This is a genomic window from Paenibacillus sp. FSL H8-0548, from assembly GCF_038630985.1.
Lineage (GTDB): Bacteria > Bacillota > Bacilli > Paenibacillales > Paenibacillaceae > Pristimantibacillus.
This window is the reverse complement of sequence record NZ_CP152049.1, coordinates 5849897-5907567: the sequence shown is the minus strand read 5'-3', so window position 1 is coordinate 5907567 and position 57671 is coordinate 5849897. Positions and strand designations below refer to the sequence as shown.

Below are 57671 nucleotides of genomic sequence, written 5' to 3'. Positions count from 1 at the left end.
GTATGCAAATAGCCTTGGCCGTTAGTCGGCCAAGGCTATTTTTTGCTGATTCGGAAACTATGGATTCTTCTAACCTGTTGTTAACGAAAGCTAACGGAAACCAGAGACGCTAAAGTTCCATTTTTGGCTAGAGTCACGTTTTAACGGAAGTGGGAGACTCTATTACGCAGAAATGAAACGAGATCGGGCAGGTAGGGTACAAATAGAGGCCCGTGTTTCCGTTACAATCTTGAAACGAAAAATAAAGGCGATTTAGCGTCTCTGGCTTCCGTTAGAAGCGTGAGCCGACATGACTGCGATTTACAATCATCCGTAAGGGTGATTTTGTTGAAATATAGGAAAGTATATCCATTCGCCATACTTTCTCTATATTTCTCCGGAATGAAACGCGCCACCGCCATAAGGACGGCGACAGCCGTTTCACCTTCCTGATTATATTAGTTTGTGCAGCACGTAAGATGAACTAGATATTTACGTTTTAGTCGCTGCGCGAGTAGAGCATTCTTTTGGGTCACGGTTACAGGGTTGTTGGGTCAAGATCCGCTAGCGGGATACGGGAGCCGTTATCGGACTCGCCTCATTACGCCGCGTATCCAACTGCTTCTGTATTTCTTTCTGTACTTCTTCGATCCCTGCTTGCTTTAGCTCCTCGTTAAACTTGGGGAGGATCGTGTCAACATCGACGGTGCCAGTCATGAGGCTGGGATAATATTTCTTCCAAACCATCTCAATGTTATCGGTTTGGGCAGTGAGCCCCGATAGATCAGGCGTAAAGCCGAGAACGGTAGACTTGATTACTTCAGCGTTGTATTTGCGGAATTGATCCCATTTATCGAGGGGTTCCGGGTTATCACCGCCCATGGTTCTCAGAATAAACCAGTTGCCCTGCGTATATTGTACTCCGGCATAGCTTGCTGGTGCATCTGGGATCGGATCCCCGTGGCTGTCATTGCCGGGTATGGGGACCGCTTGCCCATGCTCGTTCAGTGTGTAATGCACTCCTTCAATACCATAATTAAATAAGTTTCGTATTTCAGGGTCGGTATTGAGCAGGTTCAGAAACTTAATAGACGCAATGGGATGCTTGGTGTTGGCATTAACAGCCATGATCCCGCCACGGACGGATTCCGTTGTGACGACGATAGGGGTTACGGGATTCGATATAACCCTGTAGCCGCGATCCTTACTCCAAGTCGTATCCGAGAGCGGGCCGCCACCAGAGGATTTCCAGAACACTTTATCCCCACGCTTAAGTCCGCCAGGCTCTCGCAGCGCGGCGTCTTTGTTTATGAAGCCTTCCTTATAATAATGCCTTAATGTGTCTAATACCTGCCGAGCCTCTTCTGTTTCAAAAATGTTCACGACCTTAGCATTAGGGTCCAGTGATTTCACCATCAAAGGAATTTTATGGTTCAAAATATATTCATAGCCATCAAGAGCAAAGAAATTATGTGAATCCCGATCTAATTCCATAGGGATGTATGCAGGCTCATTCTGTTGAATCATCCGGAACAAAGGCTCAAGCGACTCCAGCGTATCGTATTTGGTAATGTCGATCTTGTACTTTTCCACTATGGAAGCAGGGTACATCCAATGATCACGCACGGCCAGCTCTTTATTGGTCGGTACCCCATAAATGCCTCCATCATTCATTTGCAGCCCCTGCCAAAAGATGGGGTCAACAGTGTCGTACAACTCCTTGCCTAGACCTGTAAGATAGCTATCAAGTCTCAGCCATGCGCCGCGCATAGTGGTGGCTGCATAGTTTGGTGCAAAAGCAATGTCGAAAGTGGTTCCTGCGGATATAAGTGTGTTTAGCCGATCTTCATACTCCTGCCAACTAACCTTGATATAGGTAATCGTTACGCCTATTTTACGAGCCATGATTTCATTAATTTTATCATTTACGAGCTTTAGATCCTTGTCAGGCTCTCCAATTGTGTAATAAATCAGATTTACAGTTTCACCATAATCGTTATCATCGATGTTTCTGCTAGGCTGCCGGGAGCAACCGGTTGAATACGCTGTGAGCAGCAGTATAATACTGATCGTCATGAAGATACTTTTGTATTTAGAGCACTTTAGCATCAATATTCTCCATTCTGCCTTGATCGTTATTATCCTTTTCCCCGCAGATCAGAGGGAGATTTCTCGAAAAAGCTTTGAAAGTGTGTATAGAAATAATTGAGATTGTTGTAGCCTACCGAATTTGCGATCGAAGAAATCTTCTCATCTGACGATTGAATACGTTCTTGTGCAAGGAGCATTCGGTAGGCCATTAGGTATTCTGAAAATTTCATTCCGGATTCTTTAAGAAATAATTGCCCAAGATAGGTGCTGTTCATCTGAAAGCGCTCTGCCACTGATTTTAAGGTAATATTTTGCGCATACTCCGTCTTGATCATCAGCAAAATGCGGTTAACCAGCTTGGATAAGCTGTTATAGCTTACACCTAGTACCGGGTCCTTGTTCAAGCTCTCGCAGCTAATATTGCCTATCGTACCATGGAGATCTTCAACAATAATTTTCTCAATCACTTGTTGCAGCTTTGTACGATCTACAGGCTTGAGCAGATAGTCTTTGACACCACAACGAATGGCCTCTTGGGCATATTTGAACTCACTGTAGCCGCTCATAATTACATATTTTGTAGGGATTTGGAGTTCATTAAGTCTGTTGATCGTTTCATAGCCAAGATTTTTGCCAATGCAAACATCAAAAATAGCGACATCAGGCAGCAGATCTACAACCATGGACATGGCAGCTTCCGTAGATTCGCAGGTATCGATCCTACTGAAGCCGTATTGCTTCCAGTCCAGGATTCGCTTCATTCCCTCCAAAATCTGAGGTTCGTCATCTATAATCAGCAGTTTGTACATGTTCAATCACCTCTTTTGGAATCCGTACAGAAATCTTAACTCCAGCTTCCTCATTATTTTCAATTTTGATAGAAAAGCTTTTCCCATAAAAGAAGTGAAGCCTTGTATAAACATTGCGTAAACCGATACTCTCGGAAGAAGCATCATCCTGGTTGGACAATGTGTTTCGCACTGAGTTTAATCGCTCCGCCCCTATACCACGTCCATTATCCACGAATTCTAATACATAATAATCTGCAGCTTCCCAGCCATTAACGACATACAGGTTAAATTCATTGCTTGCGCTAAAGCCATGGATGAAAAAGTTCTCAGCCAAAGGCTGCATCCAGAATTTCACGGTAGGGATCAAGAGCATCGCCGGCTCAACATTGACTTGATAAAAAAAACGTTCAGGATACTTAAACTCCATAATCTCTAAGTACTTTTGCAGCAATTCCAGCTCACTTGCAACCGTAATAATATTTTCCTTTTTGACGATTTCGCGATAGAGCGCCCCTAAGGTAGCGATGGCATCAGCGGTGTCTCTGTCCTGGTTAACAAGAGCAGTGGAGCGGATGACCTCTAACGTATTATAAAGAAAATGAGGGTTGATCTGATTTTGGAGCGCTTTCATCTCGGTTTCCTGCTGCTTTAGCTTAAGCAAATATTCATTGCGGATGTGCTTATCCAACTGCTGAATCATATCGTCTAATTCCCTTGCGATCATGCCGTATTCATTGCGACGATAGCGGGCAGGGCGATTAGGTGTGAAATTGGCTGTTTTCACGCGTCCAATCGATTGAATAATACGGTGCAGAAAGCGGGAATCATCGCGCAAATTGTACACAATGAGCAGCAGTACACTAATCATGGTCGTTAATACGATCACAAAAATGGTGATCAACATCTTGGCATGCTGCCGAATGAGCATAGATAAATCAACGATGCTAACGAATTTGAAATTAAATTTGGTGGACGGAAAGGTGATAAAGAAGCTGTGCTCAAAAAATCCCTTCGAAATATAACCATGACTGCGTCCATCCGCCATCGCTAAACGGGATAAATCCATCAAGTCTGGGTCCTGTCCGCTACCGATAAGGTAGATCTCGCCAGAAGCGCTGACTGCAGCAGCTTTTCCCAATCGATAATTTTGGATAGACTTAAAGATTTGATCACTGCTGACCAAGAAGCGCAGCTCCCCTAATTCCTTAAATCCAAGTGTTGGATCTGATAATTTTTTACGGTATACGAATCCCTTTAGAATCGTATCGTGAAAAGCTTCATCTGTATTTGGAAGACCGAATAGGAAGCTTGCAATTCCGTTATCGTTAAAGTGTACGACATTGCCATACTGGCTGGTATGCAGACTAACCTGCGTTATTCCACCTTGCGCCCAGCTGTACAGATAGGTTTTAATATCCTCTGGGAAGGATACCAGCGGCTGTGAGAATTGGCTGTTTTGCAAACTATTGGTTAAGTATCCTTCAGCGCTGCTGCTTAAAAAACTGCGAGCATCATCCATTAAACTATGATTGGAGTATATTCGCTGCATGTAAGCCTCAATACGGTCGGCGTCATACTGCAGCTCATTCTCTATACCAGCGAAAGCGTTAGCAGCCTCTAAACGGGCATCAGCAACCCATTGATTGAGCAGCATGGCACAGGTCAGAATGCCAAGCGCGAGTCCAATGGTCACGACGAAGACGACATAGGCAATAAATTTGTAACGATAAATTTTGATTTGTAAAAAAGAACTCATATGACACCTCAATTACAGCAGCTCGCCTTAAAGTAAGCGTTTACCATACCACTTTATCATGATTAAGGAAAGCTTCATAGGCAGCAAGAAAAAAGCATCCCATACAGAGTGTCTCTATAAGGGATGCTTTTTTTCATTTACTTGAAGTAGTTGTTAATTTGTTCTTGAGCAGCTTTCATAATCGTGTCCATGCCAGCGGACTTTAATTCAGCAGTAATCTTCGGAATCATCTTCTCCGGATCGGATGCGCCAGTAATGAGCTCATATTTGTATTTATCCCATACCGATTGGGAATTCGCCACTTCGGTCTGAAGATCGCTGATGTCCAGTGCGAAACCGAGTACAGTGGAAGATGTCGCTGCGTCATTCAGCATCTTAACCTGTTCCCATTGATCCTCGGGAGCACCTTTGGTAACCGCTAGATTAAAGAACGTAGCTTGGGAGTAAGCAGCCAGTGGCCAAGTATCGGAAGTACGCTCGATAACCTTCTCGCCATCGACATTTTTGTAGTCCACGTCTAACTCACCGAATGCCAGCATATTGCGCAGTTTTGGATCAGTGTTGACCAATTCCAGGTACTTCAATGCTTCCTTCTTATATTTCGAATTGGCAGAAATGGCGTTCAGGGAGCCTTGGATCGTACTTGTTGTATAAATAGGTCCGAAGTGCTGAACCATATCATACTTCTGAACAGCATCATTAATTTGCCAGCCTACTTCAGCGCCTGGAAATGCCTGAGCGGCGAAGAATGGTCTGCCTTTGTCGTTCTCTGTTTTAGTCGGAGCATCAGGGTTGATGATGCCAGCCTGGTACCATTGATGAAGGAGCTTCAGGTCGGCCATAATATCAGGCTGCTCGAGAACAGAGACAACCGTGCGTGATCCATCGTCAGCTTTTACGCCAATTGGGGCGAAGCCTAGTGTTAGATCGTCATAATGGTTAAAGAAACCGTTCAAGCCTTCACCCTGTGTCATTGGCAATGGGTAGAAGCTCTTGCCTTCGCCTGACTTTATACTGCGCAGCGGTTGATCAAGGTCCTGCAGTGTTTTGATGTTGTTGATATCGATATTGTACTTTTGCACGTATTTATCATCGTACACCCAATATTGCGTTAGTGCTGAATCCTTGTAAGTGGGAACGGAATAATATTTGCCACCAATTTTCGTGCCGTCCCATACCTTTTCAGGAATCGCTTTGTATAAGTCAGCCGCTTCACTTTGAACCAGATCAGTAATATCGGCAAAAGCTCCCATAGCGACTTGCTTGCTGTATTTCCCACTGTTTGTGAACATAATGTCGAAGGGTTCGCCCGTATTCACAATCGTGTTTATTTTGGTGTCCCATTCACCCCAGCTGGCTACCTTGATGTCAATTTTCACACCAATCTTCTCCGCTGTGTAGGCATTCATGGCATCAATAGCTTTACTGAAGTTATTAGGTACTTGGCCGCCAATGGTCCACCAGATCAAAGTCGGAATATCCTTGCTAGGTTCTGCAGTATCCTTTGGTGTATCTGTGCTTGCGTTAGGTGCATTTGTTGCAGATGGAGAGTTCGAGCCGGAGCAGGCTGCTAAGGCAGCCACCAGCAGTGTGAGCGTACAAAGCATAGAGATGAGCTTCCAAGATTTCTTCATTTCATTTCCCCCTTATAGATGTTGTATCACCGCAAGCGTTGAACAGTGATCTATCATAAACCAAGCTAGCTTGGCTTATTTCGTTGGTTATCCTTTGACAGCACCGATCATTAGTCCGGAAATAAAATATTTCTGGAAGAACGGATAGGCGAAGGCTACAGGCAGAACAATGATAATGGCTACAGCCATTCGGGCAGATTCCTTCGGCATCGTTGCGACAAGCACAGCATAGCTAACGCCCATGCTTGCAGCATTTTTGGCAAGTGCATCGACATTGCTCATTAAGCTATTTAGCAGTGCCTGCAGAGAATATAGGTTCTGGTTGTCGATGTATAACATCGATTGAAACCAATCATTCCAATAAGAGAAGCAGAGGAACAGTCCAATGGTTGCAACGACAGGCAAGGAGATCGGCAGGATGATGGAGAAAAAGATTCGCAGCTGGCTCGCGCCATCAATTTCAGCAGATTCAATCAGCCCATCGGGAATCGTACTTTTAAAGAACGTTTTACAAATGATCACGTTAAAAGATGAGACGGCCAGCGGTAGAATAAGTGCCCAGACGCTATCTTTTAGCCCTAATAAATTTGTATTAATGAAGTAGCTGGATACCAAGCCGCCATTGAATATCATAGGGATGAATACGACCCAGGTCAGAAAACCATTCAGCTTGTAGGTTGGGCGGGAAAGCACATAGCCCATGGAGGTGGTAAGCAATACGCCGAGCACAGTACCAACCACCGTAACAAGAGCGGATACGCCGAGTGCCCGCAGAATCATCGTTCCCTGCTTGACTACATAGGCGTAAGCCTCGCCTGACAATGCAACCGGCAGCAGATGATATCCTGTCTCACGTATGGATTCCTCACTGGAAAATGAAATAGATAGAACAACGACTACTGGTATGACGCAGAGCAGCGCCAAGATGATAAATATCAGGTTGAAAAAGATATTTACAACCTTACTTGTACGGTTGAATTTCTCAAGGCCCGTTTCGTAAGTCGTTCTCGTTGACATAGTCTAACCTCCTTACATCATCGCGCTATCTGGATCAACTTTGCGAACAATCCAATTTGCGATTAGAATAGTTGCACAACCCAGAACAGACTGTACGAATGCGGCTGAAGCTGCCATACCCAAGGTAGCGGATTTTAGTTGTTTATAAACCAAAACATCGATGGTGGTAGCCACGTTGAACAGAGAATTGGAATCTCGCGTGACCTGATAGAACAAGCCAAAATCGGTGTAGAATATACGTCCAACTGCCAAAATGAACAGCATGACGATCACGAGTTTGAGCATGGGCAATGTAATGTATCTCGTCTGCTGCCAAATGGAAGCGCCATCAATAACAGCTGCCTCATAATAGGTGCTGTCAAGGCTTGTGATGGTTGCCAGATAGATGACCATGCCATAGCCTAAGCCTTTCCAGACATTTAAGAGAATGAGAAAGTAGGGCCAGTATGACGGCTCCATATACCAGTTGACAGGATCGCCGCCCATATTGACGAGCATTTGATTGAGAATCCCTTTATCAAAGCTTAGGAACGCCCAGCCTACAGCAGATACGACAACCCAAGATAGGAAATAGGGGAGAAACATCATCGTCTGATAGACTTTACTTGCTTTGCGATTGTGGAGCAGTCCGATCATAATAGCGAATAGAACGGGCAGCACAATACCTAGAATGATAAAAATAATATTGTATCCGATGGTATTTCGAATAATGATCCAAGCATCGTTCGACTTGAATAAGAACTCAAAGTTTTTGAAGCCTACCCATGGGCTGTTAAACACATTGCTCAAGAAGCCGCCGCTAATTCTGAAGTTTTTGAAGGCAATGATGATCCCGAACATAGGCAAGAAACAAAACAGGATGTACCAAATTGTCGTAGGCAATGCCAAGAGGGTGAGCTCCGTATCCTGCTTGTGCCACTGAAAACGTAAGCGCTTTCTTTTATTTTTTTGTTCAGCTGTAGATCTCATGTCTGTTACTCCTTTCGGTGTCTTCTCGCTTGTCATGCACTTGTTAAGTACATTGTATAGTAGGAGGATTGGGTGCTTCTAGACAACAAACTTGATACTATAGTCAACAAACGTTAGATTCGAAAAAATCTATTATAGAGAATGTGGGCTCCTTTGGCAGCGCCCTTGCTATTTATGGGTGCAGTTCACTTGTGAAGGACCCTCTTATTTTCCGAGAAAATAAGCTGTTTTGCTGTGATAAGCACCTATGTGTTCTTATCGCGCTCGAATGACCGAAACCCGCCACTAAATCCATCTGATAAGCACGTATACGTACTTATCACTCGAGAAAGTAATCTGTTTTGCTGTGATAAGCACCTATGTGTTCTTATCGCGCCCGAATGACCGAAACCCGCCACTAAATCCACCTGATAAGCACGTATACGTGCTTATCACTCGAGAAAATAAGCTGTTTTGCTGTGATAAGCACCTATGTGTTCTTATCGCGCTCGAATGACCGAAACCCGTCACTAAATCCACCTGATAAGCACGTATACGTGCTTATCACTCGAGAAAATAAGCTGTTTTGCTGTGATAAGCACCTATGTGTTCTTATCGCGCTCGAATGACCGAAACCCGCCACTAAATCCACCTGATAAGCACGTATACGTGCTTATCACTCGAGAAAATAAGCTGTTTTGCTGTGATAAGCACCTATGTGTTCTTATCGCGCCCGAATGACCGAAACCTGTAACCAACTGGAAATAATAAGAGGATGCCCTAGCCGAATTTATGGCTTTTGGGGCATCCTCTTGGTTTAAAGCGGGACTCACCCCGCAATTATTTAGCTGAGAACGACGACGCCGTAGCCTTCTAAGGTTAGGCTACCGCTTAGCTTGCTGCCTGTGAGCAGATCCGTTTTTTCCTCATTAAGTGTCACTAAAGCAGGCTGCTCGCTATAGTTGAGCAGGAAATACAGCGGACCGTCCTCACCTTCGCGAATGGCCAGCTCTACTTCTTTAGGAAGTGTCAGCCAGTCGGAAGCAGGCGAAGAAAGACCAAGCCGCTCGATGATTTGTCCTGCAGCTTCCTCATTGAACACAGCTCCGTAATACCAAGCCTGTCCTTCACCGAACACGTTTTTTGTCACCGCGGGTTTGCCTGCATAGTAGTCGGAAGCGTAATGAGCGACTGCTTCAGCCGAATCGCTTTCCACAACCAGAATCTCATTGAAGGAATCTGCACCAGTCAAGGCTTCCCCGCTGCCGCTCCATTTCATGGATGTTGCTGCGCGCGAGCCCTTTACCATCGTAAATTCTTCCACGGAAATACCGCATAGTCCAGCAGCGGCGCCAGGGAAAGGACGCATGTAGGCATGGCCATGCTCATTCTTATAGCCGGTTCGGCAGCCGAAAATAATAATGCCTCCCTCACGAACGTATTGCTCTAGAAGCTCGGCTGTCTCATCGCGCATAATCGCAGGATGCGGGTAGACGAGCACCTTGTAGCGTTTCAAGTCCTCGATGGTCGTACCGCTGCGAACATAAAGCATATCGCTAGGAATATGTCTGTAGTTCAACGCTTTAAACCATGCCTTGCCGCTTTGCCAAGTGAACGGGCCATGCCATACGTCGTATTCGCCATCCCATTCATTATCATAGTCGCGAAGCAGCGCAATCTCAGCTTTAAATTGTGTATTCGCTATACGATCGCCTGCCCCAGCAAGCTCTGCTCCGATTTGGCCTGCCTCGCGAACGCGGCGATTCGGTTGATTGTGATAGTCGTTAATGCCGTGCCAATAGATCTCGTTGCCAACCGTCGCCGTCCGCCAGCGGAAGTATAGAACCATATTTGCGCCGTGCGCAATGGATTGATAAGTCCAGAGGCGCATCTGCCCAGGCTTGGGCGAGGGCATATCCATACGGTTAACCCAGCCGCCGGGACCGGATTGCTGCTCCATAATGGCAAAGTTTGGCGAGATGGAGCGAACCGCTCCAAGTGTCTGGCTCCAGCCTCTATCGGCGAGCGGGTTCACTTCATTCTTATCATAAAAGATGGTGGAGAACTGCGGATAGGAATCGTAGCTGAAAAAATCGAGCAGCTCGTCATTCATCCGGTGGCTGTCCAAATGACCGAATAGCCCATTTGTCGTTACCCAGTGATTAGGAGCGACCTTGCGCAAAATATCTCCCTGCACCTTAGCGTAGGAAATCGTATTGTCAGATATAAACCGTTTCTCGTCGAGCGCTTGATGAGGATTTGGCTGATGATCTGCTGGTGTTGGACGAGGCAGAAATACTTGCTCCCAAGCAGAATACGTTTGGCTCCAAAAAACAGTTCCCCAAGCTTCGTTCAGCTTGTCCAGCGTACCGTATTTCTCCTGCAGCCAAATGCGAAACGCATCATGATCGGCAGGCGCATAAAACACGCCAATTTCGCAGTTGAATTCATTATCGATCTGCCAGCCGATGACAGCCGGATGATCCTTATAATGCTCGGCCATTTTGCGCGTAATGATCGCAGACAGCTCGCGGTATTTTTGGCTGCTGTAGTTGTAATGGCGACGAAGTCCGTGCTGCAGCGTTACGCCTTCCTGTGTAACATTCAGTACCTCAGGGTATTTATGAGTAAGCCATGCGGGAGGCGTGGCTGTTGGCGTACCGATGATTACCTTTATGCCATGCTTATGGGCAAGAGCGAGCGCCCGATCAAATAGCTCGAATGAGAAAACACCCTCTTCAGGTTCGAAAATCGACCAAGCAAATTCTGCGACACGTACGATGGAGAAGCCAAGCTCGCTCATCCGGCGGAAGTCATCCTCCCACAAGGCTTCAGGCCAATGCTCCGGGTAATAGCAGGTGCCAAGGCGAAATTCTTTTAAGGCGTCGATAGGCTTCAATTGTTGTTCCTCCTAAAATGATTGATTAAATATAAGAATATATTGCGAATCATTAGTATGTTTCTTAATTGTAAAATCAATAAGAATTGGCGTAAATGACAATATCCTGCGATTTATGATACAATATTGCGAACTTAAAGAAGGGAGCCGGCGGCGATGATCAAGCATTATATTATCCCCAATCCATCTTTTTCCCATTATGTATGTTATCCCGATTTAATTGGTCGCTACACGGATTTCCCTCAGCATGCCGAGCGAAGAGAGCAGGGGCAGCTGAAGCATTATAATTTGCATCTGATTTATAAGGGAAGCGGCTATGTACGCAGCGGCAGTGGCGGTGAACGGCTGGAGCTTGGAGCTGGCGACGGCTTTTTGTATCCGAAGCATGCTTTTCAGCAGTATGGCTCAAGCGTGGAAGATCCGTGGGATGTGCGGTGGATTCATTTTGAAACACAGATCCCGCTGCCTATGCTAAGAGAGGCTGATGAGTCTGGCGGCTGGCTGTTTACGTTCTCTAATCGTGAAAGGTTCAAGGAGCTGATGGAGGAAATGTATGCATTGTGCAGTCCATTCGAGACGGGCAATGAGCCGCGCTTGTCTGCGCTGCTGTACGAAATATTGGTTGAGCTCGTACAGCATTCAGAGCGTTTGGAGGGTTCTTCCGCATTAGAGAAGCAAAATGCGATTCGGGTAGCAGCGGATCAAATACGGTATAAATGTGAGGAGCCGTGGAGCTTGGAGCGGATGGCGGCACTGGCGGGCTACAGCTCGTATCACTTCTTGCGGCTGTTTCAGCAGGTGATGGGAAAGACGCCGAATCACTATGTCACGGAATGCCGTATCGATGCAGCGAAGCTGCTGCTGGCGACGACGGCTTTATCCGTGACAGAGGTTGCGGCTCGGTGCGGATTCGCACAAGCGAGTTATTTTATACGTGTGTTTCGTTCAGCCGAGACTGTATCTCCGAAAATGTACCGAACGATTTACGGACAAGGCACGACTTCTCATTAAGCGGCTTTAACTGCGAGGTGAATCGCGATGCCTGCAGGGTCATGCACCACATAGGCGCTGCCGTTATTTGAGACGTCGACACCTGTGCTGCGCAGGTGATCAAGCAGCGTCTCACGCGTTGCAGCACTTGGGAAGACAATGGTGAAATACGATAAGCCAACGGTATTTGCCGGAGGCACTACAACGCCTGTCCCTGCCCAAATATTCATGCCAATATGGTGGTGGTAGCCGCCCGCGGAGACGAAAACAGCAGACATCTGCGCATAATCACCAACGACATCAAAGCCAAGCTTGCCTTCATAGAAGGCCCTTGATAATCTCAAATCTCCAACATGGAGATGCACATGCCCAATGATTGTCCCTAGCGGCAAGCCGCTCCATTCCAGCCCCTCACTCTCTGCAAGCAAGCTCTCCCAAGCGAGTGGATCAGTTGCCATAACATAATTGCCGCCCGCGTCGCGACGCCACTGCTCACGTGGGCGATCGGCATAAATTTCGATTCCGTTATTGTCAGGGTCAGAAATATAGAGTGCCTCGCTCACTAGATGATCTCCCTGTCCGATATGAATGCCGCTTTGCATCAAATGGCGCAAGGAGAGCGATAGGGCACGACGATCAGGCAGCAATATAGCAAAATGGTACAACCCCGCATTTGCCCTTTTTTGTGGAATGACCGCATTAGGCACCTCTTCAAGTACAAGCAGCGTATCTTGTCCATCGACGGTAAAGGAAGCTGTTCCGCTCGCCGCGTCATGCTGAAGCACCTTTAAGCCAACGACCTCCGTATAAAAAGAAATCGACCGATCAAGCTGACTAACCTTTAGCTTTACTTCGCCTAGCGTAATGTTTTGATCCAAGAATGTTGTCATAAAAAGACCTCCTAATAGTTGTTGTGAAGCGATGGAAATTGAGGATTTATCGTTAAGGGCATAGTTCCAGATAGATATATCATGTACAATAATGGAAAAAGAAACTCACATAGCTCAAACGATAAAACGCCGTCGTAAGCAATGCTCATTTTATAACGATGACCAATCTATTTCTTATAAGCATATCGTATCACACTCGTTTACTAAATGAAAGTAACTTATTTAAAGTAATTAACTTTTAGGTAGATCTTTTTTAAAGGGAGGTTCCATGAGAAATACATTACGTAGAATAGAATGGTTGCTGCTTGTTGTAGTGGGAGGTTTTGCTCTACTTCTGGTGCTTCCAGCTATCGATTGGTTTGATCGGGACCCACAGGTAAAAGAGGCTAAGAAACAGGGCTATTATTATGAGGTGAATGCAGATAAGCAAACATTTTTCAAGAAAAAGTTTACAGTGGATAGCGTCATTTATGGTGATGGAAAGCTGATTGTGTACATGACGTCGGAGGGTCTATTGTCGTGGCCGAACTTGCCTAATAACATTCAGATCATTACAGATAGCAATGAAGTGCTCGAACACCAATCCGCAGGAGCATCAACGAGTATTTTCAAATCGAGTGGTTACTTTACATTTAAACAGGTGCCTGAAGGCTTGAAGAGCATTACTATTTTCCGAGAAGCCTACGGTGAGTCCATCTCCTTTCCGGTTTCGTTTGAAGAAGGGAGGGAGAGTAGATGATGAATATGAGAAAGAATGGTTTGCTTGGTCATTTGATCCGGTGGCTGCTCCTATTGCTCTCGTTCTTCATTATTTTTAAAGCAATGTCCGGAAACAGTGGATTTCGATTGGAGAAAGTTATTCAAACGGAGCTGAACAACATGGAAACGCCTGCTGCTCCAATTGCGACCAGAACGAAGATTGGACACGGGTATGAGCTGCTGCAAATGGTCGATCATGAGCATGGCCTCTATCATAATATTTTTGTGAAACGTTCTCTGGGCTTCATTTGGAGCCATCACGGAGGATCGGTCATGCCTCTGGATCCGCAAATTTTGCTCAGTTTCAAGGGAGGGTATTCAACGTTTGGCAAGAATCGGCATTATTATTATGCTGGAGAGCTAAATGATCCTCAGATCAGCAGACTGCAGGTTACTTGGTGGGATGGCTTGGAGCAGAATGCGGAAATCAAGGACGGGGTTTATCAGGCGGCACGTTCTGTTCGTAACTCAGATGAAGGGCTGCCGCAGTTTAAGACTGGAAGGTTGTCCGCATACGATGCACAGGGGCAGCTGCTGTATGAGCTGGATGATGAGCATAGGGAGATTAGAGTGGATACGGACACAGGTACGGATATGGATATGGATAACGATATGAATAGGTGAAAGTAAGCTGGTTTTTTAATAAAGTACGGTTTCGAAGTGTCATATTTAGAATAGTAGTGTACTTTGTGCAATGGAATACGTAACAAAGTGAGGTTATCGGAGCTACGTTGTAGAAAATGCAATAGAATCGCGCCATATTGGCTTATTTAGCCTTCATCGAGACGAATCTGTTGTAGAAAGTGCAATGTAGGCTCGGGTGAGCCGGTCAGACGCCAGTTACATTGTAAAAAGTGCAATGTAGGAGTAGCGGGTGGGCTGGCACCAACCAACCATCGATCCATCAGGCAGCTTATGCAATTGCTGGATCGATACGTTACAGAAAGGTAAGCGACGCACACTAGCTCAGAGAATTGAAAACCAATAAGAGCCATTCACGCTGCTTTCAGCGATAGGATGGCTCTGTTTATTATGCTCCGATATTTAAAAGTGCTTTAATCGTTGTTTGCTCCAAGATGTATGTCGTAAAGTTACCGATAAAATTGTGTAGGTCGGTAAATCCGAATGGTGGATACATAAAATTATCCATTACTATATTTTATTTCATATATCCTGGATTACTGTATGTTTTTTTGGTACAGACAAATTGGCTATAGCTTGATATGATAGGGACTATTATGTTTGATCATCCGATATGGATGGAAGATGGAAGGAGCTTTTGGTTATTATGTGGCTTACTTATTCGGTGTTCGCGGCCATATGCTTTGGTTTGCGGGGAATTTTATATCATTGGACGAGTCAGAAGCCGCTGAGTCGCAATTTATTGCTTTGCGGAACATTCACAATGGGCGCGATCATTAATGGAATCTGTGCGCTTGTCTTCTCGTCTAACTGGACGGTGGCGGCGCTGATCGGAATACAGATGGGCTTGTTCTCCTTTGGAGCGAATGCGAGCATGTTTAAGGGATTTGCAGTCGGCAAAGCATCGCTGGTCGCGATTTTGACAGCACTGCCGTCTGTTGTAGTTGTCATTGTTGCCTTTGGATTATGGCAGGAGAAGCTTCACGCCATGCAGCTTATTGCTTTTATTGTCATTATTGGCGGCGTGCTGCTCGTTCGGATGTCAAATGATATTTCTCTGCGAAATTTGCAGGGCGCACAGTGGGGGCTGCTGGCAATGCTGTTGTTTGCAGCCAATGATCTATCGGGCAAATGGTCGACACTAATGGAGGCAGAATTATTTCCAACGATGTTCTTTATGTTTGTGACGGGTGCAGCTTGCTTTGGCATATGGTGCCTGAAGGACCTGCAAAAAGAACGAGCTCAGCAGGTAAAGTCGCTTCAGTATGGTGGAGGCGGCGAGGTTCGGGTATCGGAGCATGCTGCGAGCGCTGCAGGCGCTGTGGGCCAGGTAGGCTGGAGCAGCAAACGAACGTTTCTCGTCGGCCTGGCTATTGGCATCACGAATGCAGTTGGGATGATGTTTATCGTAACGGCTTTTGATCTTGGCAAAGCTGGGCTCGTATCCGCAGTTACTGCGCTTAATGTGCTCATCGTGCTTCTTTACACGCGCTTTGTTGTAAAGGAAAAGTTTACACGTACGGAGGTTACTGGCATCACGCTGGCTTTTGCAGGCATATTGCTCATGCGATTGTTCGGTGCTTAAAATGAAGGATCATTTCAGATCGTAGGTAAACAGGAAAAAGCTGCACTTAAAGGTTCGAGAGCCTTAGGTGCAGCTTTTTTCTGTTCATAACAGCCGTTACTGTTGTCTTGGGCGAATACGGACGACACCGATGTCGGTTGCTATTATTCGTTCTTTTTGTAATACGAGGGAGTCATGCCTGTTAGTTTTTTGAACATACGGTGAAAATGTGGAAGGCTTTCAAAGCCGCATTGCTCGGCGATCTCGGAAATATTGGCATCACTCTCCATGAGCAGCTCCTTGGCCCTTATAATGCGTTTGGTTGTGACGTATTCCGTTACGTTCATGCCGGTAAGCTTCTTGAACACGCGCGAGAAGTGGGCTGGGGTGACCGATGCTTGCTTGGCCAGCTGTGACAGCCCGAGAGGATTGCCTGGATGCTCATCAATATAAGTCAATATAGACGTCATCCAGCTTGGCGCTGACGAGAATAGAGCTGGCTCTGCGTCTGCCGGATTAAGGGCTCTGCCGAGAATAAGCAGTATTTGCTGCAAATGCAGCAGCACCGCTTGGCGATAGCCCGGCAGCTTGTCTTTCTCCTCCGCATGGATACGATCGATTAAAGCGACGATTTGCTGACTCGTGTCAGCCGCGGCTGTCTGATGCCGGTATGCCTTGCGGCGCTTAGCTTGCTCGAAGCAGCGCAAATAAGAGAAGGACTCGCCAAGTGGAGGGTTATGAACGAGCGAAGCGTTGAAAAACAGCGCCGTCGATGTTTTTGGATTTTCGGAATCGGGAAACGAGCGATGGATCGTATTGCCGGGAATTAAAAAAACATCACCGGCAGCTGCATCATAAAAAGTCTGATCGATAAAGAAGGTGCCTTTGCCGCTATAAATGTAGACCAGCTCATACCAATCGTGAAAATGATCGGGGAGCTCATTCTGCGCACTCTTCGTATCTCGATAGACGCATTCGAATGGAAATGGAGTCAGGGCGTCGAATCTTTTGCGGTAGGGATCCAGCAGGCTTCACCTCACTTGGAGCATTTGTCAGCCTGATTGTATCAAATATCAAAAAAGAGTACAAATATGCGTCAATTAGCTATTTCAGAGATCGATATTGTTTTTTATAATGAAGAGGAACCTAATCTGCTAGAAAAGAGGCGGAAGAGATGAGATTGGACTCGCATCAACATTATTGGAGCATAGAACGAGGAGACTACGGCTGGATAACACCGGATATTCCGGTGCTGTATCGAGATTTTTTGCCGCAGCATTTGGAGCCTCTTTTAAATAAACATAAGCTGGATGGATCAATCGTTGTGCAAGCGGCAGCGACGCTCGCAGAGACTGATTATTTGCTGCGGCTCAGTGAAGGCGAGGATTCGATTCTAGGCGTTGTCGCATGGCTCGATCTTGCAGATCCTGATTATCGCAGTCATTATGAGCGCTTCGCGCAGCATCCCAAATTTGTAGGGTTTCGGATCATGATACAGGATATGCCCGACGCAAACGCCATTCTGGAGCTGAGCTTTGTGGAAGCGCTCACTTTTTTCGCTGAGAAGGGTGTACCTGTGGATTTTCTGGTCGTGTCGCATCAATTGGAGCCGCTCGTGAAGCTGCTTGATCAGGTACCTACGCTGCGCGCGGTCATTGACCATATCGCCAAACCTCTGATCAAGGATGGCGTGCTTGAGCCTTGGAAAAGCCAAATGAGCCAAATCGCCACCTATCCTAATCTCTATTGCAAGCTGTCGGGGATGGTGACGGAGGCGGATCACAGCAGCTGGAAGCCGAGCGACTTTCAGCCGTATATTGAGCATGTATTGGATGTATTCGGGACAGATCGAGTCATGTTCGGCAGCGACTGGCCAGTCAGCCTGCTTGCGGCAACCTATGATGAGCTGGTTGAGGTGCTGGAGCAGGCACTGCCTAAGTCGTGGACCGAGGCGGAGCGGGATAGATTATTTGGACTAAATGCGAAGGAGTTTTATCAACTATGACAACTTTAAATCATAATCAATTAAATGAGGAACAAACTCGTCTATATGAGGAAGCACAACAGGCCAAGACAACGGTATTGCAAATTGGGGAAGGCAATTTTTTGCGCGGCTTCTTCGACTGGATGCTGCATGAATGCAGGAAGCAAGGCTTATTTGAAGGCAGTGTTGTCGTGACACAGCCGCGGCCAGGCGGCAAGCCGAAGATTGATGCGCTGGCAGAGCAGGACGGGCTCTATACACTCGTTATTCGCGGATTGGAGAATGGCAAGAGCGTGGAGAGGGCAGAGGTGATCTCGGTATTTGGCAGCGCGTTTGATCCTTATTCGGAATGGGAGAGCTTTCTAGCGCTAGCCGAAAATGCTGATTTGAAGCTCGTCGTTTCCAACACAACAGAAGCGGGGCTTGTCTATCGTCCGGAGTCGCTAACCCCGGGTCAGCCGATTCTATCCTTTCCCGGGAAGCTGACACAGCTGCTTTATCGCAGGTTTAATCATTTTAACGGAGATCCAGCGCGCGGTTTAGTATGCTTGCCTTGCGAGCTGTTGGAGCGCAATGGCGACGAGCTTCGCAGCTGTATTTTGCGCTATAGCGAGGATTGGGGTTACTCTGAGGCATTCAAAGAGTGGGTCGTTATGCATAACCGATTTTTAAATTCACTTGTTGATCGCATCGTTACGGGCTATCCAGAGGAAGCGCAGGCAGAAGCTTGGTTCAGCGAATGGGGTTATTCCGATAAAATGCTAACGACGGCGGAGCCTTATCACCTATGGGCGATTGAGGCAGAGGAAGCGCTGGAGGAGCTGCTGCCGCTGCGCAAAGCAGGTCTTAACGTACACTTTGTCGAGGATTTGAAGCCTTTCCAGCTTCGCAAGGTGCGTATTCTAAATGGAGCGCATACGCTTATGACGCCGCTTGGCCTGCTGCATGATATGGAGCAGGTGCGGGAGGCGATGGAGCATTCGGTGATCGGTCCGCTGGTGCGCACGACGGTCGAGACGGAAATTATTCCTTCACTGGCGATTCCAGAGTCGGAGCTGAAGGCGTATGCGGGCGATGTCTATGAGCGTTTTCTGAACCCGTTCATACGTCATAGACTAGCGGACATCGCGATGAACAGCTTAAGCAAATTCAAGGTCAGATTGCTGCCATCCCTGCTGCATTATGCCGAAGACGGCAGAGCGCTGCCGGACGGTCTTGTACAAGGCTTTGCAGGCTTGCTGCGTTACTACAAGGTGAACAAGACGGATGCTGGCTTTGAGGGACAGACCTTGAGCGGTGCCAGCTATACGGTGCGGGATGATACAGCCATGCTGGAAACGATTGCTGCCGTATGGTCAGAAGGACAGGAGCAGGGCTGGTCTCAGGAGCTTATTATGGAGAGCCTGCTAAGTTTAGAGAGCATTTGGGGACGGGATTTGTCTGCCGAATGGCCAGCTTTAGCTGGAGCAGTGGCTGCAAAGATAACAGGAATGGAGAGACACGCCAATGAATAGCTGGGTCAGATTGCATGAGGATGATCATGTCGTTATTGCGCTGCAGCCTTTTGCCAAAGGAGATAAGCTGACGCTTGAAGCAGGGCTTGTGCTGGAGCTTCAAGATGAGGTGCCTAAGGGGCATAAGGTACTGACGCACGCGGTTCGTCAGGGTGAGCATGTGCTGAAGTTCGGTTATTCCATTGGAGTAGCGAAGGAGGATATAGCGCCGGGCAGCTGGGTGCATACGCATAACATGGGTACGGGCTTGAAAGGATTTGTTGATTATTCCTACGAGCAGACTGCTCCTGAGCAGGTGATCGGACAATCGCGTGATGCGGGCCGCAGCTTCCAAGGCTTCGTTCGTGAAAATGGCGACGTTGGCATTCGCAATGAAATATGGATTATTAATACGGTTGGCTGCATTAATAAAACATGCGAGATAATCGCTCGAAAGGCGCATGCTCTCTATGAAGGGCGTGTGGATGGCGTCTATCATTTTGCCCATCCATTCGGCTGCTCGCAGCTTGGCGATGATCTTGTTCATACGCAGAAGCTGCTTGCCTCGCTTGTGAATCATCCGAATGCGGCAGCTGTTCTCGTCATCGGTCTTGGCTGTGAGAACAATCAGATTGATGCGTTCAAGCGTGCAATCGGCGAGCATAGCGACGAGCGGGTAAAGTTTCTGAAATCGCAGGAGGCGGAGGATGAGATCGAGGAGGCGCTTGAGCTTGTTGAGCAGCTTGTAGGCTATGCGGAGCGCTTCAAGCGTGAACCGATATCGGTCTCGAAGCTGAAGCTGGGCCTCAAATGCGGTGGCTCGGACGGTTTGTCTGGCATTACGGCTAACCCGTTAGTAGGTGCGGTATCCGATCGGTTGATCGAAGCGGGCGGAACGGCGATTTTGACCGAGGTGCCGGAAATGTTTGGCGCGGAGACGATTCTTATGAATCGGGCTGCTAATGAGCAGGTTTTTGGGAAAATCGTTCATCTGATCAATGATTTCAAGCAATATTTCATCAAGCATGATCAAGAAATTTATGAGAATCCGTCACCGGGCAACAAGGCTGGCGGGATTAGCACGCTGGAGGAAAAATCACTCGGCTGCACGCAAAAGGGCGGCCATGCGATCGTGCAGGATGTCGTTCCTTATGGCGAACGGATTACGAGCAGCGGTCTTAATCTGCTGGAGGCGCCAGGCAATGACCTCGTCTCGGTAACAGCCCTATCTGCTGGAGGTGCGCATATCGTGCTTTTCACGACAGGCAGAGGAACGCCGTTTGGCGGCCCGGTTCCAACGGTGAAAATAGCGACGAACAGCGAGCTGGCTGGACGCAAGAAAAACTGGATCGATTTTAATGCTGGTCAGCTGCTAGAGGACAAGAGCATGGAGACGCTGACTGATGAGCTGTGGGAGCAGCTGATCAGCCTTGCTTCGGGTGAGATTCAAACGCATAATGAGCGCAATGGCTTCAAGGAAATTGCGATTTTCAAGGACGGCGTTATTTTGTAGACGTGGCGTGAAACTGTTCATTCAATGAGTTAGCAGCAAGGTACGCAGGCCACACAATAGGATTTTTATAATAGGGGGTGTGTATTGGTGAAATATCGCAAGCTTGGAAAGACGGGACTTGAGGTTTCGTCGCTCAGTTTCGGCGCATCGTCGCTGGGGTCAGTATTTAGAGAAACCGATGATGCAGAGAGCATACGCACCGTGCATACAGCGGTGGATATGGGCATTAATCTTATCGATGTGTCGCCGTATTATGGTTTAACGAAGGCAGAAACGGTGCTCGGCAAGGCGATCTCGGAAATCGATCGCGATCGTTTCTTCTTGACGACGAAGGCGGGGCGTTATGGGGCAGATCAGTTCGATTTCTCTGAGCAACGTATTGTTAGCAGCGTGGATGAGAGCTTGCAAAGATTGCAAACCGACTACATTGATATTTTATTTTTGCATGATATCGAATTTGTACCATTCGAGCAGGTTGCTGAGGGCGCATTCGCTGCACTGGATAAGTTGAAGCAGCAGGGGAAAATTCGTTTCTCTGGCGTATCCGGTCTTCCGTTAACGGTGTTTGAGAAATCACTTGCTTACACGGAGCTTGATGCGGTGCTTTCTTACTGCCATTACGCACTTAATGATAGCTCCTTGCTTGAAGTTTTGCCGTTGCTGGAGCAAAAGCAGGTCGGGCTTGTCAGTGCATCGCCGTTGTCGATGGGGCTGCTTGGACATCGGCCACTGGCAGATTGGCACCCCGCCGGTGAAGAGCTGCGCGCTGCATGCAAGAAGGCAGTAGAGCATTGTACAGCGAAAGGCGAGGACATCGCTAAGCTTGCGGTGCAATTCGCTACGGCTAATGAGCGAATTCCGACGACGCTGGTAAGCACAGCGAATCCAGATAATATTCGCAAAAATATTGAATGGACGGACGAGCCGCTGGATCAAGAGCTGCTGGCAGAGGTGCTTGCGATTTTAGCTCCAGTGCACAATCATAGCTGGGTAAGCGGACAAGAAGAATACAATACGAAGATTATCGTATAAGGGAGAGCTGCAGGGTGAGGGCAATCGTATGTGAGCAAATCGATCAGCTTAAGTTAGTAGAGCAGAAGGAGCCGGCTTTGCAGCCGGGAACGGCTATCATTCGTATTCGCAGAATCGGCATATGCGGCACCGATCTTCATGCCTACAAAGGGAATCAGCCCTTCTTCACTTATCCGCGTGTTCTTGGACATGAGCTGGCAGGCATTGTAGAGCAGGCTGATGATCCGCAGGGCCTGATACAGGCAGGCGATCAGGTGAGCATCATTCCTTATATACACTGCGGAAGCTGTATTGCGTGCCGTCATGGCAAAACGAATTGCTGCACCGATATGAGGGTGCTTGGCGTTCATATTGATGGCGGCATGCGGGAAAAAATCGTTGTGCCGGTCACACATTTGCTTGTGACAAATGAGCTGACCTTAGATCAGGCAGCGGTGCTGGAGCCGCTAAGTATTGGCGCACATGCGGTTCGCCGCTCCGAGCTTCGTGCTGGGGAAACCGTGCTGGTCATTGGCTCAGGCCCAATCGGGCTTGGCGTTATGGCCTTTGCAAAGCATTGCGGGGCGCGTGTGATCGCCATGGATATTCAGGATGAGCGGCTGGCGTTCTGCCAAAGATGGGCGAAGGTCGACGAGACAGTCAATGCGCTGCAGGGTGCGAAGGAACGTCTAGCTGAATTAACGAGCGGAGAGTATCCGACGGTCGTCTTCGACGCAACGGGCAACGCTCGGTCGATGACGGATGCATTTGGCCTTGTCGCGCATGGCGGCAAGCTTGTTTATGTAGGTCTCGTCAAGGCGGATCTCACCTTCCATGATCCGGATTTCCATAAACGGGAAATGACATTAATGGGCAGCCGCAACGCGACAATTGAGGATTTTTCTGCAGTTCAAGAGGCGGTCAGAGCTGGCAGTATTGATGTGGACAGCTTCATTACCCATCGTGTTCCATTTAATGAGATGATCAGTCACTTTGACAGCTATCTGAAGCCGGAGTCCAAAGTAATTAAAGCGATGGTGGAATTATAGTCAAGGTATGGCCGACTACGATAGAAAGTTCGACCTATTCACACAGGTTCCCGCCAAATGGGCATATGATGCCCGATCCGCGGTGAAATAAGTCTACTAAATAGATCTAAATCCTCCAAATTAGCTTATAACGCTGGAATAGGTCTACTAAGTAGACCTATTCACACAGGTTCCCGCCAAATGGGCATATGATGCCGATCCGCGGTGAAATAAGTCTACTAAATAGATCTAAATCCTCCAAATTAGCTTGAAACGCTGGAATAGGTCTACTAAGTAGACCTATTCACACACATTCCCGCCAAATGGGCATACTTCCCCTTAACCCAATACTAGGATAATCAATAGGTCTGTGAAAAGTAAACTCTAAGCTCAATGGAACTGCTTAGCAGCAGTTTAGATTGTGGAAAGTGCAATGCGTGCACCACTAACTTATTATTTCATTAGTTTTTGAGGTAGCTTCGGCTGCCGAAAGCGCATCTTTTTTTGTAATGGTGAATCAATACGCGCTTGGTGTGTGGATGGCGGGCGGCAACTCGGCGATGGAAAGTAATGTACTTTGTGCAACGGAATACGTAGAAAAGCGCGATGCGCAGGTCTACGTTGCACAAAATACAATAGAACCGTCGATTATTGAGCTTTTTACCCTTCAGGAGGGCTAATCTATTGCAGAAAGTACACTCTACGTTCTATCGAGTCGCTCAGAAGCAGTTTTGATTGTAAAAAGTGCAATATAGAAGCAGTTGGCCCGCACCAACCAACCAACCTACAGATGTGCATTGATCAGGGCAGACCGCCGGAGATTATTATGTATCAGGGAGCATTTTTAATCAGCGGTATGGGAATGCGTAGAATAGAGTGAAATAAGGTGCTGATAATGTACAAGCTGGTGTCTTCGCACAGCTAACCTCGCTGCGAACGGAACGATTAGTTTTAGCTGTGAAAAATGCTGAATTCCGCCAGCTCACAGCTTTTTCGTGCATTTTATTGACGTTGCAGCACAGCGGAAAAGAGCAGTCCTTAACCTGGCTGGGAAAAACGATAATATACAATTACTCCCTCCTTCCCCTCGTTCACCAACCCGTCACACCTTTACTTCGTGCAGAAAAGTCCATCCTCAAAAACAGAAAAGTCCATTCAGATACATTTTATATCGTGTAACATAGGGGAAGTTGTTGATAACGGTTATCACTTCGTAAATGTGAAGCCATATCAGCGTATTTTTTTAGCATTAGTTGAGAATGATTATCTCTGATAATATTATTTATAATGATTCGAGGAATTTTTATGAAGCTATGGCATCTCTTTACCGTGCTTATTGTACTATCGATTACTTCCCTGTTTATTGGGGTAAAGGACATTTCGCCGCTTGACCTGTTCAGCTTAACGGAGCAGCAGCTGCAGGTGTTGTCGATTAGCCGTATCCCAAGACTTATCAGCATTATTATCGCTGGCGTAGGGATGAGTGTTACCGGCCTGATCATGCAGCAGCTAAGCCGCAATAAGTTCGTTTCGCCTACTACCGGGGGGACGGATGATTCAGCTAGGCTCGGCATACTGGTTGCCTTAATGGTATTCCCGTCAGCCGGCACAATTGAAAAAATGCTGATCGCTTTCGCCTTTGCGCTGGCGGGTACCTTTCTATTTATGAAAATCCTTGATCGCTTGAAATTTAAGGATACGATTTTCATTCCCTTAGTTGGGTTGATGTTCGGCAATGTGATCAGCTCGGTGACGACTTTTTTTGCCTACAAGAATGATCTTATTCAAAATATTTCCTCATGGCTGCAAGGCAGCTTCTCGCTTGTCATGAGTGGTCGTTACGAGCTGCTTTATGTGAGTCTGCCGCTTCTCGTGCTGGCCTATCTGTATGCCAATAAGTTTACGATTGCAGGACTCGGTGAAGAGTTCTCGACCAATCTAGGCATGAATCACAAGCTTGTTGTTAACATTGGTCTTGTTATCGTGGCGCTCGTATCGGTAATCGTTATTTTGACCGTGGGCACGCTGCCATTCCTTGGCCTTATTATTCCGAATATCGTGACATTGTACATGGGCGATCATTTGAAAAAAAACCTGTCGCATACGGCGGTCCTTGGCGCAATTTTCGTACTGGTGTGCGATGTGATCAGCCGACTGATTATTTACCCGTATGAGGTCCCTATCGGTCTAACGATCGGCGTCATCGGCAGCGTCATTTTTCTTTACTTATTGATGAGGAGAAAGGCATATGAAGCTTAAATTAAGTTTGCTTGCGGTGCTGGCCGTCGCATTAATAGCCGTGTTTCTATTCATTCAGCTTGGGCCCAATTGGGATTATGCATTGCCAAGAAGATTGAAGAAGGTGCTGGCGATAGTCATAACCGGAGGTGCAATTGCTTACTCCACGCTAATATTTCAGACGATCACTAACAATCGTATTTTGACGCCGAGTATAATCGGGCTCGATTCGCTTTATATGCTCATCCAGACGTTCGTTATTTTTGCCTTCGGCTCGATGAGCCTGCCAAGCACGAATAAGTATCTCAACTTTTATATATCAGTCGGACTCATGATTGCATTTGTAGCAGTGCTTTATAAGCTTCTGTTCAAAAGAGAAGGACGAAATCTTTATTTTCTTCTGCTGATCGGTCTAGTGCTTGGTACATTGTTCGGCAGTATATCGACGTTTATGCAGGTGCTTATTGACCCGAATGAGTTTCTCATCGTTCAAGGGAAAATGTTCGCTAGCTTCAATAATGTGAATACGGATTTGCTGGTCATCTCCATCATTATTATCGGCTTGGTTGCCCTTTATGGGCAGCGGCTCGGCAAGTATTTGGACGTTATGTCGCTGGGCAAGGAGCATGCAGTCAATTTAGGTGTTCCGTACGATTATGTCGTCAAAAGACTGCTGGTCATCGTCGCGATTCTAATCGCCATATCCACTGCATTAGTTGGACCGATCACCTTTCTTGGTTTGCTCGTTGTGAACGTTGCGTATCAATTTATGCGAACGTATCGCCATCGCTATCTGATACCAGGAGCGATTTTGATTAGTATCATTTCTCTAGTTGGCGGACAGCTGATTGTGGAGCGAGTGTTTACGTTTGAGACAACGGTCAGCGTTATTATCAACTTCATCGGCGGAACGTACTTTTTATATTTGCTGCTAAGGGAGAAAAAAGCATGATAGAAGTTAAAAATGTTTCTAAAGCATATGGCGGCAAGCCGGTTATTGACCAGGTATCGGTCCGCATTTCCAAAGGCAAGGTCACCTCGTTTATCGGACCTAACGGAGCGGGCAAAAGCACGCTGCTCTCGATGATCAGCCGCTTATTAACGAAGGATAGCGGTCAGGTGCTAATTGAGGGAAAAGAAGTTTCGGAGTGGAAAAACGCGGAGCTTGCGAAGAAAATATCGATTTTGAAGCAGTCGAATCATATTAATCTCCGTTTGACTGTGAGAGAGCTCGTAAGCTTCGGGAGGTTCCCTTACTCGCAAGGCAAGCTGACGAAGGAGGACTGGGTACAGGTAGACGAAGCGATTGCCTACATGGATCTAGTGGAGCTGCAAAGCAAATTTCTCGATGAGCTGAGCGGTGGACAGAACCAGCGGGCATTTATTGCGATGGTTATTGCACAAAATACCGAGTACATATTGCTGGATGAGCCGCTGAATAATTTGGACATGAAGCATTCAGTTCAAATTATGAAGGTGCTGCGGCGATTGGTGGAGGAGCTTGGCAAGACGGTTGTGCTCGTTATTCATGATATTAACTTTGCATCTTGTTACTCGGATTATATCGTGGCGTTGAAGGATGGAAAGGTCGTCAAGGAAGGCTCTACCGAGACGATCATCGACAGCGCCGTGCTGCAAGAAATTTATGATATGGATATCCCGATTGAACTGATTAATGGGAATCGTATCGGCGTTTATTTTAAAATATAGGAAAGTATATCATTTTGCGATATTTTCTCTATATTTCTCCGGAATGAAACGCGCAGCGCCGCCCAAGGACGGCGACAGCCGTTTCACCTTGCGTAAGCAAGCAAGTTTTAATTTTGGATGTTCAAGTTTTTAAATAAAAAAATATTTAGGAGTGATTGAAGTGAAAAAATCTTTACCTGTACTGGCTATTCTAGTGATCTTTGCAATGGTGATGGCAGCATGCGGCGCTACGAACAACGGCAACAACAACACAAGCGGAGCAACTAACGCTCCATCGACAGAGGCGCCTGCAGCAACTGATGCGCCAGCGCTAACGGAAATTACAGTTACGCATCAGCTCGGCGATACGGTCGTACCTGTTAATCCTGGCAAGGTCGTTGTTTTTGATTTCGGTACTTTGGATACATTGGATAAACTAGGTGTAGAGATTGTTGGATTGCCAAAAGCGAGCCTTCCGGCTTATCTTGAAAAATATAATGACGCGAAATATACAAACACTGGAAGCTTGAAAGAGCCTGATTTTGAGAAAGTCAATGATCTTGCTCCGGGTCTAATTATTATTTCTGGTCGTCAATCTGACGCTTATGAAGAGCTAAGCAAAATTGCGCCAACCATTTATATGGGGATTGATAATAAGGACTTTATGGGTTCATTTACAGCCAATGTGAAGACGCTGGGTCAAATTTTTGGCAAGGAAGCAGAAGCGGAAGCTGAGCTTGCAGCCATTGAAGCTTCTATTAGCACATTGCATGACAAAGCAGCAGCAAGCGGTAAAAATGGCCTGATTATTCTGGCTAACGAAGGCGCAATCAGCGCTTATGGCCCGTCATCCCGCTTTGGTGTCATTCATGATGTGTTCGGTGTAACTCCGGCTGATGCAGGGATTGAAGTTTCTACGCATGGTCAAAGCGTTACTTTTGAATACGTAGCAGAGAAAAATGCAGACTACCTCTTCGTCGTTGACCGCAATGCGGCTGTTGGAAGTGACGCGGCTGCTAAAGGATCAATTGAGAATGAGCTAGTGAAGAACACAAATGCGTTCAAAGAAGGCAATATCGTTTACCTTGATCCACAATTCTGGTACCTGTCCGGCGGCGGTCTGATCTCCGTAGCGGAAATGGTCAAAGAAATTGATGCAGCTATAAAGTAATAGCTCAGTAAGACAGTGAAGACTGATCGCCTGCTTACCGCAACTGCGGCAGTGGGCGCTCAGTCTTTTTGCTGCATACTGAGAACATTAGATGATATTTAAGTTGAACTAAAAAATGAAGTGTAAGCGAAGCGAGAAGATCGTTCTGTAGAAACGAAGTGTTCGCCTTTGCAGCCATATTCTAACCTTTAAATGTCTTAGGAAATCAAAGAATCTGGCTGCAACAGCGATCGTAAGAATGATCTTCTCGCGCAGCGCGCACAACGTAATTTCTAGTTCACATATATCTATGTGTTCGATATTTCAATTTTCGAATTCCGGGAATGCCGCTATAATATGAAGTAAGCAGAGGGGAGGGTGAGCGTGAAGCCTGTTTTGGAAATACAGAAGCTAAGAAGAAATAGAAGTGATGCACAAGAAGGCGCCTTATTCGCTAATGTATCCGCACAAATTACGGAGCCGTCAATGATCGCTTTGCTTGGCGTATCTGGTCAGGGGAAGAGCACGCTGCTCCGGATGCTGGCTGCTCTTGATCAAGTGGATGAAGGAACGATACGTTTACATAATGTCTCGCAGCAAGAGATGGACGCCAGATTATGGAGAATGAAGGTTTGTTATGTTGCTCAGCAGTCGGTCATGCTGCAAGGCACGATCGAACAAAATTTGCGGACGGTCAGCCTGCTGCATCGCATTCCCTATGACGATAAGCTGGTAAAGCAGCTGCTGCCCAAGCTGGGGCTTGCCCATCTGGAGCTTGGCAAGAGCGCTGAGCAGCTCTCGGGCGGGGAGAAGCAGCGAATAGCCTTGCTCCGCTCGCTTCTACTGAAACCAGCAGTGCTGCTGCTGGATGAAATTACTGCTTCGCTCGACCGAGCAAGCAAAGAAATGGTTGAACAGGTGCTGGGGGAGTGGCATCATCAAGAGGGGACGACGATAGTTTGGGTGACGCATGATCTTGAGCAGGCGAGAAGGATAAGCAAAGGTGTATGGTTCATGGGCGAGGGGACGCTGCTTGAGAACTGCGCAACCGCTGCTTTTTTTGAGAAGCCGGCAACGGAGCTTGCACAAAGCTATATCGAGACCCCTGTGCCAAAGGAGCAGCCATGTCTATCCTAGCGCTTAGCTTTACACTGTTATTTGTGATGATTACGATGCTGGTCTCTGTATGGCAAAAGCTAGGGCTTGAGCGGGATATTGCTGTCGGTACGGTACGTTCAGCTATCCAGCTGCTGCTGGTCGGCTATGTGCTGCAATTCATTTTCAACACAAACAATCCACTCTTTATTGCATTAATACTACTTATCATGATTACAATAGCGTCCTACAATGCAGCGAAAAGGGGAAAAGGCCTCAGCGGAATCGTCTGGAAAATTGCGATTGCCATCACCTCGACAGAGCTGCTGATGATGGGGCTTCTGCTCGGCTTTCGAATTATAGAGGCGACGCCGCAATACATTATCCCGATCAGCGGGATGACGATTGGCAATGCGATGGTCGTGTCGGGCTTGCTGCTGAACCAAATGAGAAGAGAGGTCGAAGCCTCAAGAGGCGAGATTGAGACGCTCCTATCGCTTGGAGCAACAGCCAGGCAGGCGATTCAGGACGTTATGAAGCGCTCCGTAAAATCCAGCATGATTCCGACGATTGATGGCATGAAGACCGTGGGGCTCGTTCAGCTTCCAGGGATGATGACAGGGATGATTATCGCTGGCGCCAATCCGGTAGAAGCGGTACGGTATCAAATTTTAATTGTGTTTGCATTCGCAAGCTCTGCAGCCGTTTCGAGTATTATTCTGAGCTTGCTAAGCTATCGTCAATGGTTTACGAAGGATTTGCGCATTCCAAATCTAGAGCAAAAGGGCGGATAGATATGTTGAAGGTTTATAACAGCGGAATTGCATTAGAGAAGCAAATTGCCAGCACTGTGCTGCCAGAGCAAGCGTTGTCACTATGGGCTTTGGGACAGGAGGGTTTTCTCGTCAAATGGAAGGGGAAAACGATTTTGTTCGATCCTTATTTGACGAACTGGGTTCATGAGCAGAGCGGCGATCCTTGGGGTCGAGCCTTCGAATCCCCTCTTTCGCCATCACAATGTCTGGATGTTGATTATGTCGTCATCTCGCATCACCATGAGGATCATATGGACAAGCTGACACTGCAGACCATTGCAAAATCCGCGAAGACAATTTTTATTGCATCTAAGGCTCATTTAGCGCTGCTCAAGGAATGGGGACTGCGTGATGAGCAGCTGATCGGTATTTCACACGGACAAACGTTGGAGCTTGAGGACGGTATACGGCTTGAAGCCTTTGCTGCCAAGCATGAGCAATTTGAATATGATGATGCGGGAGAGCATAAATTTTTAGGATTCGTCGCAAGCTTTGCGGATATCAATCTTTATCATGCAGGCGATACGGTCGGTTTTCCAGAGCTGGTGGCATGGCTGCAAAGCAAGCAGATCGATATTGCACTGCTGCCTATTAACGGACGTGACTTTGTTCGCGGAGGGCAGGGTATTGTCGGCAATTGCAACTACCGGGAAGCGGTCGAAATTGCAGTGCAAATTAATGCTGATTTGCTCATTCCGATGCATTATGGCTTGTTTCCGCACAATGATGAGAATCCAGCGTATTTCGTTGATTATATTTACCGCCATTACCCAGCTAAAAAGTTCCATATGTTCGCTCCCGGCGAGCGCTTTATTTATATGAAGTAGTTTATAAGGATCCATAAAGTCAGCTTTGCCTGCCTCCACATGAATACAAAGGACTTAGGGCATTATAAGATAAGTCTGGTGGGCAAGGAGGGCTGAATACCTATGACGAATAGAGGACTTATAACGGCAATTGCTGCTGTAGGAACGGCACAGCTGCTAAAGGTACCGATTCATTATGCCAACACGGGGCAATGCGATATGCGAAAAATGATCGGTTCAGGCGGTATGCCAAGCGCACATTCGAGCGGTGTGTCTGCATTGGCTGTCTATACAGCAACCAAGTATGGTTTGAAGACGCCTGTCTTTGCGATATCTACGATGCTTGGCATTATTGTTATGTACGATGCGATGAATATTCGCAGACATGCTGGTGAAATTGCGGTGCAGGTAAATGATTTGGACGAGGATGTTGAACGGCTTGCGGGTGAGCATCCAGGCATTCATCATAAACGAAGGCGTGAGAGGTTGAAGGAAAGCTTGGGCCATCAGCCGCGAGAGGTTGCAGCCGGGGCATTGCTTGGAGCAATGATTGGCTTTATGGGAGCAATAACAGCCTATAAGAAATAAACGAAGCAGCTTCGATGATGAAATACGGGAAGGCTTAGGCCCTTTATGGCTTAAGCCTTTTTTGTTGCGGAAAGCTAAATAACGCACTTCGAAGATTATATTTATTTACAAATAGCATGGATGGTTTCTTAGTTATATAATGGAGGAAGTTGTCATTTTATGAGCAAGCATGAGGGGGAGAAAGAAAGTGACAGAGCAGCTATTATGGATGCATGGAGCGCCTTATGCGCTCGGAAATACGGATGAGGATTGTCCTGCAATTACGCCATATCTCGTGGAAGGGAATGATCGTCCTGCAGTTATTGTATGTCCAGGCGGAGGATATGGAGGAAGAGCTCCTCATGAAGGTGAGCCAATTGCACAGTGGTTAAATGGACTCGGAATATCTGCGTTTGTGATGCGCTACCGCGTCGCGCCTTATCAATATCCATGCGCGCTGCTGGATGTGCAAAGAGCCATTCGCACCGTACGGTACAAGGCAGATCAATTCCGCATCGATCCGAAACGAATCGGGCTGCTGGGTTTCTCAGCTGGCGGGCACTTGGTATCGAATGCGGGGACAAGCTATGACAGTGGAAACAAGCAATCGGAAGATGTGATCGAGCAAATGTCCTGCAGACCGGATTTACTCGTATTATGTTACCCTGTCATTACGCTTAAGGAGCCGTTTACGCATATTGGCTCCAGAAATAATCTGCTGGGCGAGGACGCTGAGCCAGCGACGGCAGAGCAGCTAAGCAGCGAGGCTAACGTAACAGAGGATACGCCGCCTACCTTTCTATGGCATACATCAGATGACGGAGCAGTTCCAGTGGAGAATAGTCTCTTATTTGCATCTGCGCTCCATAAACATAATGTGCTGTTTGACCTTCACGTTTATGCAAAGGGTAGACATGGCCTTGGCTTAGCTGAGGATGAGGAGCATACGCGTGGCTGGACGGATGCGTGCGCTTCTTGGCTCGCTTTTAATCATTTTAAAGAGTAGCGGCGGCTGCTAGACGCAGACGATGATTTGTCTTATAAAATTGCCTTTCCTAGTGGTACAGCGATCCACTATTGTGAAGCCTGCGCTTGCAATCAGCTCGTCGATCATGCCAACCGTTACAATAACGGCTCTGTCAGCGATTCGGCGAGTATGCTGCAGCAAGGAGAGCTGTGCCTCAGGTGTGGTATGAGAGAAGTGATTATAAGGCATATCGACGACTGCGGTATCGTAATGATCAACAACCTCCGAAATATCACCACATACCACCTCGGTTTGAAAATGAAAGTGAGCCAAGTTCTCACGGGTCCCTTGGACGACAAAGTGATTAATATCTCGTCCGATCATGTTGATATCCATAGATAACGCTTCGACCAGCACTGTCCCGATACCGCAGCAGGGATCAATCGCTGTTATATTCGCCGGAACTGGAACAGCGATATTCGCTACAGCCCGTGCTACACGCGTACTTAAGGCGATGGAGTAGCTGCGCGGTTTTTGCATATGGGTAAGCCAGACCGCCTTGCTCTTAAGGTAGCTGCCGAAATACCAGCGTCCGCCCCAAGTGACGATGCCAAATACGTTGTCAGGCTGACGTACATCGGCTTCACCCTCGATATAAACACCAATTTCCCGTTCAATGCTGCGCTGCTCATCGAATTCTATTTTGTCCTCGGGTGCCAAATCATTCATTTTTATGAAAATGACCTTAAAGGTCTGATCGTTTAACTCAATTTGCTTGACCTGCTCCAAAATTTGCTCGAGATGATCGCCTTCATACATGACTTCAATTCGTTCTCTCATAAATGGGCTGCGGTCGGGATGAACGGCAATATCGCTCATTAAGAGTCCGGCTTCGGTATGCTTTCCAAAAAATGAACGCATTTCGAGCAGACATAGCTCAGTTTCCTCCAAACGGTACCCATACGTATATATAAATAACGGTGCTTGTTTATTCATGATCGGTTTCGTCGCATCCTTTTCATTTACGTGCACAAGCTTCTATTATACGTCAATGAATAAGGGCTGTCATTTCGACAGCCCTGGAAGGAGGAAACCGGCTATTCACGTGAGATCATCCAATGAGCTGGACCGCTTGCTGCTCCGCATGCAGCAGACGCTCTCTTACATGAACGACCTCGCCAATAATGATCAGTGCTGGATTGCAAAGCTTCATGGATAAGGCAAGGGTATGAATATCGGATAAAGTACCTACGATGGTACGCTGCATAGAAGTTGTTCCCCGTTCAATTAATGCAACAGGAGTGGAGGCTGCTTTGCCATGCTTCAGCAGCTCTTCACGTATGGCAGGAAGCTCGCTGACCCCCATATAAATAGCAAGTGTATCCACGCTGTGAGCAAGCAAATCCCAACGAATGGCTGCTTTATCGCCGTGGCAGCGACTGCCGGTGACGCAGGCAAAGGATGAGGCATATTCGCGATGGGTAACCGGAATGCCAGCAGCAGCGGCAGCACCGATTGCGGAAGTTATACCGGGCACGATCTCATATGGGATTCCATGTGTTGCAACCGCCAAAGCCTCTTCCGCTCCTCTTCCGAAGACGAGCGGGTCACCGCCCTTCAATCGGACAACATTTTTTCCTTCTAGGGCATAATGGATAAGTGCTTCATTAATATGCTGCTGCGACATGGCATGCGCGCCTGGTGCTTTGCCGCAGTATACCAGCTCCGCGTGGGAGCTCGCATAACCAAGCAGTTCTTTGCTGATAAGCCGATCATATAGAATAACGTCTGCTTGCTGAATACGGCGCATCGCTTTAATCGTTATAAGCTCGGGATCACCGGGACCTGCTCCGACAATATAGACCTTGCCAACCGCTATATTTCTCATAAGCTGCCCCCTTTGGCTCGTACCGCTATTTTTAGTGTTCAATGGCTTGGCTGCTGCAAGGAGCAACGGATGGATGTTTCTTTAGCTTGCGCCCAATGCTATATCAGGTTTTACGTACGCCATTGTTACGTCCTCTTAAATCGTTACATATATAGAGCCGCTCACTTGATCGATTTCCGTCTCGAAGGTGACGACACACCCTTCATCGGGCTCCTGAACGCGGCCGCTGCGCAGATCGATTTTCCAATCGTGGAGCGGACAATGTACGGCTGTGCCGCACACCATCCCTTCCGATAATACACCGCCCTTATGTGGGCATTTATTTTCGACGGCTAGTACGCTGCCGTCAGTCAGGCGAAATACGGCGATTTCAGTTTCCTTAATTTTGATGGTGCGTGATCCCTTTATATCGATATCCGATAGGTTGGCTACCAGCAGCTTCGTTGTCATAGGTGTATTCCTCCCAAAAGTTCTAGATTTGCGCAGGCTGAGCAGTGGATAATTTCTCGAAATTTTTGCGAAGCTCATCAGTTTCTACGATTTGCTTCCAAGGATCTGTGGTGAGGCTCAGCGTTTTCTCGATCCTTGCCACAAGGTCAAGGCGATCCTCTTGCTTCTCGAGCGCTGTCTTCACGTACTCAAGACCGACACGCTCAATCCACTGTGCTGTACGCTCATTCCATTGTGCTTGTTCGCGGTATAGCTGCAGGAAGGCGGAGGACCATTCCATGACCTCATCCTCTGTTTTCACGATCGTCAGCAGCTCGGTTGCTCTTACCTTAATACCGCCATTTCCACCCACATGCAGCTCCCAGCCGCCATCAATGGCGATAACGCCAAAATCCTTAATCGTCGATTCTGCACAATTTCGAGGACAGCCTGATACCGCAAGCTTAACCTTAGCAGGAGCATTCAGTCGCTCAAAGGCTTTCTCCATTCGGATGCCCATACCGATGGAATCCTGTGTACCGAATCGGCAGAATGTATTGCCGACACATGTTTTAACGGTACGCAGCGTTTTTCCGTAAGCGTGTCCGGACGGCATGTCAAGCTCAGCCCAAATTTTTGGAAGATCCTCTTTCTTTACACCCAGCAGGTCTAGCCGTTGCCCACCGGTGAACTTCACCATCGGTACTTCGAATTTCTCGGCCACCTCAGCGATTTTCTTCAAATCCGCAGGGGAGGTTACCCCTCCATAAATACGAGGCACGACGGAGAAGGTACCGTCCTTCTGAATATTCGCATGATAACGCTCATTCGTAATACGGGATTCCTTCTCATCGACGTATTCTTCTGGATACAGCATGCCCAGATAGTAATTGAGTGCAGGACGGCATTTCGTGCAGCCCTCAGCATTATGCCAGCCGAGTACGTTCATAACCTCATTGGTGCTCATTAGGCGCATGCTTGTAATGCCCTCAACAATCTCATCTCGGTTAAGTGAGGTACAGCCGCAAATGCCTTCTTTAACTGGTTCGCCGGTCGAATCGCCGGAGTAGAGAGCAAGCAAGCCTTCAACTAGCGGCTTGCAGCCGCCGCAGGATGCGGAAGCCTTCGTGCAGGATTTGATGGAGCCTACCGTATTGCAGCCCTTGGTCGTGATTGCTTCAGCAATGGTGCCTTTCGATACGCCGTTGCAGCCGCAAATAATTTCGTCATCCGCCATCGCTTCGAGTCGGTTGCCGCCAGAGGATTGGCCTAGCAGATCGGATGAGATGCCAAGCAATATTTCCTTCTCACGTCCCGCAACAGATTCACCCTTCTTAATAGAAGCAAATAATTCAGCACCGTCTGAGATATCCCCGAATAGTACCGCGCCAACGAGCTTGCCATCTTGAATAACGATTTTTTTATAAGTGCCTGCCAGATCATCCTGAATTTTTAGCGAGCGCGTGCCGGGCGATTCGACAAAACGTCCTGCCGAGAACACATCAACGCCGGATACTTTAAGCTTGGTCGAGGTGACTGAGCCTGCATAACCAGCCGTTTCAACACCAGCTAGATGTTTCGCCAGCACCGCGCCTTGTTCATAGAGCGGTGCAACAAGGCCATAAGCGATACCCCTGTGCTCCGCGCATTCGCCCACGGCATAGATGTCAGGTATGCTCGTTTGCATGAAGTCATTAATAACGATGCCCCGATTGACTTCGAGCCCTGCTGCTTTGGCAAGCTCAACATTTGGCTTGATCCCTACAGCCATGACGACTAAATCCCCGTCTACTTCAGTGCCGTCAGTAAAAGCTAATCCGGCAGCACGTTTTTTTCCTTTAATAGAAGCTGTGCTTTTTTGCAATAAAAACTGCATCCCTTGCGCTTCCAGCTCGCTTTGCAGCATCTTGGAGGCGGTTAGGTCCAATTGGCGTTCCATCAAGTAGGGGTGAATATGGACGACGTTAACTTCCATACCCAAATGGAGGAGACCTCGTGCTGCTTCAATTCCGAGCAGGCCGCCCCCGATGACGACTGCTTTCTTGTACTTCTTGGATGTGTCAATCATGACCTCGCAATCATGGATATCACGGAAGGCGATTACGCCTTCTTTGTCTGCGCCAGGAAGGGGCAGCATGAAGGGGTTCGAGCCAGTAGCGATAATGATCACATCGTAAGCCGCTTCAATGCCAAGGTGCGAGGTGACTTTTTTGCGCTCGGTATCAATCTTGGTTACCTTGTGTCCGGTGTATAAGGTAATATTATTGTCGGTGTACCAGCTCCAGTCGTTGATGACGATTTCTTGCATATCTGCACCGCCGGCCAGGACGGAGGAAAGCATGATTCGATTATAATTGGGATGCGGCTCGGCACCGAAGATCGTAATGTCGTAGCTTTCAGGAGAAAGCTTTAATAAATGCTCAATCGCCCGTACTCCTGCCATGCCGTTTCCGATCAGCACTAATTTCTTTTTAGATGTAGTCATTGTATTTCTCTCCTCTCAAAACTTTATCTGTAATAAAAATAATAAAAGCCTGCTACGCGCTAAAGGGGAAAACGTACATCTCCCTTGAGAACGAAAGCAGGCTTCTTTGCCGCTTCAAACGAATACATCGTTGTATTCGTGAATGATATGTGGTTGATAACGTAAATATACAACAACAGACGAACTCATGTCAATATACATGACATATACTTCAGGAAAAACTTAAGAATGACAAAAACATGATTTTCGTGTTATATATAATGACAGGGATATCAAAAGTCGAATGGGAGGGGGCGCTTCTACATGCGTTCTTTGTTGGTAGTCGATCATGGTGCAGCAATAGGGAGGGCATTGGTAGAGCCTCAGTCGGAAGAGCTATTCAAAAAACAAACACCAAAATATAAGCTTGAATCCCATGGCTATCAGGTTCTGCGCGCAGGAGATGAGCAGAAAGCAGAGCTGCAGATGGGCAGTGCGGATGCGGTTATTTTGCATATGCCGCTGAATGAGGTGCGAATGTGGGGTTCAAGGCTGCTAAAGCATAAGACGATACCGATGCTATGGTGGTGCAGTGCGAGCAGTGCTTCTCTGTCCGCTGCCTTTTGCGAGGACGATGTGCCTATCGATGGTATATTAACGCCTTCGATGAGCGAGCAGGAGCTGCACTGGGCACTGCATTTTGGATCTAAGCAATGCTTTGAGAGGCTGCAATGGAATAATGAGAGAAAGCAGCTCGAGGGGCGTCTTGAGGAGCGGAAATGGATTGATATGGCCAAAGGAATATTGTGCAAAATAAAAAATATATCCGAAGCCGAAGCCTATGATGTGCTGCGTAAGCAAGCGATGAATGAACGGAAACGGATGGTTGATGTGGCTACTTCAATCGTTAAGGTGTATCAAATTTTACAGGATCAGAAATAAGGGGGGTCATGCGATGATTACGAATCTACTAAAGGAAGTTGGCCGCGGTAAACGGGGAGCGCGTGATCTTACTTATGATGAAGCAAGGGTTGCGGCCGAAGCGATCCTCGATCTAAAGGCGACCCCAGCGCAAATCGGCGCTTTTTTTATCGCGGAGCGAATAAAAATGGAAAGTGTAGAGGAGCTTGAAGCTTTTGTGATGGAATGCCGCAGCCGATCCCACCGTGTGCAAGTAGAGCAGGGGCTGGATTGTGCGGGGCCATATGACGGCAGGAAAAAATCATTTTACGCTACTTTCCCTACCGCATTTGTTCTCGCAGCAGCAGGATTGCCAATTACGCTGCATGGTGCGGAATCCCTGCCTCCTAAGTGGGGCATCACCTTGCATGATTTACTGCATGAGGCTGGTATTGATGCGGCTATGCTTTCTCGCGAGCAGATCGTTAAGGCGGCGATGGATACAGGAGTGCTTTACGTACCAACTGAAGAATGGTGTCCCCCTCTGAAGGCGCTTCGTTCCATCCGAATCGAGCTAGGCATGCGTACGGTGCTGAATACGGCTGAGAAGCTGATCGATTTCGCACATTCCCCTTATTTGATATTTGGTGTTTACCATAATACGGTATTTGATCGGATAGCACAGCTGGCGAACCATTTGAACTATAAAAAAGCGCTTATTGTGCAAGGAAATGAAGGTTCCGAGGATTTATTCATTGAGCGCCCGACGCGTACTTATTTTGTAGAAAATGGACAATCGCAGCTTCACATTATTAATCCGGATGCCTATGGATTAGAGACGGCGGTACCAGAAATCGCTTGGACGCCAGCCGAGCAGCTGCGTGAAGCAGAAGCAATTCTGCAAGGAAACGGTCACATTGCTTTCGCTAATCAAGTGCTGCTTAACGCTGCAGTAAGACTGAAGCTGGCAGAGAGGGCGGAATCTGTGGAGGAAGGACTTTATATTTGCAAGGATTTGCTTGATAATGGCACTCCGTGGGACCTTTATCGCAAATGGAAAAATGCAATGCGCAGCGAAAATGCTTTGACTTGCCGTACAACGTAATTGCGTCATATAGAAGGCCGCCGGGCATTTGCTCGGCGGCCTTCTGCAATCGTGCTAAAGATCGTTAATATAAATGATCAGTTGACCAATCTCCCGGCAGAGGAGAATCAGGCAGAATAGGGAGGCTAAGCGCTTCTACCGCCTCCTGCAAAAATTGCTTGCGGAACTCCAGTCCACTCGAATCTCGCTTATAAGCAGAAAGCCAATTTGTATTTTCCTCGTCAAATCGATTCAGCGTCTGTAAATCCCGGCTGTAAATAGAGGCGTCCCAGCGAATTTTCGATAATACAAGATGTACGAGCAGGAGAGGGAAGCCGCTTGCTTGATGGATAAGCTCGGCTGCTCGGTCTCGTTCATTGCGAATGAATTCATGAGCACGCAGATGAGCTTTCAAATAAGCGATCACGATGGGCTCATTTTCCCGCGACCATTTGCCGTCTGTCATCAATCCAGTTAAATAATCACCGCCGATACCTTCGGGAAGAAGCGGGGTGCCGGCGCCAATCGATTGAACCCAGCTTAAATATGGCTCCCATAGCATGCTAGCGTCAACTTGACCCTCTAGTATCGTGTTAAGACAGTCGCCCATGCCGCGATGAATGATCGGCTCGGAATGAAGTCCAAATGTATTCATCCACTCCTTCAGACGATACGAGGAGCTGGAATTGCCTACGGTGGATACGGACAATGAGGACAAAGCTTCTGGGTGATCAACCTTGCTGCCCGTAGGAACGACTAGAGAAATGCCGCCGCCGCTGCTTGTTTTTCCGTCAAAGGCGATGACCTGTGGCTGGAAGCCTGGAAGCAAATTGCTTAGAGCACGGCTGGCAATGATCGGATAATCGCCCACGGAGGCGATGTGTACGCGTCCGGCAAGAAGCTCCTCGACAAGCTCCATTCCGTTAGGGGCATTCACCCAACGAACCTGATAACGGATCGAGGGAGACATCCGGAGCAGCTCTTCTTCAAAGAAACCAAGCTGCTTAATAATTAAAGGGCTCCACAGAAGGGCGGCTCCGCTCTGGTAACCGATGGTAACGATTTTTTCGTTCAAGCTGCCTGATAGAGACGGACGCTGCATATTAGCTATTCCATGCAGCTGAATCCAATTTTGAAGCTGCTGCTTATCAATCCATACTTCCTTGCCTATTTTGATATGAGGAAGCTGCTTATCCTTGCGCCAGCGGTCAATGGTCGCACGACTGATGCCTAATATGTCCATTGCCTCCTGCAGGCTTAGAAGATTAAAGCTTTCATTCAACATATTGGAGCGCTCCATTCCAAACTGCTATAAAATCATAGTTATTACGTAGGAATAATAAGATATTTATAATCATAATCTATGGCTCTTTAAACTTCAATTAATAAATGCAAAATAACGGATCATTTTCCTCACTGCTCCTCATACCTCCTCTTTTTTCCTTATCGTATTGACACTGTGAAGCTGAGATGATAATTTCGATGTACATAAAGCGTAGTAATTACATGGGAATTATGAGTTTTTTAAAAAATGAGTGAAGCAAAGGGGTAGTGAGTAAAGATGAATAAAGGTATAGCGGTCAGGAAAAAAGGTACGGCATGGATAATGGCCCTCTTGATGATTGCGGTATTGCTAGTTGTTTCCGCATGCAGCGCGAATAATGATGGCAAGGTCGCAGGAAAGGAAGAAACGAAAGCGAAATCGGTGCGAATCGGCTATCAGAAGTATGCTTCAGTGAACATTTTGAAGGAGCGTGGCGGTCTTGAGGATAAGCTGAAGGAGGCCGGCTACAGCGTCGAATGGACGGAGTTTCCGGGTGGTCCACAGCTGCTGGAAGCGCTAAATGTTGGCAGTATTGATTTTGGTCATACAGGTGAAGCACCTCCGATTTTCGCACAGGCAGCTGGCGCGCCACTGGTTTATCTCGCGCACTCGCCGGAGAGTCCGAAGGCAGAAAGCATACTCGTACCAGAAAAATCTTCGATTCAATCGTCGGCTGATTTAAAAGGGAAAAAAGTTGCTCTCAACAAAGGCTCCAACGTGCATTATTTGCTTGTGAAGTACTTGGAGAGAGAGGGGCTAGCGTACAGCGATGTTGAGGTCGTCTTCCTTCCGCCAGCAGATGCAAGGGCAGCATTCGAGAGCGGCAATGTCGATGCGTGGGTTATTTGGGAGCCTTTCTACTCGGTGGCACAGCTTGCAACGAAGGCACGTGTTCTTGCTGATGGAGAAGGCCTAGTGAAAAACTATGAGTTTTATTTGGCTTCACGTGATTTCGCAAAGTCGAATACGAAGGCGATTGATGTTATTTTGGAGCAGCTGGATGAAACGGATAAGTGGGCGAAAGATCATCAGTCTGAAGTGGCTAAGCTGCTGGCACCTGCGCTTGGCCTTGATACAGCTCCGCTTGAGCAGGCGTTAGCTCATCGCGGCTGGGGTATCATTCGCGTTAGCGACGATACGATTGCTGCGCAGCAGAGCATCGCTGATACGTTCTTCAAGCTGGAATTAATACCATCTGAAATTAAAGTGAGCGAAGCGGTAATCAAATAAACCTTCATACCCTACAGAGGATTAAGGAGAATGAATATGGAAGTATTTTGGTTTATCCCCCTGCATGGCGATGGCAGATATTTAGGTACAGCAGAAGGTGCGCGCGCGGTCGACTTTGACTACATGCGGCAAATCGCTCAAGCGGCAGATCGATTAGGGTACCATGGCGTGCTTGTTCCGACAGGCAAAGCTTGCGAGGATGCTTGGGTTGCGGCATCCTCTCTTATTGGGGCAACCCGCAGGCTGAAGTTTTTAGTAGCTATTCGTCCAGGGGTTATGTCGCCGTCGACAGCGGCTCGAATGGCATCTACCTTCGATAGGCTGTCCGGCGGCAGACTTCTGATTAATGTAGTTACTGGCGGTGATCCGCATGAGCTGGGAGGAGATGGAATCTTCCTTACGCATGGAGAGCGTTATGAGCAGACGGACGAGTTTATGACCGTATGGCGGCGTATGATGCAGGGCGAGGAAGTTAATTTTGATGGAAAATATATAAAGGTTGAAGCAGGCGAGGTGTTATTTCCGGCTTTGCAGAAGCCTTATCCACCCATCTATTTCGGAGGTTCTTCGCCTGCGGCCCTGCAAATTGCGGCTGATCATGTTGACTGTTATTTAACCTGGGGCGAGCCTCCAAGCGAGGTAGCGGCGAAGATTGCAGAGGTGCGCAAGCTGGCTGAGGCCAGAGGGACGAAGGTTACCTTTGGCATTCGGCTGCACGTTATTGTAAGAGAAACCAATGATGAAGCGTGGGCGGCTGCTGAGCGGCTTATCAGCCATGTCGACGAGAAGACCATTGCTGAAGCTCAGCGAATTCTCGCTCGGTATGATTCGGTAGGACAGAAGCGGATGGGGGATTTGCATAAGGGAGATAAATCATCGCTTGTGATCTCGCCTAATCTATGGGCGGGAATCGGACTGGTACGAGGTGGTGCAGGCACGGCACTGGTGGGAGATGCGGATACGGTTGCGAAGCGGATGAAGGAATATGCTGAGCTCGGAATCGAAAAGTTTATTTTATCAGGTTATCCGCATTTGGAGGAGGCATACCGCGCTGCAGAGCTGTTATTTCCGCGTTTGCCGCTAAAGCAGCAGGAGGTGCAAACGGATTATTCTATTCAAGCCTCTGGTGAGCTGGTTGCTTATAACAAACGTCCAAAATCGGGAAGCGCTACGTAACGGAAGGAGCAATTATTAAGATGTTAACTCGAATAATTAATAGTCGGATTGCTCCTGCAATCGTCCCGATCATTATTTTGATCATCTGGCAGCTGCTTGGTCAATTTGGTTTAATTTCAAGCCGTACATTGCCGACCCCGCTCAAGGTAGCGGAGGCCGGCTTTGAAATGACGAAGTCAGGGCAATTGCTCCATTATATTGCTAGCAGCACATGGCGAGCATTTATTGGCTTTGCTATCGGCGGCGGGATTGGTTTTCTGCTTGGCCTGCTCACTGGCATATCGCAGACGGCGAATCGCTTGCTAGACAGTACGATACAAATGATTCGCAACGTGCCGCATTTGGCTCTTATTCCACTCGTCATCCTATGGTTTGGCATCGGGGAAACAGCGAAAGTATTTTTGGTTGTACTCGGTGTATTTTTCCCCATTTATTTAAATACGCTGCATGGCATCCGTTCCATAGACCCAGGACTGATCGAAATGGCTAAGGTTTACGGGCTGCGGGGCTACGCGCTGTATCGTGATGTTATTTTGCCAGGAGCATTATCTTCTATACTGGTAGGCGTGCGGTACGCGCTTGGATTTATGTGGCTTACTTTAATTGTGGCTGAGACGATCTCGGCCAATTCTGGCATTGGTTATATGGCGATGAATGCCCGCGAGTTTATGCGTCTCGATGTTGTAGTGCTGGCGATCATTATGTACGCGATATTAGGAAAGCTGTCGGATACGGCTGCCAAAATATTAGAGCAAACGCTGCTCAAATGGCATCCAAACTACGTGAAGCGATAAGAAGAGGAGGCTGCAGCTATGAAAAACAATCAAGCAGGAGCGCGGCTCCTCATTAAGGACGCAGGCAAAAATTTTGGCGATAAAGCAGTGCTGGAGGGCGTTGAGCTTGATATTCCTCCTGGACAATTCGTTGCGATAGTCGGTCGCAGCGGCTGTGGAAAAAGCACGCTGCTTCGGCTCATCGCAGGCTTAGAGGAGCCCTCGCAGGGAAGCATTACACTCGATGGATCAGAAATTAACGGTATTCGTGAGGATACGAGGATGCTGTTTCAGGACGCACGGCTTCTTCCGTGGAAGCGCTGCGTGGACAATGTTCAGCTCGGGGTGAAAACCAGCGAGAAGCAAAAAGCGCTTGAGGCACTCGCGCAAGTAGGGCTAGTTGATCGGGCGAAGGAATGGCCGGGCGTATTGTCAGGAGGACAGCGTCAACGCGTCGCGCTTGCAAGAGCGCTGGTCGGTGAGCCGAGACTGCTGCTGCTCGATGAGCCGCTTGGCGCGCTTGATGCGCTCACTCGCATTGACATGCAGCAGCTTATTGAAGAGCTGTGGGCGGAGCAGCAGTTCACAGCGGTTCTCGTTACCCATGATGTCAGTGAGGCTGTCGCCATGGCGGATCGGGTCATTTTAATCGAAAATGGACATATTGCGCTTGACGTTCTGATTACACTGGATCGGCCTCGTGAAAGAAATAATGATTTTATTCATTTCGAGAAGCTAATCTTAGACCGAATTTTGGAGAGAGGCAAGCATGAGCAGCAGAGGACAGTCTCCTATTCGATATGACGTATAGACTAACGGACGGTACGATTGTTCACACGTTTGGTTCGCCCCAATGTTCCAAAGGATAGGATTGAGGTGACAAACGGTACGCGAAATTGCATGCGGAACAGCACGGAGGATAGCTTGAATTTGAGTATCAAATAATAAAAATACTCTTTGATGTTCAGCCCTTTGTACATAATGCCCAGCTCCCTCGTGCTATCCGTAATCAATTCCATGTTAATGAGCCGGGTGATATCCTCTTTTTTAGCAGCAGCTGAACTATATTTCAGATTTCGCAGCATCAAGCCAAGGAGAGTGTGGATATGATAGACTGCCATATCTCTCTTATAGTGTCGATACGCGAGCAGCCCGAATTTCTCTGACAGCTGTTTTCTCAGCTGATATTGCAAAGCTAGGTTCTTCTCTAGGTAAGGCTTGTAAGGAGCGCTCATTAGACTGTCTGAGTTATTTATTGTATAAAAATATAAGGGGTCTGGAATCGCATACGCTCGCTCCGCGTTTAGAAGAGCCTCTAGATGAAAGATCGTATCCTCTCCAATGGTCAATTCCTCATGAAACGAAACCTCTTTTTTCTCAAGCCAGTCACGTAGAAACAGGCTTCGCCAAACGAAGCATAGATCATTATTGGAATGAACAGAGTCTGCGCTTAATACGAGCTCCTTTCCGTTCATTAACGAATGCAGCATGAAGCCAGGCGACATACTGATTTTATTAGGGATTGTTTCGTAGCCGCTAATCACAACTTCACAGCCATGCTCCTCCGCTGTCGCGTACAGCTTAACGAAAAACAAATCATCAATTTGATCGTCAGCATCCAAAAAAGCAACATATTTGCCGCTCGCAGCATGAAGGCCAGCGTTTTTTGCGCTGCTCGGTCCGCCATTTGGCTTATGAAGCACGCTGATTCTCGTATCCTTTGCAGCGAACTCGTCGCAAATCATTCCGCTCTGATCTGTCGAGCCGTCATTAACGAGCAGCAGCTCAATTGAGAGGAAGGGCTGTTGAAGAATGCTAGTTAAGCATTGGCGCAACCATTTTTCAGCATTAAAAATAGGCACGATTACACTAATGGCACAGGCCATTTACTTCACCTCGGGAATGATCATAATGGCTAGAAATGACCTAGCGTACGATAAGATCATCATATCACATTCGTTATAAAGAACAAACAGTGAAAATTAAACGGATGAGTTTTTTTGAAAATATAGGAAACTATACATTTTCCGAACCTGTTGATAACGATGCTGCGGCAGCAGTCGGAGAGCGGATAGCGAAAGCTAACGGAAGCCAGAGACGCTAAAGTTCCATTTTGGGTTAGCCTCACATTTTAACGGAAGTGGGAGACGCTATTCCGCAGAAATGAAGCGAGATTCGGCATTTAGGCTGCAAATAGAGGCCTGTGTTTCCGTTACAATCTTGAAACGATACATAAAGGCGATTTAGCGTCTGTGGTTTCCGTTAGAAGTAGGAGCTAACGCGTCTGCGATTTCCAATCACCTGTAAGGATGATTTTGTTCATTATGCTTGAGCTTTTTATCGTCGATTTGCGATAGTTGTCATGGGGAATAAAAAAAATTCTAAACCAGCCGTTTTGGGCAGTGTGATACCGAGCGGTGGGAGTCCACATATGGTAGGTTACACTACCCTAAAGAATGGCATGAAAATTATCGCGGGGCTCAGCTCAGCTGGGAGAGCACATCGCTGGCAGCGAATAGGTCATGTAGAGAAAATAGTGTTAGTATAAATGGATATTGGGGATCTTTTAAACCGAAGATGAAGTCGAAAAGCCGCATCAAACAGGCATACTGTTCATGTGGCTTTTCATCGTATGAAATTCATGCTAGAAGGAGTATGGGGACTTAAGCTCAAATTCACAAAATCTTTAATGGACTGTCAGATTTAAAGCGCAGTGCAGCGAAAAATGCGCTCAGGCCGTCTAATAAGGTGGAGGTGATAATTCAATGAAGCCGGCCGGCTCGAATAACAAGGAAAATTTCCCGAAAGATCCCTCTCAAGCTCTAGAGCAGCTGATGGAAAGCTATGGCTCGACGGTCATGCGCACCGCTTATTTTTATACCGGCGATCGGCATTTTGCCGAGGATATCAGTCAGGAGGTATTCCTTCGCGCTTATCGCAACTGGAACTCGTTTCGTGGAGATAGCGCGGTTAAAACCTGGTTGACGACGATCGCCATCAACGTTTGCCGGGACAAGATGGGCGTGCGGATGTTTACGGAACAGCCGACCGATCCCATCCGGATGGAGCGGGGACGGACATTCAGCGTGGAAGAAGAAGCGTTGAAAAGATTGCAGAAAAGCGAGATTTTGCGGCATATGCTGCGTCTGTCTCTGCCGTATCAGGAGGCTTTGTATTTATATTATTATCTGGACTTGGACACACGGGAAATTGCGAAAGCGACGTCGTCGCCTGAGGGTACCGTGAGAAACAGACTGCACCGGGCGCGCGAGGCATTGGCTCGGGAAATGCGCAAGGAGGAGATAACCGATGACGGACATGGAGCGTAATTTACGTCAACATTTGCAAAAGGAGTCGGATGATATGTTGTTTTCTAAAATGGAATTGAGCGATAGCGTTAAACAGAAGATCAGGAAGCAAGCCACCGCGGAACAGAGAAGCCGCCGCCGATTCGTTCTTCCGAAAGCTTGGCTTGCAGGAGCGGCAGCGCTGGTCGCGGCAGTCGTCATAGTGACGGGATTGCCGATGCTGCAAGAGCCCGCCGAAGTACCGATACCAACGGATAATTCGTCGGGAACCGTGCTGCCCGGAAACGGAGGATCCACAGGTTCGGAGTTGTCCCAATTGATTACAACTCCATTCGGAACGGCGGAGGCAGCGAAAACAGCTTTCGGTTCCGGTGTGCATGTTCCTCAAGTCGCCCCGGAAGGCTTCAAGCTGGCTGAGATCGTCGGCGTGGGAATGAAGGACCAACCGCTCAGAGATTTGAACTTCACATACGGCTCGGGTGATAAGACGGTGACGTTCAGCGCGAGCCGCATGCCAGCGGCGTTCCCGATGGACCTGTTCACACAGACCAAAGTGGGCGGAGCGGATGGTTTTATTTTCGAGCAAGCCGAGTTCACGGAGCTGTTCTGGGTGGTTGACGGCATTCAGTATGGTGTGTCCGGTCCGATTTCGGGCGATGAGGCCATGAAGGTAGCCGAATCGGTTGAGCCTTAATAAGTTGATGCGTGTATATCGTGAATGAATTGAACGCCCCACCCTCGAGGTGGGTTTTTTCGTCAGTAAAGGATTTATTGCAGAGTATTATCAAGCTTTGACTCCATAGACTCCCCCAACCGTGATACTATACTTATTGATGCTGGCACCTATTAAGAGAAATTGTACCTTGAGCGAATGCTAGGTAAATTGGGGTAGTGTAATATCCACATAAGGGAGCACGAGCTGGTTGGTTACACCACCCTAAAAGTAAGACGAAGTAAGGCGAAGAAATGACACGGGGACTTAGCTCAGCTGGGAGTCCAGGTATGTTTGGTTACACAACTATAAAGAATGGCATGAAAATGAGCTTGGGGAAAGTTGAGGAAAAAGACGATGCGTGTGTTCGTTTGTGTGAAGGATATGGAACTTACACAAATGTGCCTAGAACAAAGGCGGCAGCAGCGCGAGCTTTACCGTGACAGTCAATCAGTAGGCTATCCTGCACATTTGCAGGGTAGCCTACTCTTTTTAATGGTTTAAGGGAGCTATCCTGTACGTAAGCAGGATAGCTACCCACAATGGAGATCAGATGGCTGGATATGAGCTGAAATGATGATCTATAATGCGTGAGTGCAGGATAGGTTAGCTAGAGCGTCCCAATCGCATGAAGTTACTGCAAAAGTGCAGGATAGCTTCCGCGCTGGGAGTAGGAGAAGTGAGGATTTGAGGAGCAGCATCGAGCGTCAGAAAAGTTGAGGGAAAAGACGATGTGTGTGTGTTGTGAAGTATATGGGGGATAACGAAAGCTAACGGAAGCCAGAGACGCTAAAGTTGCATTTTGGGTTAGTGTCATATTTTAACGGAAGTGGGAGACGCTATTCCGCAGAAATGGAGCGATATCGTGTATATTTGGTACAAATAGAGGCCTGTGTTTCCGTTACAATCTTGAAATGAAAAATAAAGGCGATTTAGCGTCTGTGGTTTCCGTTAGAAGTGTGAGCTGATGCGTCTGCGATTTCCAATCACTTGTAAAGATGATTTTGTTTTTTGAATTCCAAGAAAGTGGTAATATGGAAAATAGAACTTATGTTTGTTAGTATTGGCAAGAGAAAGAGGGGGTAATATGTCATTTATAAATCGGATGCGGTGGTTTTTTAAGGAGCGCTGGGGAACCTATGTGATCGCCATTGGCCTCATGTCGATCGTGAGCCTGCTCTCTACCATACCGCCCAATCTCATCGGGAAGACTGTCGATCAGATTGGTAAAGGCCAGCTTACATCAACCGGCATGTCTCAGACGGTGCTGCTGCTTATCGGACTGGCACTGCTCATGTATGTTTTAGTCTACCTATGGATCACGATGCTGTTTGGCAATTCGGTCCTTATTGAGAAGGTGCTGCGAGGCCGACTGCTTGCTAATTTGACGAGAATGACACCAGCCTTCTTCCAGCGCAACAGCACAGGACAATTAATGGCGCTTGCTACCAATGATATTTCGGCTATTGGCCAGACGGCAGGCTACGGTGTGATGACGCTCGTCAATACGCTTGTTGGCGCCTCGGTTGTCATCATTATGATGGTTTCACTCGTAAGCTATAAGCTAATGCTTGCTGCGCTTATTCCGCTGCCGCTGCTCGCGGTCGTAATCAGCAAGCTTGGCAAAAAAGTAAGAACACGTTTTTTGGACGCTCAGGCTTCCTTTGGGAAAATGAATGAACATGCGCTGGAATCTATCTCCGGCATACGGGTAATCCGCTCCTACGTACAGGAAACTGATGATCTTACTGCATTCGATCAAGTCACCTCAGAGGTGATGTACAAAAACAAGCGGGTATCGATTCTGAATGCGCTGTTTCAACCCGTTATTTCATTAATCGTTGGTGTCAGCTACTCGATTGGAATAGGGTACGGCTCGTATCTCGTTTTCCAAAATGATATATCGCTAGGTCAGCTTATTGCGTTCAATATGTATTTGGGCATGCTGATTTGGCCGATGATCTCCTTCGGAGAATTCATCAATGTGCTGCAGCGCGGAAGCGCCTCGGCCGAACGGCTGGATTCCGCGCTCCTGCAAAAGCCGGATCTCAATGATATAGATAAGCCAGTGCCCATCGAGGTACCGGAGAGTATAAAAATGAAGCAGCTTACCTTCACTTACCCAGCCGCCAGTCAACCTAGTCTGCGTGGGGTATCCTTCCAGCTTGAACGGGGCCAAACGCTTGGGATTGTGGGGAAAACGGGCAGTGGAAAGAGCACGCTGCTGAAGCAGCTGCTTCGTCAATATCCACTGGAGCAGGAGAGACTCTTCATTGCTGATGTGCCAATAGAGCAAATTGCCATCGATCAGATGAGACGCTGGATCGCTTATGTGCCGCAGGAGCATTTGCTGTTATCCAAAACCATTAGAGACAATATTGCACTTGGGAAGCCAGCTGCGTCTGATGAGGAAGTGGCACGTGCAGTAGAGATGGCTTTTTTTACAGAGGATATTGCGATGATGCCAGAGGGACTGGAAACCGTTGTTGGCGAAAATGGAGTAATGCTCTCTGGCGGGCAAAAGCAGCGATTGGCCATTGCGAGAGCGCTGCTTGTCGATTCTGAAATATTGCTGCTGGATGATTCGTTATCGGCTGTGGATGCACGGACAGAGAGCCGTATCCTTCACAGCATTCGTGAGGAGCGCAAAGGGAAAACGACGTTAATTTCGACCCATCGCCTGTCGGCGGTTAGTCATGCGAACTGGATTATCGTGTTGCATGAGGGACGCATCCTAGAAGAAGGAACTCATGATGAGCTTATGCTGTTTGGAGGCTGGTACAAGCAGCAGTGGGAAAGGCAGCAGATGGAAGCTAGCTTGGAAGAATGAGGAGGCTGTAAGGGTGCCAAAGCAATCGACGGCGAGAAGACTATTCGCATATGCTCTCGTCTATAAGTTTAGAATTTTGGGGGCGCTGCTCATTCTTTGCTGTGCGGTGAGCGCAGAGCTCGGTGGTCCGTTTATTATTAAAACGATTATTGATAAGCATTTGGCGGTCAGTGGAAACGATCTGGTGCCGGTGCTTTGGCTGCTTGCCCTTTATATGGGGCTTCTGCTTGTCGCCAGTATCAGCAATTTCTTGCAATCCTATCTATTGCAAACGACAGCGCTGCAAATTATTAAAAATATGCGCATGGATGTCATGCGCCATATCCAGCGAATTCCGGTGCGTTATTTTGACAATACGCCTATTGGTCAGACGGTTTCGAGAATTGCGAATGACACCGAGGCAGTACGGGATTTATTCATGAGCTTTATGGCCACCTTTGTCGTCAGCTTCATACAGCTTATCGGCATTTATACGGCATTATTTATTTTGGACTTGCGGCTGGCCCTTTACTGCTTGCTGCTGCCGCCGCTCTTCGCACTCATTATGGTAATCCATTTGAAATATTCGAAGGGGTACATAAGCATTATGCGTGCAAGGCTGAGCGACATGAATGCGATGATTAACGAATCGATCGTGGTCATGCCGATCATTCAGGCATTTCGCCGCGAGCAGGTGACACGGGATGAATTCGAGGTGCTGAATGAGGACCGGTATGTTAATCAAGTGAAACAGTTTCGGGTATTTGCTCTATCCTCGAGAAACATTGTGGGTACGATTGGCAGCCTTGTTACCGCACTTGTCATTTGGTATTTTGGCAAAGCATCTCTCGAGACCGGAATTTTATTTGGCGTGTTTTATGCTTTCCTCGATTATTTAGGACGAGTTTTTCAGCCGATTATCGGTATTTTCGATCAATTGACGAATGCGCAGCGAGCATTCGTATCGGCGGAGAAGGTATTTGCGATCCTCGATCTGGAAGGGGTGGAGGTCGAAGAGACCATGGAAGTGAAGCGGCCAGAGGGGATCGTGAAATTCGATAATGTAACCTTTGCCTATAAAGCGGGAGAGAATGTACTGAAGAAAATATCGTTTGAAGCCCGCAAAGGCGAGACGGTTGCACTAGTTGGGCATACAGGGTCGGGGAAAAGCTCGATTATGAATCTTCTGCTCGGATTTTATGAGCCGGATCAAGGGACAATATCGATCGATGGCCGTGATATTGCGACTTATTCGAAGCAGGCGCTGCGCAAGCATATGGGAATCGTGCTGCAGGACCCGTATCTGTTCGCTGGAGATATTAAATTCAACGTCTGCTTATACAATAAGGAAATTTCGATTGAGCGTGTGAAAAGCGTATTGAAGGATGTTGGTGCTGCTCCCTTCATCGAGCAGCTGCCTGGCGGCTATGATGAGCAGGTCGTTGAACGCGGCAGTACGCTGTCGTCAGGCCAGAGGCAGCTCATTTCATTCGCTAGAGCACTAGCCTTTGATCCATCGATTCTTATTCTGGATGAGGCCACAGCAAGCATTGACAGTGAAACGGAAGGGCTTATCCAGCAGGCGCTGCGTGTAGTCAGCCAAGGACGGACGACTCTTGTTATTGCACATCGATTGTCTACCATTCGGGAAGCAGATCAAATTCTTGTCCTGCATCGCGGTGAGATTGTCGAGCGCGGCAATCATGATACATTAATGGCGCTTGGCGGCAGATACTTTAAAATGTATCAGCTTCAGATGGGGGAGCGGGCAGGTATGGAGTCTGTAAACGGGTTGTCGAAATAAATGGCTTGTAGTGTACAGCAGTATGTAATATTTGAAAACATCGTCTAAGGCGCGGTAGGCCTTAGACGATGTTTTTTTGTGCTCGAAAGCTTAAACGTGGTTTATCGAAACAACCTCGATTCCGAGCGCTTTAGCTTAATCGCTAAGCGCTCAATCCCACTGCTTATATTATTTGCAAATCGGTCATGATTACTACAGAACGACACGTAGCGGCTATTCAGCACATTCGCAGGGGTAACCGTTATCTTTTTCGCTGCGGTGTGTTCAAATCTAGTCCGCCTTAAGCCGTAAGTATTTTGTGATAACAATTCTTATAAATACTCATTATAACTATATAAATTGAACTTGAAAAAATGAAGATTTAGCTCAGCGACCAAAACGTAAATGTTTAGTTCAACTTATATATATGTGCTTGTTTACTAGAACTTCACTTGAGTTTGACACTCTGAACACAATTTTTCACTACGCTAAAGTCATGCAATATTGCTACATACTTTATGGAGTAGTGGGAGGAGTAAATGAGAATGCAGAAATTAGCTAGACGTATACAAAGACAAGTCTGCTTGTTGTTAGCGATGGTACTGGTTGCTTCTGGTCTGCTTGGAGGTTTGGGAAGCCGAGCGCATGCTGCGCCTGCGGGTGACAATGTTATTATTTCTCAGGTTTATGGCGCTGGGGGGAACGGCACAGGCTCGACCTTTAAGCAGGATTTCATCGAGCTGTACAACCCGACGGATCACGATATTATTTTGAATGGAATGACGCTGATTTACGGATCTGCAACAGGCGTTTGGCCTACTACGGGAAGCAATCTTATGCCTTTATCCGGAAAGATAGTCTCAGGAAAGTATTACTTGACTCAGCAAGCTGCAGGTGCCGATGCAAGTGCAGCTAATCTGCCAAGCCCTGATGCGATTGGTTCATTAAATATGGGTGGAGCCAGCGGTAAGGTGAAGCTGGTAGACAGCAACAATGTGACTATTGATTTAGTTGGATATGGCGCGTCAGGTGAGTTTGAAGGTGCAGGACCAACAGGTACATTGCTTACGAATGTAACAGCGACTGTTCGCAAGAGCAACCGTGCCCAAGATACAGATAATAACAGTGCAGATTTCGAAACTGCTGTACCAGATCCAAGGAACTCTTCTTATGGAGCTGCTGCAGTCGGAGTTGAGGCGGTAGCTCCAGATGTGAGCGCTGGAGCGGTGCCATCTGGCACAAGCATTAAGATCTCAACGCCAACGGTTGGCGCAAGTGTCTATTACAGTGTTTATGGTGCAGGTGATGAACAAGTCGCTCCGGGCGACTTTGCATTGTATCAGCCAGGGGTATCATCCATTGTGATCACAGCGCCAACGACAGTTCATGCTTATGCCCAAAAAGATGGCTTGGCAGATAGTGCGCTGAGTGAGTATTCGTATACTATTTCGAATCTGATAACCATTGCGGAAGCGCGCGCTGCTGTAATTGGCACAAACGTTACGCTTAGCGGTGTAGTCACTCACCGTGCGGATTCAGGCGGGTATTATAATCTATTTGTACAGGACTCAAATAACGGAATCGTGGTTAGAGTTCCGAATAGCGTTTCCGTGCAGCCTGGCGATAACATTGAGGCATACGGAAAGCTCAATGAGTATATCGGCCTGATTCAATTGGAAGCAGCTGTAGAAAATACGAAGGTAACGGGTTCGGTTGTAGTCCCAGAGCCGATGTTCGCAGATTCAACCAGCTTTGGTAAAACAACAGAAAATCGCAACAAATTTGAAGGTCGATTAGTACAGGTGAGAGATATAACCGTTGAAAGTGTTGCCGGCGGCGTAGTTACTGCTGTGGACGCTGCGAGCGCAAGCAAAGTTATTATTTATTCCTCCGACGCTTCCTTTGTTGCAGGGAAAACCTTTGAGCAGGTAACTGGCGTTATGACGTATTATTCCAGTGTGGGGCTTGAGCTGCTGCCGCGCCATGCACTTGATATTGTTGCGAAGCGTTTAGCTGTTCAGGCGAGTATTCCGTCTGGCGGCATTAACGCCGGAGGCTCGGTTGCGTTAAGCACGCTTGCAGAAGGCGGCGTCATTCGTTATACGACGGATGGAACGAATCCAACGGCTTCAGCAGGCACGATCTACACCTCACCAATTGTCGTCCAAGCAGATACGGTCATTAAGGCGGTTGTAACCGCTGGCGGTGTGACCAGCGAAGTATCCAGCTTCACTTACAAGGTACTGGAAAACACGGACGGCATAGCGATTCATAGCATTCAAGGTGAAGCGCATAAATCAATTTATATTAATGTGCAGGTGTCGAATGTGACAGGCATTATCACTTCGGCAAGTGCAGATACCTTCTATATGCAGATGCCTGATGCTGAGAACGATAACAATTCGAATACTTCTGAAGCTATTCAGGTTTATAAGCAGGCTCATGGCTTTGTTGTGAAGGACGGGGTTTCGGTAACGGGAACGGTTCAGGAATATGGAAACAGCCCATCGCTGACGGTTACTCAAATTAATGCAACGACGATTAATAAGCTATCGAGCAACAACGAGCTGCCTGCTGCGATCCTTATTGGAAAAGGCGGCCGCATGATCCCGAATCTGATCGATACGGACAGCTTTGGCGAGTTTAATCCAGCTATCGATGCGATTGATTTTTTCGAGAGCTTAGAGAGTATGCGAGTAGAGCTAGATAATCCAACCATAACAGGACCTTATGCCAATGCGGTAACTCCGGTTACGATTGACAATGGTGCGAATAATCCAATTAAAACGGCTGCTGGCGGCATTGTGCTGCAGGGCGATGGTTTGAATGAGACAGACAGCAGCCTTAATCCGCAGAAGCTATTTATTGGCGCTAAACCAGCCGGTGTCGAGATAAAAACAGGCGATGCTTTTGACGGCAATATCGTTGGTGTGATTCAGTACGCAAGCGATCTGTACAAGCTGATGCCAACGGAAACTCTGCCTGCTATTATCCGCGGTACAAATACGCAGAAGGTAACGACGCTTGTCCCGGACCCAAGCAAGCTGACCATCGCTACCTTTAACGTGGAAAATTTCAACGCAGCGGAAACGGATAAGGCTGACAAAATTGCTTCAATTATTGTAACGAACATGAAGAAGCCGGACATTATCGGGTTGATGGAGGTTCAAGATAATGACGGGGGGACGGATTCCGGAAATACGGATGCTGCTCAAAGCTTCAAAGCGCTGATCGACGCGATTAAAGCGAAGGGCGGTCCCACTTACGCTTACACGGATATAGCACCTGAGAATAATAAGGATGGCGGAGCGCCTGGAGGCAATATTCGAGTTGGCTTCTTGTATAATCCGGACAGGGTAGATCTTGCTGAAGGCAGCGAAGGCGACTTTGCCTCTACGATTAAAGTAAATGCAGTCGGTGGACTGACTCAAAATCCTGGACGGATTGGTTCTGCGGACGCTTCTACATTCGCTTCCTCCCGCAAGCCGCTCGTAGCAGAATTTGTTTTCCAAGGAAAACGTGTCGTTGCTATTGCTAATCATTTGAACTCTAAAGGCGGAGACGGCAAGCCTTGGGGCGATATTCAACCTGTTGTACGCAGCAGCGAAGTGCAGCGTGCGAAGCAAGCGGAAGCTGTTAACAGCTTCGTTAAGGAATTGACGACGAAGGCTCCTGAAGCAAGTGTCGTTGTATTGGGAGACTTTAATGATTTCCAATTCTCCGGTACGCTGAACAAGCTGAAGGGCGCGGAATTGACTAATCTGGTTGATACGCTGCCAGTTGCTGAACGTTACTCCTACATTTATGATGGCAATTCACAAACGCTGGATCATATTTTGGTAGATAACGCTGCTGGCGTCAATGCAGAAATTGACGTTGTTCATGTCAATGCGGATTTCTCTACTCAACAAGGTAGAGTGAGCGATCATGATCCGCTTTTAGCGCAGCTGGATTTGTCAGCTAAGGAGGATGCTCTTTATCCGCTCACGATTTTGCATACGAATGATACACATGCGAATTTGGATACAACCAACTCGCCAAACAACGTTCTTCGCCGTGTTACTGCGATTAAGGAAACGAAAGCAAGCTCGACGAATCCGATTTTGGTTGATGCAGGAGATGTATTCTCGGGTACGCTGTATTTCAACAAATATTTGGGGCAAGCGGATCTTGCGTTTATGAACTTGGTTGGCTACGATGCGATGACCTTCGGCAATCATGAGTTTGATAAAAACTCCGGCGTGCTGGCAGACTTTATTGGCAATGCGAAGTTCCCGTTCGTATCGTCCAACGTGAATTTCTCGAAGGATGAGATTTTGAACGCGATGTTCAAGGACGAAATTAGCTATGATGCCAAGGATGCAACGATTTATCCTGCGATTGTTATGCAGGTGGATGGCGAAAACATCGGATTGTTTGGTTTAACTACGGAGGATACCGCAAATATAGCTTCTCCGGGCGATGTCACATTCGATAATGCCATTGTTAAGGCGTTGGCAACAACAGCAATGCTGGAGAAGGAAGGCATAAATAAAATTGTGGTGCTTTCGCATCTTGGTTATGATGCGGATCTTGAGCTAGCTAAAGCGGTAAAAGGCATTGATATTATTGTTGGGGGCCACAGCCACACGCAGCTGGATCAAGCTGTAGTCGACCATACAGATCTAGATGCGCCGAAGCTAATCGTACAAACAGGAGAAAAAGGACTGTTCCTCGGCAAGCTGGAAGTTATGTTCAACAAAGCAGGCATTCTGACTAGATGGAACGAGCAATTGATCTCGGTCGATGGGAAAACTGGCGATGTGTATAACTTTGCAGAGGACGCGGAAGCCAAGATTATGCTTGAAACAGACTATAAGCCGGGCATTCAGGAGCTATCGAATCTTGAGGTCGGGAATACAGAAGTAGTATTGAACGGCGTTCGTGCTGATGTGCGCTCTATGGAAACGAACCTCGGCAATCTGATCGCTGATGGTATGCTTTATGCAGCAAAAGCAGCGGGTACAAATGCTGTTATCGCACTGCAAAATGGCGGTGGTATCCGCGACTCTATTAACGCAGGCCCGATTACACAAGGGGAAGTATTGACTGTGCTTCCATTCAATAATGATCTGGTTACGATCACTTTAACCGGGCAAGAAATTAAGGATGCAATGGAGAACGGCGTTTCTACCATTACTACGACCAAGGATGGCCGCTTCCCGCATATTGCAGGGATGAGATTTGATTATGATTCAACGAAGCCGGTCAATGAGCGGATCATTCGTATTCAGGTGAAAAGCGGCAGCAGCTATGTGCCACTGGATATGAATAAGACCTATGAAGTAGCGACAAATGCATTTACAGCCAAAGGCGGAGACTTCTACGCTTCTCTTGAGAAGGCGTATAATGAAGGGCGCGTAAACCTACTGTATTTGCCGGACTATGAGGTGTTTACAAACTATATTCAGAAGCTTGGTGCAATCACGGCAGCAA

At 47.5% G+C, this 57671-nt stretch carries 44 protein-coding genes (1 of these 44 cut by a window edge); 29 read left to right on the top strand and 15 right to left on the bottom strand.

Translation table 11 applies throughout. The features are described from left to right. Positions 1–543 precede the first annotated feature (543 nt). The 7 genes from MHI37_RS25310 to MHI37_RS25280 form a co-directional block, all read right to left on the bottom strand. Positions 544–2088 (bottom strand): ABC transporter substrate-binding protein, encoded by a 1545-nt coding sequence (locus tag MHI37_RS25310; RefSeq protein ID WP_076339884.1) that lies wholly within the window; start codon positions 2086–2088, stop codon positions 544–546. Between the two features lie 29 nt (positions 2089–2117). Then, positions 2118–2879, bottom strand: a complete 762-nt coding sequence (locus tag MHI37_RS25305; protein WP_076339883.1) for a response regulator — start codon at positions 2877–2879, stop codon at positions 2118–2120. Continuing rightward, positions 2854–4617, bottom strand: coding sequence for a histidine kinase (locus MHI37_RS25300; RefSeq protein ID WP_076339882.1), 1764 nt, complete (start codon positions 4615–4617; stop codon positions 2854–2856). Before MHI37_RS25300 ends, MHI37_RS25305 begins: the two co-directional genes overlap by 26 nt. 137 nt (positions 4618–4754) lie before the next feature. Continuing rightward, positions 4755–6251, bottom strand: coding sequence for an ABC transporter substrate-binding protein (locus tag MHI37_RS25295; protein ID WP_076339881.1), 1497 nt, complete (start codon positions 6249–6251; stop codon positions 4755–4757). Positions 6252–6338: 87 nt separating this feature from the next. Further along, positions 6339–7268: a carbohydrate ABC transporter permease gene (locus MHI37_RS25290; RefSeq protein ID WP_076339880.1), complete on the bottom strand. Its 930-nt coding sequence runs from the start codon at positions 7266–7268 to the stop codon at positions 6339–6341. 12 nt (positions 7269–7280) lie between these two features. After that, the gene (locus tag MHI37_RS25285; RefSeq protein WP_076339879.1) at positions 7281–8237 is read right to left on the bottom strand and encodes an ABC transporter permease subunit; all 957 of its coding nucleotides are present in this window, start codon (positions 8235–8237) and stop codon (positions 7281–7283) included. An 823-nt stretch (positions 8238–9060) separates the two neighbouring features. Next, positions 9061–11115, bottom strand: a complete 2055-nt coding sequence (locus MHI37_RS25280) for a beta-galactosidase (protein ID WP_076337100.1) — start codon at positions 11113–11115, stop codon at positions 9061–9063. Positions 11116–11271: 156 nt separating this feature from the next. Here MHI37_RS25280 and MHI37_RS25275 point away from each other — a divergent pair, with 156 nt between their 5' ends. Continuing rightward, positions 11272–12126 carry an AraC family transcriptional regulator gene (locus MHI37_RS25275; RefSeq protein WP_076337101.1) on the top strand — a complete coding sequence of 285 codons (855 nt, stop codon included), beginning with the start codon at positions 11272–11274 and terminating at the stop codon, positions 12124–12126. On the opposite strand, the gene MHI37_RS25270 is transcribed toward MHI37_RS25275, so the two are convergent. Beyond that, the gene (locus tag MHI37_RS25270) at positions 12123–12995 is read right to left on the bottom strand and encodes a VOC family protein (RefSeq protein WP_076337102.1); all 873 of its coding nucleotides are present in this window, start codon (positions 12993–12995) and stop codon (positions 12123–12125) included. The two genes, MHI37_RS25275 and MHI37_RS25270, sit on opposite strands and share 4 nt — an antisense overlap. Before the next feature lie 268 nt (positions 12996–13263). On the opposite strand from MHI37_RS25270, the gene MHI37_RS25265 reads away from it, so the two are divergent. From MHI37_RS25265 to MHI37_RS25255, 3 genes are all read left to right on the top strand, one after another. After that, positions 13264–13734: a hypothetical protein gene (locus MHI37_RS25265; RefSeq protein WP_076337103.1), complete on the top strand. Its 471-nt coding sequence runs from the start codon at positions 13264–13266 to the stop codon at positions 13732–13734. Beyond that, positions 13731–14378, top strand: a complete 648-nt coding sequence (locus tag MHI37_RS25260; protein ID WP_076337104.1) for a hypothetical protein — start codon at positions 13731–13733, stop codon at positions 14376–14378. The genes MHI37_RS25265 and MHI37_RS25260 overlap by 4 nt, the downstream gene beginning before the upstream one ends. A 664-nt stretch (positions 14379–15042) precedes the next feature. Beyond that, positions 15043–15981: an EamA family transporter gene (locus tag MHI37_RS25255; RefSeq protein ID WP_076337105.1), complete on the top strand. Its 939-nt coding sequence runs from the start codon at positions 15043–15045 to the stop codon at positions 15979–15981. A 143-nt stretch (positions 15982–16124) separates the two neighbouring features. Here the strand turns inward: MHI37_RS25255 and MHI37_RS25250 are convergent, their stop codons facing one another. Next, positions 16125–16955: an AraC family transcriptional regulator gene (locus MHI37_RS25250; protein WP_256710536.1), complete on the bottom strand. Its 831-nt coding sequence runs from the start codon at positions 16953–16955 to the stop codon at positions 16125–16127. Between the two features lie 179 nt (positions 16956–17134). Between MHI37_RS25250 and MHI37_RS25245 the strand changes: the two genes are divergently transcribed. From MHI37_RS25245 to MHI37_RS25180, 14 genes are all read left to right on the top strand, one after another. Continuing rightward, positions 17135–17965: an amidohydrolase family protein gene (locus MHI37_RS25245; RefSeq protein WP_076337107.1), complete on the top strand. Its 831-nt coding sequence runs from the start codon at positions 17135–17137 to the stop codon at positions 17963–17965. Then, a complete protein-coding gene (locus MHI37_RS25240) occupies positions 17962–19458 on the top strand; it encodes a tagaturonate reductase (RefSeq protein ID WP_076337108.1) in 1497 nt (498 codons plus the stop codon). Before MHI37_RS25245 ends, MHI37_RS25240 begins: the two co-directional genes overlap by 4 nt. Next, positions 19451–20950, top strand: coding sequence for an altronate dehydratase family protein (locus MHI37_RS25235; protein WP_076337109.1), 1500 nt, complete (start codon positions 19451–19453; stop codon positions 20948–20950). Before MHI37_RS25240 ends, MHI37_RS25235 begins: the two co-directional genes overlap by 8 nt. A gap of 87 nt (positions 20951–21037) precedes the next feature. Then, a complete protein-coding gene (locus MHI37_RS25230) occupies positions 21038–21982 on the top strand; it encodes an aldo/keto reductase (protein WP_076337110.1) in 945 nt (314 codons plus the stop codon). 14 nt (positions 21983–21996) lie between these two features. Next, the gene (locus MHI37_RS25225; protein WP_076337111.1) at positions 21997–23010 is read left to right on the top strand and encodes a zinc-binding alcohol dehydrogenase family protein; all 1014 of its coding nucleotides are present in this window, start codon (positions 21997–21999) and stop codon (positions 23008–23010) included. 1284 nt (positions 23011–24294) lie between these two features. Then, on the top strand, positions 24295–25248 hold the full coding sequence (locus tag MHI37_RS25220; protein WP_076337112.1) for an ABC transporter permease: 954 nt from the start codon (positions 24295–24297) through the stop codon (positions 25246–25248). Then, complete coding sequence (locus MHI37_RS25215; RefSeq protein WP_076337113.1) at positions 25238–26179, top strand: iron chelate uptake ABC transporter family permease subunit; 942 nt, start codon at positions 25238–25240, stop codon at positions 26177–26179. The genes MHI37_RS25220 and MHI37_RS25215 overlap by 11 nt, the downstream gene beginning before the upstream one ends. Then, on the top strand, positions 26176–26937 hold the full coding sequence (locus MHI37_RS25210; RefSeq protein ID WP_076337114.1) for an ABC transporter ATP-binding protein: 762 nt from the start codon (positions 26176–26178) through the stop codon (positions 26935–26937). Before MHI37_RS25215 ends, MHI37_RS25210 begins: the two co-directional genes overlap by 4 nt. Positions 26938–27097: 160 nt before the next feature. Next, entirely contained in the window at positions 27098–28087 is a 990-nt protein-coding gene (locus MHI37_RS25205; protein ID WP_076337115.1) for a siderophore ABC transporter substrate-binding protein, read from the top strand. Between the two features lie 363 nt (positions 28088–28450). Then, entirely contained in the window at positions 28451–29203 is a 753-nt protein-coding gene (locus MHI37_RS25200; RefSeq protein ID WP_083676280.1) for an ATP-binding cassette domain-containing protein, read from the top strand. Beyond that, positions 29191–29955, top strand: coding sequence for an iron export ABC transporter permease subunit FetB (gene fetB / locus MHI37_RS25195; protein ID WP_076337116.1), 765 nt, complete (start codon positions 29191–29193; stop codon positions 29953–29955). Before MHI37_RS25200 ends, fetB begins: the two co-directional genes overlap by 13 nt. Positions 29956–29957: 2 nt before the next feature. Beyond that, complete coding sequence (locus tag MHI37_RS25190) at positions 29958–30803, top strand: MBL fold metallo-hydrolase (protein WP_076337117.1); 846 nt, start codon at positions 29958–29960, stop codon at positions 30801–30803. A 102-nt stretch (positions 30804–30905) separates the two neighbouring features. Next, entirely contained in the window at positions 30906–31370 is a 465-nt protein-coding gene (locus MHI37_RS25185; RefSeq protein ID WP_076337118.1) for a divergent PAP2 family protein, read from the top strand. A 169-nt stretch (positions 31371–31539) separates the two neighbouring features. Further along, positions 31540–32355 (top strand): alpha/beta hydrolase, encoded by an 816-nt coding sequence (locus tag MHI37_RS25180; RefSeq protein ID WP_076337119.1) that lies wholly within the window; start codon positions 31540–31542, stop codon positions 32353–32355. 9 nt (positions 32356–32364) lie between these two features. On the opposite strand, the gene MHI37_RS25175 is transcribed toward MHI37_RS25180, so the two are convergent. From MHI37_RS25175 to nirB, 4 genes are all read right to left on the bottom strand, one after another. Next, positions 32365–33312, bottom strand: coding sequence for an RNA methyltransferase (locus MHI37_RS25175; protein WP_076337120.1), 948 nt, complete (start codon positions 33310–33312; stop codon positions 32365–32367). A gap of 115 nt (positions 33313–33427) precedes the next feature. Beyond that, positions 33428–34204 (bottom strand): uroporphyrinogen-III C-methyltransferase, encoded by a 777-nt coding sequence (cobA, locus tag MHI37_RS25170; protein WP_076337121.1) that lies wholly within the window; start codon positions 34202–34204, stop codon positions 33428–33430. A 135-nt stretch (positions 34205–34339) separates the two neighbouring features. After that, positions 34340–34654 carry a nitrite reductase small subunit NirD gene (gene nirD / locus MHI37_RS25165; RefSeq protein WP_076337122.1) on the bottom strand — a complete coding sequence of 105 codons (315 nt, stop codon included), beginning with the start codon at positions 34652–34654 and terminating at the stop codon, positions 34340–34342. A 22-nt stretch (positions 34655–34676) separates the two neighbouring features. Further along, the gene (gene nirB / locus MHI37_RS25160) at positions 34677–37118 is read right to left on the bottom strand and encodes a nitrite reductase large subunit NirB (protein WP_076337123.1); all 2442 of its coding nucleotides are present in this window, start codon (positions 37116–37118) and stop codon (positions 34677–34679) included. A gap of 303 nt (positions 37119–37421) precedes the next feature. Here nirB and MHI37_RS25155 point away from each other — a divergent pair, with 303 nt between their 5' ends. Both MHI37_RS25155 and MHI37_RS25150 read left to right on the top strand, forming a co-directional pair. After that, the gene (locus tag MHI37_RS25155) at positions 37422–38039 is read left to right on the top strand and encodes an ANTAR domain-containing protein (RefSeq protein ID WP_076337124.1); all 618 of its coding nucleotides are present in this window, start codon (positions 37422–37424) and stop codon (positions 38037–38039) included. Between the two features lie 13 nt (positions 38040–38052). Further along, complete coding sequence (locus MHI37_RS25150; RefSeq protein WP_076337125.1) at positions 38053–39102, top strand: anthranilate phosphoribosyltransferase; 1050 nt, start codon at positions 38053–38055, stop codon at positions 39100–39102. A 64-nt stretch (positions 39103–39166) separates the two neighbouring features. Here the strand turns inward: MHI37_RS25150 and MHI37_RS25145 are convergent, their stop codons facing one another. Next, positions 39167–40366 (bottom strand): helix-turn-helix domain-containing protein, encoded by a 1200-nt coding sequence (locus MHI37_RS25145; RefSeq protein WP_179090219.1) that lies wholly within the window; start codon positions 40364–40366, stop codon positions 39167–39169. 276 nt (positions 40367–40642) lie between these two features. On the opposite strand from MHI37_RS25145, the gene MHI37_RS25140 reads away from it, so the two are divergent. The 4 genes from MHI37_RS25140 to MHI37_RS25125 are packed head-to-tail and all read left to right on the top strand — an operon-like array spanning position 40643 to position 44388. Beyond that, positions 40643–41635, top strand: a complete 993-nt coding sequence (locus MHI37_RS25140) for a sulfonate ABC transporter substrate-binding protein (RefSeq protein WP_076337127.1) — start codon at positions 40643–40645, stop codon at positions 41633–41635. 36 nt (positions 41636–41671) lie between these two features. Beyond that, the gene (gene ssuD, locus MHI37_RS25135; RefSeq protein WP_076337128.1) at positions 41672–42811 is read left to right on the top strand and encodes an FMNH2-dependent alkanesulfonate monooxygenase; all 1140 of its coding nucleotides are present in this window, start codon (positions 41672–41674) and stop codon (positions 42809–42811) included. A 20-nt stretch (positions 42812–42831) separates the two neighbouring features. Next, entirely contained in the window at positions 42832–43605 is a 774-nt protein-coding gene (ssuC, locus tag MHI37_RS25130; RefSeq protein WP_144023687.1) for an aliphatic sulfonate ABC transporter permease SsuC, read from the top strand. Between the two features lie 18 nt (positions 43606–43623). Further along, positions 43624–44388 carry an ATP-binding cassette domain-containing protein gene (locus MHI37_RS25125; protein ID WP_076337130.1) on the top strand — a complete coding sequence of 255 codons (765 nt, stop codon included), beginning with the start codon at positions 43624–43626 and terminating at the stop codon, positions 44386–44388. An 8-nt stretch (positions 44389–44396) separates the two neighbouring features. On the opposite strand, the gene MHI37_RS25120 is transcribed toward MHI37_RS25125, so the two are convergent. After that, a complete protein-coding gene (locus MHI37_RS25120) occupies positions 44397–45470 on the bottom strand; it encodes a glycosyltransferase (RefSeq protein ID WP_076337131.1) in 1074 nt (357 codons plus the stop codon). Between the two features lie 879 nt (positions 45471–46349). Between MHI37_RS25120 and MHI37_RS25115 the strand changes: the two genes are divergently transcribed. The 5 genes from MHI37_RS25115 to MHI37_RS25095 all read left to right on the top strand — a co-directional run. Continuing rightward, positions 46350–46913 carry a sigma-70 family RNA polymerase sigma factor gene (locus MHI37_RS25115; RefSeq protein WP_076337132.1) on the top strand — a complete coding sequence of 188 codons (564 nt, stop codon included), beginning with the start codon at positions 46350–46352 and terminating at the stop codon, positions 46911–46913. After that, positions 46894–47586, top strand: a complete 693-nt coding sequence (locus tag MHI37_RS25110; RefSeq protein ID WP_076337133.1) for a DUF4367 domain-containing protein — start codon at positions 46894–46896, stop codon at positions 47584–47586. Before MHI37_RS25115 ends, MHI37_RS25110 begins: the two co-directional genes overlap by 20 nt. Before the next feature lie 1105 nt (positions 47587–48691). Next, positions 48692–50434, top strand: a complete 1743-nt coding sequence (locus MHI37_RS25105; RefSeq protein ID WP_076337134.1) for an ABC transporter transmembrane domain-containing protein — start codon at positions 48692–48694, stop codon at positions 50432–50434. Positions 50435–50447: 13 nt separating this feature from the next. Further along, positions 50448–52217, top strand: coding sequence for an ABC transporter ATP-binding protein (locus MHI37_RS25100; RefSeq protein ID WP_076337135.1), 1770 nt, complete (start codon positions 50448–50450; stop codon positions 52215–52217). 518 nt (positions 52218–52735) lie between these two features. Continuing rightward, positions 52736–57671, top strand: partial view of a 5'-nucleotidase C-terminal domain-containing protein gene (locus tag MHI37_RS25095; protein ID WP_256710534.1) — the 5' portion only. The gene runs 716 nt beyond the window's last position; 4936 of the gene's 5652 nt are visible here — the first part of the coding sequence; it begins with the start codon at positions 52736–52738; the stop codon falls past the right edge of the window.

Bases quoted from the DNA above. Each gene is read 5' to 3' on its own strand.
- MHI37_RS25310 (WP_076339884.1), bottom strand. From the start codon at position 2,088: ATGCTAAAGTGCTCTAAATACAAAAGTATCTTCATGACGATCAGTATT.
- MHI37_RS25305 (WP_076339883.1), bottom strand. From the start codon at position 2,879: ATGTACAAACTGCTGATTATAGATGACGAACCTCAGATTTTGGAGGGA.
- MHI37_RS25300 (WP_076339882.1), bottom strand. From the start codon at position 4,617: ATGAGTTCTTTTTTACAAATCAAAATTTATCGTTACAAATTTATTGCC.
- MHI37_RS25295 (WP_076339881.1), bottom strand. From the start codon at position 6,251: ATGAAGAAATCTTGGAAGCTCATCTCTATGCTTTGTACGCTCACACTG.
- MHI37_RS25290 (WP_076339880.1), bottom strand. From the start codon at position 7,268: ATGTCAACGAGAACGACTTACGAAACGGGCCTTGAGAAATTCAACCGT.
- MHI37_RS25285 (WP_076339879.1), bottom strand. From the start codon at position 8,237: ATGAGATCTACAGCTGAACAAAAAAATAAAAGAAAGCGCTTACGTTTT.
- MHI37_RS25275 (WP_076337101.1), top strand. From the start codon at position 11,272: ATGATCAAGCATTATATTATCCCCAATCCATCTTTTTCCCATTATGTA.
- MHI37_RS25270 (WP_076337102.1), bottom strand. From the start codon at position 12,995: ATGACAACATTCTTGGATCAAAACATTACGCTAGGCGAAGTAAAGCTA.
- MHI37_RS25265 (WP_076337103.1), top strand. From the start codon at position 13,264: ATGAGAAATACATTACGTAGAATAGAATGGTTGCTGCTTGTTGTAGTG.
- MHI37_RS25260 (WP_076337104.1), top strand. From the start codon at position 13,731: ATGATGAATATGAGAAAGAATGGTTTGCTTGGTCATTTGATCCGGTGG.
- MHI37_RS25255 (WP_076337105.1), top strand. From the start codon at position 15,043: ATGTGGCTTACTTATTCGGTGTTCGCGGCCATATGCTTTGGTTTGCGG.
- MHI37_RS25245 (WP_076337107.1), top strand. From the start codon at position 17,135: ATGAGATTGGACTCGCATCAACATTATTGGAGCATAGAACGAGGAGAC.
- MHI37_RS25240 (WP_076337108.1), top strand. From the start codon at position 17,962: ATGACAACTTTAAATCATAATCAATTAAATGAGGAACAAACTCGTCTA.
- MHI37_RS25235 (WP_076337109.1), top strand. From the start codon at position 19,451: ATGAATAGCTGGGTCAGATTGCATGAGGATGATCATGTCGTTATTGCG.
- MHI37_RS25220 (WP_076337112.1), top strand. From the start codon at position 24,295: ATGAAGCTATGGCATCTCTTTACCGTGCTTATTGTACTATCGATTACT.
- MHI37_RS25215 (WP_076337113.1), top strand. From the start codon at position 25,238: ATGAAGCTTAAATTAAGTTTGCTTGCGGTGCTGGCCGTCGCATTAATA.
- MHI37_RS25210 (WP_076337114.1), top strand. From the start codon at position 26,176: ATGATAGAAGTTAAAAATGTTTCTAAAGCATATGGCGGCAAGCCGGTT.
- fetB (WP_076337116.1), top strand. From the start codon at position 29,191: ATGTCTATCCTAGCGCTTAGCTTTACACTGTTATTTGTGATGATTACG.
- MHI37_RS25190 (WP_076337117.1), top strand. From the start codon at position 29,958: ATGTTGAAGGTTTATAACAGCGGAATTGCATTAGAGAAGCAAATTGCC.
- MHI37_RS25185 (WP_076337118.1), top strand. From the start codon at position 30,906: ATGACGAATAGAGGACTTATAACGGCAATTGCTGCTGTAGGAACGGCA.
- MHI37_RS25180 (WP_076337119.1), top strand. From the start codon at position 31,540: ATGAGGGGGAGAAAGAAAGTGACAGAGCAGCTATTATGGATGCATGGA.
- MHI37_RS25175 (WP_076337120.1), bottom strand. From the start codon at position 33,312: ATGAATAAACAAGCACCGTTATTTATATATACGTATGGGTACCGTTTG.
- cobA (WP_076337121.1), bottom strand. From the start codon at position 34,204: ATGAGAAATATAGCGGTTGGCAAGGTCTATATTGTCGGAGCAGGTCCC.
- nirD (WP_076337122.1), bottom strand. From the start codon at position 34,654: ATGACAACGAAGCTGCTGGTAGCCAACCTATCGGATATCGATATAAAG.
- nirB (WP_076337123.1), bottom strand. From the start codon at position 37,118: ATGACTACATCTAAAAAGAAATTAGTGCTGATCGGAAACGGCATGGCA.
- MHI37_RS25155 (WP_076337124.1), top strand. From the start codon at position 37,422: ATGCGTTCTTTGTTGGTAGTCGATCATGGTGCAGCAATAGGGAGGGCA.
- MHI37_RS25150 (WP_076337125.1), top strand. From the start codon at position 38,053: ATGATTACGAATCTACTAAAGGAAGTTGGCCGCGGTAAACGGGGAGCG.
- MHI37_RS25145 (WP_179090219.1), bottom strand. From the start codon at position 40,366: ATGTTGAATGAAAGCTTTAATCTTCTAAGCCTGCAGGAGGCAATGGAC.
- MHI37_RS25140 (WP_076337127.1), top strand. From the start codon at position 40,643: ATGAATAAAGGTATAGCGGTCAGGAAAAAAGGTACGGCATGGATAATG.
- ssuD (WP_076337128.1), top strand. From the start codon at position 41,672: ATGGAAGTATTTTGGTTTATCCCCCTGCATGGCGATGGCAGATATTTA.
- ssuC (WP_144023687.1), top strand. From the start codon at position 42,832: ATGTTAACTCGAATAATTAATAGTCGGATTGCTCCTGCAATCGTCCCG.
- MHI37_RS25125 (WP_076337130.1), top strand. From the start codon at position 43,624: ATGAAAAACAATCAAGCAGGAGCGCGGCTCCTCATTAAGGACGCAGGC.
- MHI37_RS25120 (WP_076337131.1), bottom strand. From the start codon at position 45,470: ATGGCCTGTGCCATTAGTGTAATCGTGCCTATTTTTAATGCTGAAAAA.
- MHI37_RS25115 (WP_076337132.1), top strand. From the start codon at position 46,350: ATGAAGCCGGCCGGCTCGAATAACAAGGAAAATTTCCCGAAAGATCCC.
- MHI37_RS25110 (WP_076337133.1), top strand. From the start codon at position 46,894: ATGACGGACATGGAGCGTAATTTACGTCAACATTTGCAAAAGGAGTCG.
- MHI37_RS25105 (WP_076337134.1), top strand. From the start codon at position 48,692: ATGTCATTTATAAATCGGATGCGGTGGTTTTTTAAGGAGCGCTGGGGA.